Origin of the sequence: Sulfitobacter sp. 1A13496 (assembly GCF_043557225.1) — a bacterium.
Lineage (GTDB): Bacteria > Pseudomonadota > Alphaproteobacteria > Rhodobacterales > Rhodobacteraceae > Sulfitobacter > Sulfitobacter faviae.
In genome coordinates, this window is the sequence record NZ_JBIFFP010000011.1 from 1 (window position 1) to 56,961 (window position 56,961).

53 protein-coding genes and 3 pseudogenes (1 of these 56 only partly in view) are annotated in these 56,961 nt (G+C 60.3%); 27 read left to right on the forward strand and 29 right to left on the reverse strand.

Annotated features, from left to right (window positions below):
- Positions 1 to 147 (forward strand): annotated as a pseudogene (locus tag ACGYLX_RS17675) (integrase); the annotation flags it as partial.
- Between the two features lie 97 nt (positions 148 to 244).
- Here the strand turns inward: ACGYLX_RS17675 and ACGYLX_RS17680 are convergent.
- The 22 genes and pseudogenes from ACGYLX_RS17680 to ACGYLX_RS17785 all read right to left on the reverse strand — a co-directional run.
- Positions 245 to 1,603: pseudogene (locus ACGYLX_RS17680) on the reverse strand (ParB/RepB/Spo0J family partition protein); the annotation flags it as partial.
- Between the two features lie 179 nt (positions 1,604 to 1,782).
- Complete coding sequence (repC, locus tag ACGYLX_RS17685) at positions 1,783 to 2,994, reverse strand: plasmid replication protein RepC (protein ID WP_037954835.1); 1,212 nt, start codon at positions 2,992 to 2,994, stop codon at positions 1,783 to 1,785.
- A 213-nt stretch (positions 2,995 to 3,207) separates the two neighbouring features.
- Positions 3,208 to 4,137, reverse strand: coding sequence for a plasmid partitioning protein RepB (repB, locus tag ACGYLX_RS17690; protein WP_037954833.1), 930 nt, complete (start codon positions 4,135 to 4,137; stop codon positions 3,208 to 3,210).
- A complete protein-coding gene (gene repA / locus ACGYLX_RS17695; protein WP_009827042.1) occupies positions 4,121 to 5,314 on the reverse strand; it encodes a plasmid partitioning protein RepA in 1,194 nt (397 codons plus the stop codon). Before repA ends, repB begins: the two co-directional genes overlap by 17 nt.
- Positions 5,315 to 5,506: 192 nt before the next feature.
- Entirely contained in the window at positions 5,507 to 6,418 is a 912-nt protein-coding gene (locus ACGYLX_RS17700; RefSeq protein ID WP_009827041.1) for a DUF2493 domain-containing protein, read from the reverse strand.
- Positions 6,419 to 6,730: 312 nt separating this feature from the next.
- Positions 6,731 to 7,777 (reverse strand): toprim domain-containing protein, encoded by a 1,047-nt coding sequence (locus ACGYLX_RS17705; protein ID WP_394451000.1) that lies wholly within the window; start codon positions 7,775 to 7,777, stop codon positions 6,731 to 6,733.
- Positions 7,774 to 12,171, reverse strand: coding sequence for a strawberry notch-like NTP hydrolase domain-containing protein (locus tag ACGYLX_RS17710; protein WP_009827039.1), 4,398 nt, complete (start codon positions 12,169 to 12,171; stop codon positions 7,774 to 7,776). Before ACGYLX_RS17710 ends, ACGYLX_RS17705 begins: the two co-directional genes overlap by 4 nt.
- 126 nt (positions 12,172 to 12,297) lie before the next feature.
- Complete coding sequence (locus ACGYLX_RS17715) at positions 12,298 to 12,597, reverse strand: type II toxin-antitoxin system RelE/ParE family toxin (RefSeq protein ID WP_009827038.1); 300 nt, start codon at positions 12,595 to 12,597, stop codon at positions 12,298 to 12,300.
- The gene (locus ACGYLX_RS17720) at positions 12,590 to 12,841 is read right to left on the reverse strand and encodes a type II toxin-antitoxin system ParD family antitoxin (protein WP_009827037.1); all 252 of its coding nucleotides are present in this window, start codon (positions 12,839 to 12,841) and stop codon (positions 12,590 to 12,592) included. Before ACGYLX_RS17720 ends, ACGYLX_RS17715 begins: the two co-directional genes overlap by 8 nt.
- Before the next feature lie 50 nt (positions 12,842 to 12,891).
- A complete protein-coding gene (locus ACGYLX_RS17725; RefSeq protein ID WP_009827036.1) occupies positions 12,892 to 13,536 on the reverse strand; it encodes a hypothetical protein in 645 nt (214 codons plus the stop codon).
- A 105-nt stretch (positions 13,537 to 13,641) separates the two neighbouring features.
- Positions 13,642 to 14,118: a DUF6915 family protein gene (locus ACGYLX_RS17730; RefSeq protein WP_009827035.1), complete on the reverse strand. Its 477-nt coding sequence runs from the start codon at positions 14,116 to 14,118 to the stop codon at positions 13,642 to 13,644.
- A 1-nt stretch (position 14,119) separates the two neighbouring features.
- Positions 14,120 to 14,503, reverse strand: a complete 384-nt coding sequence (locus tag ACGYLX_RS17735) for a DUF6878 family protein (RefSeq protein ID WP_009827034.1) — start codon at positions 14,501 to 14,503, stop codon at positions 14,120 to 14,122.
- A gap of 78 nt (positions 14,504 to 14,581) precedes the next feature.
- Entirely contained in the window at positions 14,582 to 14,878 is a 297-nt protein-coding gene (locus ACGYLX_RS17740; RefSeq protein ID WP_009827033.1) for a hypothetical protein, read from the reverse strand.
- A gap of 116 nt (positions 14,879 to 14,994) precedes the next feature.
- Positions 14,995 to 15,375, reverse strand: coding sequence for a DUF3768 domain-containing protein (locus ACGYLX_RS17745; protein ID WP_009827032.1), 381 nt, complete (start codon positions 15,373 to 15,375; stop codon positions 14,995 to 14,997).
- Between the two features lie 126 nt (positions 15,376 to 15,501).
- Complete coding sequence (locus ACGYLX_RS17750) at positions 15,502 to 17,673, reverse strand: ParB/RepB/Spo0J family partition protein (protein WP_009827031.1); 2,172 nt, start codon at positions 17,671 to 17,673, stop codon at positions 15,502 to 15,504.
- A 165-nt stretch (positions 17,674 to 17,838) separates the two neighbouring features.
- A protein-coding gene (locus ACGYLX_RS17755) for an IS3 family transposase (protein WP_197918801.1) occupies positions 17,839 to 18,965 on the reverse strand; the annotation gives its coding sequence in 2 pieces (ribosomal slippage) (positions 17,839 to 18,695 and positions 18,695 to 18,965; 1,128 coding nt in all).
- 204 nt (positions 18,966 to 19,169) lie between these two features.
- Positions 19,170 to 19,628: a thioesterase family protein gene (locus ACGYLX_RS17760; RefSeq protein WP_007120589.1), complete on the reverse strand. Its 459-nt coding sequence runs from the start codon at positions 19,626 to 19,628 to the stop codon at positions 19,170 to 19,172.
- Positions 19,629 to 19,701: 73 nt separating this feature from the next.
- Positions 19,702 to 20,583, reverse strand: a complete 882-nt coding sequence (locus ACGYLX_RS17765) for an AraC family transcriptional regulator (protein ID WP_232272173.1) — start codon at positions 20,581 to 20,583, stop codon at positions 19,702 to 19,704.
- A 52-nt stretch (positions 20,584 to 20,635) separates the two neighbouring features.
- Positions 20,636 to 21,838: a CaiB/BaiF CoA-transferase family protein gene (locus ACGYLX_RS17770; protein WP_007120591.1), complete on the reverse strand. Its 1,203-nt coding sequence runs from the start codon at positions 21,836 to 21,838 to the stop codon at positions 20,636 to 20,638.
- Complete coding sequence (locus ACGYLX_RS17775; RefSeq protein WP_007120592.1) at positions 21,838 to 22,992, reverse strand: iron-containing alcohol dehydrogenase; 1,155 nt, start codon at positions 22,990 to 22,992, stop codon at positions 21,838 to 21,840. Before ACGYLX_RS17775 ends, ACGYLX_RS17770 begins: the two co-directional genes overlap by 1 nt.
- Positions 22,993 to 23,010: 18 nt before the next feature.
- A complete protein-coding gene (locus ACGYLX_RS17780; RefSeq protein WP_007120593.1) occupies positions 23,011 to 24,171 on the reverse strand; it encodes an acyl-CoA dehydrogenase family protein in 1,161 nt (386 codons plus the stop codon).
- Between the two features lie 15 nt (positions 24,172 to 24,186).
- Positions 24,187 to 24,981 carry an IclR family transcriptional regulator gene (locus tag ACGYLX_RS17785; protein ID WP_007120594.1) on the reverse strand — a complete coding sequence of 265 codons (795 nt, stop codon included), beginning with the start codon at positions 24,979 to 24,981 and terminating at the stop codon, positions 24,187 to 24,189.
- 171 nt (positions 24,982 to 25,152) lie between these two features.
- Between ACGYLX_RS17785 and ACGYLX_RS17790 the strand changes: the two genes are divergently transcribed.
- The 8 genes and pseudogenes from ACGYLX_RS17790 to ACGYLX_RS17825 all read left to right on the forward strand — a co-directional run bounded on the left by ACGYLX_RS17790 (position 25,153) and on the right by ACGYLX_RS17825 (position 32,626).
- A complete protein-coding gene (locus ACGYLX_RS17790) occupies positions 25,153 to 26,607 on the forward strand; it encodes an NAD-dependent succinate-semialdehyde dehydrogenase (RefSeq protein WP_232272174.1) in 1,455 nt (484 codons plus the stop codon).
- Positions 26,608 to 26,615: 8 nt separating this feature from the next.
- Positions 26,616 to 28,697: an FAD-dependent oxidoreductase gene (locus ACGYLX_RS17795; RefSeq protein WP_197918802.1), complete on the forward strand. Its 2,082-nt coding sequence runs from the start codon at positions 26,616 to 26,618 to the stop codon at positions 28,695 to 28,697.
- Between the two features lie 45 nt (positions 28,698 to 28,742).
- Positions 28,743 to 28,859, forward strand: a pseudogene (locus ACGYLX_RS17800) (SDR family oxidoreductase); the annotation flags it as partial.
- A 76-nt stretch (positions 28,860 to 28,935) separates the two neighbouring features.
- Positions 28,936 to 29,694, forward strand: coding sequence for an electron transfer flavoprotein subunit beta/FixA family protein (locus tag ACGYLX_RS17805; protein WP_009827023.1), 759 nt, complete (start codon positions 28,936 to 28,938; stop codon positions 29,692 to 29,694).
- Positions 29,694 to 30,620 carry an FAD-binding protein gene (locus ACGYLX_RS17810; protein ID WP_009827022.1) on the forward strand — a complete coding sequence of 309 codons (927 nt, stop codon included), beginning with the start codon at positions 29,694 to 29,696 and terminating at the stop codon, positions 30,618 to 30,620. The genes ACGYLX_RS17805 and ACGYLX_RS17810 overlap by 1 nt, the downstream gene beginning before the upstream one ends.
- Complete coding sequence (gene pcaF, locus ACGYLX_RS17815) at positions 30,617 to 31,816, forward strand: 3-oxoadipyl-CoA thiolase (protein ID WP_007120599.1); 1,200 nt, start codon at positions 30,617 to 30,619, stop codon at positions 31,814 to 31,816. Before ACGYLX_RS17810 ends, pcaF begins: the two co-directional genes overlap by 4 nt.
- Positions 31,817 to 32,139: 323 nt before the next feature.
- A complete protein-coding gene (locus ACGYLX_RS17820) occupies positions 32,140 to 32,349 on the forward strand; it encodes a helix-turn-helix domain-containing protein (RefSeq protein ID WP_007120600.1) in 210 nt (69 codons plus the stop codon).
- A gap of 76 nt (positions 32,350 to 32,425) precedes the next feature.
- The gene (locus tag ACGYLX_RS17825) at positions 32,426 to 32,626 is read left to right on the forward strand and encodes a hypothetical protein (RefSeq protein WP_007120601.1); all 201 of its coding nucleotides are present in this window, start codon (positions 32,426 to 32,428) and stop codon (positions 32,624 to 32,626) included.
- Here ACGYLX_RS17825 and ACGYLX_RS17830 read toward each other — a convergent pair.
- Positions 32,620 to 33,198, reverse strand: a complete 579-nt coding sequence (locus tag ACGYLX_RS17830) for a hypothetical protein (RefSeq protein ID WP_007120602.1) — start codon at positions 33,196 to 33,198, stop codon at positions 32,620 to 32,622. The two genes, ACGYLX_RS17825 and ACGYLX_RS17830, sit on opposite strands and share 7 nt — an antisense overlap.
- 132 nt (positions 33,199 to 33,330) lie before the next feature.
- Here ACGYLX_RS17830 and ACGYLX_RS17835 point away from each other — a divergent pair, with 132 nt between their 5' ends.
- The 17 genes from ACGYLX_RS17835 to ACGYLX_RS17915 all read left to right on the forward strand — a co-directional run bounded on the left by ACGYLX_RS17835 (position 33,331) and on the right by ACGYLX_RS17915 (position 48,848).
- On the forward strand, positions 33,331 to 33,645 hold the full coding sequence (locus ACGYLX_RS17835) for a hypothetical protein (protein WP_007120603.1): 315 nt from the start codon (positions 33,331 to 33,333) through the stop codon (positions 33,643 to 33,645).
- Between the two features lie 79 nt (positions 33,646 to 33,724).
- Positions 33,725 to 34,282, forward strand: coding sequence for a lytic transglycosylase domain-containing protein (locus ACGYLX_RS17840; protein WP_007120604.1), 558 nt, complete (start codon positions 33,725 to 33,727; stop codon positions 34,280 to 34,282).
- Between the two features lie 16 nt (positions 34,283 to 34,298).
- Complete coding sequence (locus ACGYLX_RS17845) at positions 34,299 to 34,580, forward strand: TrbC/VirB2 family protein (protein ID WP_007120605.1); 282 nt, start codon at positions 34,299 to 34,301, stop codon at positions 34,578 to 34,580.
- 15 nt (positions 34,581 to 34,595) lie between these two features.
- Complete coding sequence (locus tag ACGYLX_RS17850) at positions 34,596 to 34,874, forward strand: type IV secretion system protein VirB3 (protein WP_038070148.1); 279 nt, start codon at positions 34,596 to 34,598, stop codon at positions 34,872 to 34,874.
- The gene (locus tag ACGYLX_RS17855; protein ID WP_007120607.1) at positions 34,849 to 37,242 is read left to right on the forward strand and encodes a type IV secretion system protein B4; all 2,394 of its coding nucleotides are present in this window, start codon (positions 34,849 to 34,851) and stop codon (positions 37,240 to 37,242) included. Before ACGYLX_RS17850 ends, ACGYLX_RS17855 begins: the two co-directional genes overlap by 26 nt.
- Positions 37,239 to 37,448 carry a hypothetical protein gene (locus ACGYLX_RS17860; RefSeq protein WP_007120608.1) on the forward strand — a complete coding sequence of 70 codons (210 nt, stop codon included), beginning with the start codon at positions 37,239 to 37,241 and terminating at the stop codon, positions 37,446 to 37,448. The genes ACGYLX_RS17855 and ACGYLX_RS17860 overlap by 4 nt, the downstream gene beginning before the upstream one ends.
- Positions 37,445 to 38,557 carry a lytic transglycosylase domain-containing protein gene (locus ACGYLX_RS17865; RefSeq protein ID WP_007120609.1) on the forward strand — a complete coding sequence of 371 codons (1,113 nt, stop codon included), beginning with the start codon at positions 37,445 to 37,447 and terminating at the stop codon, positions 38,555 to 38,557. The genes ACGYLX_RS17860 and ACGYLX_RS17865 overlap by 4 nt, the downstream gene beginning before the upstream one ends.
- Positions 38,554 to 39,321, forward strand: a complete 768-nt coding sequence (locus tag ACGYLX_RS17870) for a type IV secretion system protein (RefSeq protein WP_007120610.1) — start codon at positions 38,554 to 38,556, stop codon at positions 39,319 to 39,321. Before ACGYLX_RS17865 ends, ACGYLX_RS17870 begins: the two co-directional genes overlap by 4 nt.
- 8 nt (positions 39,322 to 39,329) lie before the next feature.
- Entirely contained in the window at positions 39,330 to 39,755 is a 426-nt protein-coding gene (locus ACGYLX_RS17875; protein WP_007120611.1) for a hypothetical protein, read from the forward strand.
- Positions 39,756 to 40,769: a type IV secretion system protein gene (locus tag ACGYLX_RS17880; protein ID WP_007120612.1), complete on the forward strand. Its 1,014-nt coding sequence runs from the start codon at positions 39,756 to 39,758 to the stop codon at positions 40,767 to 40,769.
- Positions 40,770 to 40,786: 17 nt separating this feature from the next.
- Positions 40,787 to 41,467, forward strand: coding sequence for a virB8 family protein (locus tag ACGYLX_RS17885; protein WP_007120613.1), 681 nt, complete (start codon positions 40,787 to 40,789; stop codon positions 41,465 to 41,467).
- 5 nt (positions 41,468 to 41,472) lie between these two features.
- Positions 41,473 to 42,195 (forward strand): TrbG/VirB9 family P-type conjugative transfer protein, encoded by a 723-nt coding sequence (locus ACGYLX_RS17890; protein WP_007120614.1) that lies wholly within the window; start codon positions 41,473 to 41,475, stop codon positions 42,193 to 42,195.
- A gap of 2 nt (positions 42,196 to 42,197) precedes the next feature.
- The gene (locus ACGYLX_RS17895) at positions 42,198 to 43,640 is read left to right on the forward strand and encodes a TrbI/VirB10 family protein (RefSeq protein WP_007120615.1); all 1,443 of its coding nucleotides are present in this window, start codon (positions 42,198 to 42,200) and stop codon (positions 43,638 to 43,640) included.
- An 82-nt stretch (positions 43,641 to 43,722) separates the two neighbouring features.
- A complete protein-coding gene (gene virB11 / locus ACGYLX_RS17900) occupies positions 43,723 to 44,718 on the forward strand; it encodes a P-type DNA transfer ATPase VirB11 (RefSeq protein WP_007120616.1) in 996 nt (331 codons plus the stop codon).
- A 348-nt stretch (positions 44,719 to 45,066) separates the two neighbouring features.
- Positions 45,067 to 45,924: a DUF1837 domain-containing protein gene (locus ACGYLX_RS17905; RefSeq protein ID WP_235859527.1), complete on the forward strand. Its 858-nt coding sequence runs from the start codon at positions 45,067 to 45,069 to the stop codon at positions 45,922 to 45,924.
- Positions 45,921 to 48,542, forward strand: coding sequence for a DEAD/DEAH box helicase (locus ACGYLX_RS17910; protein ID WP_084353841.1), 2,622 nt, complete (start codon positions 45,921 to 45,923; stop codon positions 48,540 to 48,542). The genes ACGYLX_RS17905 and ACGYLX_RS17910 overlap by 4 nt, the downstream gene beginning before the upstream one ends.
- Positions 48,543 to 48,560: 18 nt before the next feature.
- Entirely contained in the window at positions 48,561 to 48,848 is a 288-nt protein-coding gene (locus ACGYLX_RS17915) for a DCL family protein (RefSeq protein ID WP_007120620.1), read from the forward strand.
- 231 nt (positions 48,849 to 49,079) lie between these two features.
- Here ACGYLX_RS17915 and ACGYLX_RS17920 read toward each other — a convergent pair whose 3' ends face one another.
- On the reverse strand, positions 49,080 to 49,355 hold the full coding sequence (locus tag ACGYLX_RS17920) for a WGR domain-containing protein (protein WP_007120621.1): 276 nt from the start codon (positions 49,353 to 49,355) through the stop codon (positions 49,080 to 49,082).
- Between the two features lie 174 nt (positions 49,356 to 49,529).
- Between ACGYLX_RS17920 and ACGYLX_RS17925 the strand changes: the two genes are divergently transcribed.
- Positions 49,530 to 50,951 carry a DUF2235 domain-containing protein gene (locus ACGYLX_RS17925; RefSeq protein ID WP_040701697.1) on the forward strand — a complete coding sequence of 474 codons (1,422 nt, stop codon included), beginning with the start codon at positions 49,530 to 49,532 and terminating at the stop codon, positions 50,949 to 50,951.
- Between the two features lie 18 nt (positions 50,952 to 50,969).
- Here ACGYLX_RS17925 and ACGYLX_RS17930 read toward each other — a convergent pair whose 3' ends face one another.
- From ACGYLX_RS17930 to ACGYLX_RS17950, 5 genes are all read right to left on the reverse strand, one after another.
- Positions 50,970 to 52,877 carry a type IV secretory system conjugative DNA transfer family protein gene (locus ACGYLX_RS17930; protein ID WP_269348001.1) on the reverse strand — a complete coding sequence of 636 codons (1,908 nt, stop codon included), beginning with the start codon at positions 52,875 to 52,877 and terminating at the stop codon, positions 50,970 to 50,972.
- Between the two features lie 16 nt (positions 52,878 to 52,893).
- Positions 52,894 to 54,834, reverse strand: a complete 1,941-nt coding sequence (locus ACGYLX_RS17935) for a relaxase/mobilization nuclease domain-containing protein (RefSeq protein ID WP_084353828.1) — start codon at positions 54,832 to 54,834, stop codon at positions 52,894 to 52,896.
- Entirely contained in the window at positions 54,827 to 55,540 is a 714-nt protein-coding gene (locus ACGYLX_RS17940; protein ID WP_232272178.1) for a helix-turn-helix domain-containing protein, read from the reverse strand. The genes ACGYLX_RS17935 and ACGYLX_RS17940 overlap by 8 nt, the downstream gene beginning before the upstream one ends.
- A gap of 432 nt (positions 55,541 to 55,972) precedes the next feature.
- Complete coding sequence (locus ACGYLX_RS17945) at positions 55,973 to 56,149, reverse strand: hypothetical protein (RefSeq protein WP_165198475.1); 177 nt, start codon at positions 56,147 to 56,149, stop codon at positions 55,973 to 55,975.
- 634 nt (positions 56,150 to 56,783) lie between these two features.
- A protein-coding gene (locus tag ACGYLX_RS17950; RefSeq protein ID WP_037207756.1) for a DUF736 family protein crosses the window boundary here: on the reverse strand, positions 56,784 to 56,961 show its 3' portion. The gene runs 161 nt beyond the window's last position; only the last 178 of its 339 coding nucleotides appear in the window; its start codon lies off the right edge, out of view; the stop codon is at positions 56,784 to 56,786.

The window sequence follows — 56,961 nt, forward strand, 5'->3', positions numbered from 1 at the left end:
CTGCGCGCAGGTCTCGCCAGTTCGGCCGAGGTGGACGAGCGGTATGTGCAGAAGCACCTTGGCCACGCTTCGGCACAGATGACCCGCCGCTACCAACGCCGCCGCGACCGCTTCCGCGTGAACCTGACGAAAGCCGCTGGATTGTAATCTTGCGAACTGTCATCCTGTCATTAATCCTTGGCCGGTCTGAGCTGATGAAGTCAAGAAGATCTGCATCTTCAGCCTGCTCGGTGTCGGGAACGGGCTCAGGCAAGGGCTTCAACGCACCATCGTCCTCGTCGTCGCGTGCGTTCGCGCCAAGCGCTTGACCAGCAGAAGTGATTTCCGTACCGTGGCCGATACCATCCGCGTAACTCCCCGTTGAAAGCTCAGCGCCCTGCTGTCGGTTCACAGCTGAAGACATCAGCGTATTCCCGAGGCTCATCCTCGGGCCGGACAAAGCCGCGATTAACGACAAGCTCGCCATGCGATAAAGCGTCACAAAAGCCCCTGCCCGCGCGATCTCTTCATCGTCGAAGATCAACGGCCGAGTCTCGAGCTTCTCCATCGCAATTTCCAACTCGCCAAGTCGCGCGTCGACTTCCTCGGGGAATTCATCCTGGCCCTCGTATTCCTCTTCGAGCGCCCGGTATTCGGCAAGAAGCTTGGCATGGGCCGCGCCTTCGTCATCCGTCATCGGTGCCGGGTCTCCGCTCAGCCGCCGCAAACCGTGGCTGTAGCCATAGGGCAGGTCGAGCGAGACCTCGATCCATTTCCAACCTTCGGTCGCAATGGCTTCGGCTTCAGCCTGAAGCTTCTCGCTGACCAGACGATCGAACAGGGCGGGGTCTTCCAGCCAGCCGCCGTCATCGCCCTGGAAGAGGTCGTGCAACATGGTGCCGCCAGCAGACTCATAGGCATCGATGCCGACAAAGACAGCACGACGATCGGATGCCCGCACCGAGGTTTCCGTCAGCATCCGCCGGATCTGATAGGGCTCCTTGTTCCAGGACGAGCGGATCGCCTCCCAGACCTGAACCTGGCGCTCATGATCCGGGTTAACCGTCAAGGCCATCAGCTGCTCCAGCGTCATTTCATCCTCGGCATAAAGCTCGAGCAGGGCAGGGGCCACGACGGCGAGTTTCAAGCGCTGTTTGATCACCTGCGGCCTGACGAAGAAGGCGGTTGCGATCTCTTCGTCGCCCTGACCCTTCTCCTGCAGCGCCACGAAGGCGCGGAACTGATCGAGTGGATGCAGGACAGCGCGCTTCATGTTCTCGGCGAGCGAGTCGTCTTCGGCGAGGATCGTGGACCTCGCATCCCGCACGAAGCAGGGAATGGGCGTCGTCTTGGCCAGGCGCTTCTGCTTCACCAAGAGTGACAGGGCCTGGAAGCGCCTACCGCCAGCGGGTATTTTGAACTTGCCTGTCTCGGACCCATCATCCGCCAGAACGGGCCGGACGCACAGGCTTTGCAGCAACCCGCGGCGGGCGATGTCTTCGGCCAGTTCCTCGACCGAGATGCCGGCCTTGATGCGCCGGACGTTGGACTGGCTCAGCACGAGCTTGTCGAAGGGAATGTCCCGGAACGGGGACTGGGTGACTTTCTGGGCAGGTTTCGCCATCAGATCTCCTCCACGACGGGCGCCGGAAGCCACTCTTCCGATCTCACTTCCCGTCACCCTCAAACCAACAACCCTTTCCCTCTCATATTCTGACGCTCGCGAGGCAGGACTTTAACAGCTGTTAAGTCGACAGTCCCGAGGTGGCGGAAAAGTACGCAGTCTCTCAACCTTAACAGCTGTTAAGCTGCAGATCGTCGCCCAATCAATGCCATGACCATCGGCCCACAGGAGAACTCGCCGGCCGCAGCTTTGGCAGTCAGAGCTCGCAAGTATCCACCAGGCGATCTTATGTCGGCGAAGCGTTCCAGCATCGCAGCAACGACGATCGACGCTTGCTCCGGACCCATGAACCGCTGTGCTTCTTCCCATGCAGACGCACTGATCCCCATGGCTGGCCGCACATGGCCCGCCGCATCGAAAAGCTGATGCCAATGCCGGATCTCACCTTGGTAGAAGGTCTTCAGCGAGGGACATGCCGCTATCACTAGGTGAAGCGGGATCTTTGGCAGATGTCTTGTGTCCTGTTCATCAACGTCAGCCACCGGCTCATTCGTATCCACATCTGGCACACCCGCCGCCGCCCCGCTTTTTTCTAAAGCCGGCTCAAAATCTATAGATTCTTTATTTGAATTATGATGGTGACGCTCAGATTGGGCATCATTGGTGTTCATTTCTTCTGTTTCAGGGCCATCAATGATGTTGCGTGCCTGGTCAAGGAGAGCTTCAAGATCGGCTCGATAGGCCGCGAGGTCCTCAATTGAAAGCTTGCGGCGAAGCGCGCGGGCTGTGAGGGCAGCCTTGTCGCGAAGCTGATCCCAGAAGCCTAGGCCTGGCTGCATCTCGTCTCCGAACTCGGCGAGGGCCGCGAGATCGCGTCGCATGAGGCTTACGACCTCTCTCAGGCGCCTGACGCGCTCCTCAGCCTCACGTACGGCCTCTGCGGCCCGTGCTATCTCCTCGGACTGGCAGTAGAGCGGGGAAAGATCGAAGCCAAAGGCGACGCGGTCTTCGCCGTGCTTGCGGACGTAGCGCTTCCCATTGGGGCTATCGCGCCGCTGGAGCAAGCCAGCCTCGACGAGACGCGCGAGGTGACGACGCATCGTTGAGCACGGCATGCCATTCAGGCGCTCGCAGATCGCCTTGTTCGAGGGGAAGACGACCATCTCGGCGTTCCCGCCAAGCGCATCGTCCGGAAAGAAGCTGAGGAGCCCCTGCAAAACAGTCAGATCACGTTCCGAGACCCCAAAGGCCGCTTGCGCCTTGGAGAGCTCGCGCAGGAGTTCCCACTTGTTAACGGGTCTGGCCGGAACAGATGCCTCGGGTCGCTCGATGACGCGCAAATGAGCGTGCGAAATCGGCCGCATAAACGGCGAAATTGGTGTGTACTCCATGAAAATGTTCACGAAGACAAAAATTCTAGGGCCCGCGAATCGCTTTGCGCTTGCGGGGTAGGGGCCAGAACGCTACATTCAGAAGTGCGAAAACTGAGATTTTGTAGCGGGCTGATCCCGGTGCGAAACCTTACAAAGGTCTCGTGAAGCTAGCTTCTCGGGGCCTTTTTCTTTTTGCCTGTATCGTGCCTCCTTCTTGTTGGTTGCTCTTCCTCAGTCTTCTGAACGCTTCCAGCGCTCATGAAGCTCGGTAATCAGCTTTGGGGCATTGCCCTCCAACCAGCTGATAAAATCAGGTTCATCCGTAGTCAGATCGAGTTTAAGCTGCTTGCCTTGGCGGCTGGTCTTGACCGTCGCAGCTCCGACACCGGGGATCGCCAAAGCAGGCACGCCTTTTCTAGACGGGCTTGCTTTCTTCTCTGCGCTCTTCGCGGCTGCCAGAACTGCGAGAAACGCACGCTCAGAAACCTCATCGACCGAGCCGGAACTTTCGGACTTGGCTGCATGAGCTACGGCTTGCAGTTGGTCTCGATCACCGTCGTAGGCACCCAAAGCCTTTTTGAGCTCTTCCCATCTCGGGCGACCAATCCCGGGAGCCGCACCAATTGCCTGGATGAGTTCCTCGCCGACCGTCCGAACGACACTCAAGAGTTGTGAAACCCCGGCTTCGTGGAGGTTAAGGACTTCGGCGACACCTCGATTGGTGCGCTCAGCCCCTTCCAAATGATCACCGTCCAGAAGTGCCGTCGCAACGAGCGCACGCTCAATAAAGCTCAGATCACGACGCTCTTGGTTCTCGAGAAGCTGATCTCGAAGCGCTTGATCACCCTCAACCTCTGTGACGATGGCTCGAACTTTGATACCGAGTTCGCGACATGCTTCCAAGCGTCTGCGGCCATAGATCAGGTTGTAGCGATCGCCTTCCAGTGGGCGCACCAAGACGGGCACACGCTGACCGTTCTTGGAAATAGAGTTCTTCAGGCCCTCAACTTCAATCTGAAGCCTGTCATCCAACCGTCCTTCGGTAAGGATCTGCGCCGGATCGATCTCAAATACACCGCCACGCAGTCGGCGCCCTTCAAGAGCGTCAGGAGCGTTGCGAAGGGTCTGCAGCGGCAGGCCAAGTTTAGGCTTTCTTGCCATTCCGACCCCATGTGTTCTGGATGATTTCAGCGATCTCATCGTTCACTGCGTTCATGGATTCGATCGCACGATCAAACGTCTGACGCGTGAAGTCCTTTTTGTCAGCTTCGTAGAGCGTTTGCTTGGTCAAGCCGGCATCAGATATTGCGGTCGATTCAACCATGTGATTGGTCAGGACCGACCTCCCAAACAGCCCGCGAATGAAGGCGATGACTTCGGTTTGTGGCGCGTCGCCGACTTTGTATCGCGTTGGCAAGAAGCGCAGCCAATCGAAGCGCAGATTTGCGCCTGCATCCCTGATCACTCCCAGGAGATCCGCAGTCATTCGCAGGAATTGAGACATCGACATGAGGTCAAGCATCTGCGGGTGAACCGTCACGAGGACACCCGAGGACGCAGAAAGTGCTGACATCGTCAAGAAACCAAGCTGCGGCGGGCAGTCGATCACAACAACGTCGTAGTTTGCTTCAACACTATCGAGTGCGTCATGAACTCTCGCGAAGAACGCCTTCGCTCCGCCTCGCTGGATAGCAGCAGGCGTCTCGTGCTCGAACTCCATGAGTTCAAGGTTGCCCGGGATAAGATCAAGGCCGCGGATGTAAGTCTTGCGGATCACTTCGGCGATCGGAACCGGATCGTCGTAGCGAACGGCATCATAGAGGGTTCCGCCCTCCATAAGGTCGAGTTCTGGCTGGATTCCATGAAGAGCCGAAAGAGATGCTTGGGGGTCGAGATCGATCGCAAGAACCCTGTACCCCTTTAGCGCCAAGCGCTGAGCGAGGTGAGCAGACGTCGTCGTTTTGCCGGAGCCGCCCTTGAAGTTCACCACTGATATGACTTGAAGCTCGTCACCGTCGCGACGCCCAGGCACGTAAGTTCCAGACTTTTTTGCATTTCCTTCAAGCGTCTGCCGGATTTCCCAGATATCGTCGAGCGTATAGCGGCGATGACTTCCCGCCGTCGTCTCGACGTCAACGATCTTTCCTTCTCGATGAAGCTTCCGAAGATAGGTATGGTCGACGCCAAGGAGCTCAGCAGCTTCGCCGCTGGTCAAAGTGCGCATCACCTTCTTTGCATCTGGTGGGAAGTGCGCAGCGCGCTGAGCATGCAGGTTCGACGCGAGAAGTTCCGCGTAGTGCCCGATGGCGATATCAAGATCCTGTTCTGCTTCGCTCATGTCTGCCCCGATCCGTGGGCGCGTTTTTTATGTGACCGCGCGTTATTTTTCGAGACTATTGCCCGACCAGCCAGATTCGTGCAAGCACTTTCTAGATATTGCGTCGTGCACCAAGTCCACCACAAGGGTAGCGTTCCATTACTCCGAGGCTGTGGTCGTGCGGGATCTCCTGCGCGGTGCGTGAACCGGGGCCTAAGCCCCGATCCTCTTGATGCGGATGCCGAGTTTGCGGGCCTTGTCGACGATATTCTCGGTGATGCCCGAACCGGGCGTGGCGATCAGACCCTGGGGCATGGTCTCGAGCATCTTGTCGTTGCGCTTGAAGGGGGCAGCCTTGCCATGGCTCTTCCAGTCGGGTTTGAACGCCACCTGCGTGACACCACGGGTATCTGCCCAGCGGGCAGCGATCATCTCGGCACCTTTTGGTGTGCCGCCGTGTAAAAGAATCATGTCTGGGTATTTCGCATGGGTGGCATCGAGGACGGACCAGATCAGGTCGTAGGCGTGATAGTCCCCGCCCGAGAAGGCGATCCGCGTGCCTTCGGGGCAGTGAACCTCGGTCTCCTTGCGCCGCTTGGCCGAGAGATAGGCCCGGCTGTCCACCACGGCGGAGGTGAGACCGCGATGCGAGACCTTGGATCCGGTGCGGGGCAGCCAGGGTGAACCGGTGGCGGCCGAGAAGTGGTCCACGGCCAGATCGCGCATCTGCTCGAAAGCGTCGCGATGGTCCCAGAGCTTCAGCCCGATCATCTGGAGGCGCTCGAGTTCGACCGAGGCGACCTCGGAGCCGTCCTGGATGGCCAGACTTTCCCGGACCTCGAATTCGTTGTCATCGAGGAGCTTCTGGATATGGGTGAGCCGGCGATGGAAGATCGAGGTCAGGGACCAGAGCATCTCTTCGAGATTGTCTTCCAACTGGCTTCCGGTGAGGAGGCCGATGGTGGTGTCAAAGAGCGTCGCCATGGCGAGTTCGACCTCGTCGGGCTGGGGCAGGGGGCGATGATCGGTCTCGCCGGGCCCGGGCGTTGCGACGTGAAGTGCGAGGTGGTCGAGGATGGCGGAGGTCACGCCGGTTTCCTCTTGGATGTCTGTCTGATGGGGCATTGTCTGGTTCCTCTGTTTGATCTGACCCGATTTGGATGGGGCGATAACAGGACCGGCGGCGACCGGGCCGCATCCGTCAGGATCGGAGCGCAGCGGAGAATGTGACCCGGACCGGAAAATTGTTCCCGCGAGGAATGGCCCGCCACGGTCATGTGGTGGGGCAGGGGAATTTTCCGGGTAGCGGGCGCATTGCTGCCCGGGCGAGGAGCACTCTGCTCCGACCCGCCGGTCCATCGCTCCCCTTGTCCAAACGGGATCAGATAGAACCGGCGAAACCTTTGCCCGGTCAGGCATCCCCGGGGAGGTTGGCGGTCACCCGTCCTCGATCTCCAGACCTTGTGCTTTCATGGCCTTTAGCAGAGAACGGCGCAGCGCATCTTTGCCAAATGCCCGCAGATCGTCGTTGAAATCGCCCATGTTTGGTACGAGATCACCACAGGTAATTCCAAGCGATTCCAGTTGGTTAAGCAATCTTATTAATGCGTCGCGTCCAGCTTCGTCATTGTCCCGCGCGATCCAGATACGCTTGATCCTCGGCGGCGGGATGAAGAGGCCGAGATGGGTGGCAGTGAGACAGGAGGCGAGATCGAACTCGGGGAGAGCCGTGCCGACCGAGAGGGTGTTCTCGAGACCTTCACCGACGATGAGATCGCTGCGCGCCTTGCCGGACCAGAAGCGGATGGCATGGCCGTGCAGCTGTCCGAGGATCCGCTTCGGGCTCTCGATCTCGGCCAAACCGCCGGTGGACGGGTCGAGAAAAACCCTTGCGCATCCGGTGATCTGGCCGCGATTGTCGGTGATCTTTGCCAGTAGGGCAGGGGCCCGTTCCAGCAGATCGGGGTCGTCCTCGCCCTGCCGCAGGAAGACACGCGCGTGATAGCGCAGGGCCGGGCCGAGCCGTGTGATCCCGCGCCCCTGCAGATAGGTGGCGGCCAAGGTGCCAAACACCGGCTTGCCAGCAGCGAAAAGTTTGCGCGCCCGCGCGATGCGTTTGCTGGAGGCTGCATCCGGGCGCTCAGCCCTTTGGGTGTCTCGAGGTACGGCAGGGCAGGGGGCTTCGCCGAGGAAGGATCGAGCCTCCCTCAGGGTCTCCTTGAGCGTGACAGACCCAAGCCGTTCATGCAGCAGGTCGATCAGGTCGCCATATTCACCCGTCGCGAAATCTTGCCAGGACCCGGCTTTACGACCAACCTGCGCCTGCAGACGGATGGCGAGGCTCTGGCCCTTTGCACCGGACGTGTCGCCGACCTGCCAATAATTACCCAGCTTGCGCCCCTCGGGGAAATACTGGCGGCAGAAACTCTCGGCATGGTCTGCCAGATCGGCCGAGAGGTCCGCGATACTGTGGCGCGCGCTCATGCGGCGGCCTCCGATGTGCCGGCGCCAACTGGATGCTCGGCAAGGACCCGTGTCAGCACCTCGATGCCGTCGACCGGAATGAACACCCGCGTCTTCCACTGGATCACTTCCGTGAAACAGCCCATTGCCTTCAGTCCGGGCAGGGCCGCGCCTGAAGCACCTATCAGCTCAAGCCTCGGCTGCCCCATGACCAGCGACCGGCGCAGCTGATAGCCGCCGAGGAGGTTCAGCGTCGTCCTGGCTTCCATCACGGCGGCGAGCACTTCCCGCGGCGTCATCTCGATCTGGCAATCGAGACCAAGGCGTGCAAAGACATTGAGAAGCTGCTCCTGGCTGACCAGTCGACCGATGGCGCGCTCCCCATCCTCGGTCTGAAGGCGGTAGATGCGCATGTTGTCAGCGGGAAGCCGATCCCAGATCGGCAGGAGAAGCCCGCAGATGAGCGTAATCTTTGAGGTGGTGAACTCCGGCACTGCCTCGACCTCGGCCTGCCAGAGCTGTTCGAATATCGCATCATCGATCTCTTCCCAGTGCGACTTCGAGAACTCGGTCAGCGCGAGGATTTCTGTGGCCATCGGACGCAGAAGCTTCACCCGCAGGATCGGCACGCCGTCCTCGTCCATGAAGGCCGGCGCATTCACCATCAGCGCCGCGCGTTTGGAGGAGGTGTTCCAGCACAGCGTCGCGCCGTCCGTATTTGCGCAGATCGATTTGATCCGGGGCAGGGTGAGCGGATCGTTGCGATCGGTACGCTCCACGGTCAGCGCAGTTGCCGTTGCGCCCGTAGCCCCGTGCTCGAAGATGACCTTGCGGTCGACGATTTCGAATTTCTCGGCCTTGAGCGTTTCGAGGCCGACATCGAGCGTGCCTGCCTGGCGCGCATCTTCGATGATGGCCGAGAGGAACCCGCCGAAGGCCTCGAAGATCGCGTCCTGCATGTCGATGCGGAGCGCGAGGCAACGATTCAGGAACTGCTGGATCGGCGGCAGGGTCTCTTTCATCGTGCCATCCGCTTCATCGAGCGTCAGCCCAGTCATCTCCTGGAATTTCGCATAGGAGCAGGCCTCGATCTTACCCGCACGCAGCTTGTAGAAGAACTGGCGCAGCGCAGCGCGTGCGTAGGGGCTCTCAAGGTTGTCCTCGGCACGGAACATGTTCTGACCGCCGGTCTCGCGCTGTCCCTTGGTGATGGCACCCAGCGTGTCGAGGCGGCGGGCGATGGTGGAGAGAAAGCGCTTCTCGCCCTTCACGTCTGTGGCGACGGGGCGAAAGAGTGGCGGCTGCGCCTGGTTCGTGCGGTTGGTCCTCCCGAGACCCTGAATCGCATTGTCGGCCTTCCACCCGGGCTCCAGGAGGTAATGCACCCGAAGGCGCTGGTTCTTGGCCCCGAGATCGGCGTGGTAGCTGCGCCCGGTGCCACCCGCATCGGAGAAGATCAGGATGCGTTTTGCATCGTCCATGAAGGCCTGGGTTTCGCCGAGGTTGGAGGAGGCGGGGCGGTTCTCGACCTTGAGCCGCCCCTCACGCGTCTTGACGATGCGCCGCTTGCGCCCCGTGACCTCAGCCACTGCATCGCCTCCGAAATGCCAGAGGATCTGGTCGAGCGCGCCCTGCACCGGGGCGAGGGCCCCAAGATGCTCGACAAGATCATCCCGCCGCCGCTCCGCCTCGCGGCAGATGATCGGGTTGCCATCGCAATCGAGGGCGGGGCGCGAGCGCAGATCGCCATTCTCGTCGGTGTAAGGCTCAAAAAGCTGCGTCGGGAAGCTGTGCATCAGGTAGTCCATGATGTTCTCCCTCGGCGTGAAATCGACCTGCAGATCGTCCCAGTCCGAGGAAGGGATCTCTTCAAGGCGGCGTTCCATCACCGCTTCGCTGGTCGAGACCACCTGAATCACGGCCGAGTGCCCTGCTGCAAGGTCCGCCTCGATGGCGCGGATCAGCGAGGGACATTTCATGGCGGTGATGAGATGGTTGAAGAAGCGCTGCTTGTTGCTCTCGAAGGCCGAACGCGCGGCGGATTTCGCTTGGGCGTTCAGCGTGCCGGTCTCAGAAGAAATACCCGAGGCCTGAAGCGCTGCCTCAAGGTTGTTGTGGATGATCTGGTAGGCATCGGCGTAGCTGTCGTATATGGCGACTTGAGCGGGGCTCAGCTCATGGACCAGCATCTCGTATTCGACCCCGGCATAGGAGAGGGACCGCGCCAGATAGAGCCCAAGCGCCTTCAGGTCGCGCGAGATCATCTCCATGGCCGCAATGCCCCCGGCCTCCATCGCGGCGACGAACTCGGCCCGCGTCACGAAGGGGAAATCGCCGGTGCCCCAGAGACCGAGGCGCGAAGCATAGGCAAGATTGCCGACGACTGTGGCACCGGTCGCCGAGACATAGAGAACCCGTGCATCGGGCGCGGCGTTCTGCAGCGCGAGGCCAGCGAGGCCCTGCTGGGACGCCTTCTTGTCGCCGCGGTCGGACTTTTCTCCGGCAGCATTCGCCATGGCATGGCTTTCATCAAAAGCAATGACCCCGTCGAACCCATCGCTGAGCCAGGACGTGACCTGATCGAGGCGGGAGGCTTTGCCCTCACGTTCAGCCGAGCGCAGCGTGGCGTAGGTGACGAAGAGGATGCCCTCGGGCAGGCGGATGTCGCTGCCCTGGCGGAACTTCGAGAGCGGCACGATATCGCTTTCGCGTCCCCCGAGCGCTATCCAGTCGCGACGCGCATCTTCGATGAGCTTGTCGCTCTTCGAGACCCAGACCGCCCGTCGGCGCCCTTTGAGCCAATTATCGAGGATGATACCGGCAACCTGTCGCCCTTTACCGCATCCCGTGCCATCACCCAGAAACCAGCCCTTGCGCAGGCGAAACGCGCCTTCGTCGCCCTCGGCCGCCGCCATCAACTGGCCTTCGATCTCGCCGCGCTTGAACCAGCCCTTGAGATGCGTCTCATGCGCGTTGCCCGCATAGATGACACTTTCCAGCTGCGGCGCAGAAAGAAGGCCGTCCTGAACGAGGTTCTTCGGCAGGATGGGACGATAGGTCGGCACGGGCGGCGGCACCGAGGCCATGGCGGTGGATTGCACCAGCGCGGTCGGATGTTCCGCCGCGCCATCGATCCTGATCGCCTGAAGGTCATAGGCCTCGTAGACCGTGTCCTGCAGCGTGCCGTCGGGTTGGCTCCAAGCCTTCGGCAGGTAGTCGATCGGGGCCGTCGTGATATCGTCAAACGGGTGCCTTGCGCGTTCTTCGGCGAGGGCACGGGTTTCCTTGCGCGCGGCATTGCGCAGGGCCTGCAGGTTGGTGCGGGTCGAAGCGGTCGGAGCCGACAGGGCCGTACTGGTGGGGCAGGGCGAGGGGCTGTGGCGCTGCGGGCAGTGGGTGAGCACTGCGTTGAGAAGGTCGGCGGTGGTCGCGCAGATCGGATGGTAGACGGCCTCGCTTTCGACCGATGCGATCTCATCAGCGCCAGTCGCACGCTTGTCGATCACCGTCAGCCGTGTGTCGATCGTGGTGCCATGCCGCGCAAAGACCTTGCCGTCGATAGCGGCGGAAAATACCACATCGGCGCTTTGTGCGATCCGCTGAAACGTCGACTGAAAGGATTTCGTCGAGGGGCGGAAGCTCTCGCCGGTGATGACGACAAGCCGCCCACCCGGCGCGAGACGCGCTAGGGCGGACAGGACATGTTGGCTGGTGGCCTGCCGGAACCGGCCGTCGACATGGTTGGCCGCAGAAAACGGTGGGTTCATCACGATGACCGAGGGCGTGATCGACCGATCCAGCCGGTCATCGATCGAGGCGGCATCGTGATCCGAGACGACTGCACCGGGGAACAGATGTCCCAGCAGGGCGCGGCGGGTCTCGGCAAGCTCATTCAGCGCCAGGCGAGCGCCTGCAATCTTTGCGAAAATCGCCAGCAGGCCGGTACCGGCCGAAGGCTCGAGCACCAGGTCGTCGTCCCGAAAGCCCGCCGCCTGCGCAACGATGGCCGCGAGGGGCAGAGGGGTCGAGAATTGTTGCAGGCGGACACTGTCTTCAGAGCGCCGCGTGTGGGAGGGGGCCAGACCGGCGAGACGCTCGATCATGGTGAGAAATGCCCGCGGCGCGGATACCTGGCGCTGCATCAGCGCACCGTAGCGCGAAAGCATCAGGATCTGGGCGACCTCTGCGGCTTCGTAAGCATCCTTCCAGATCCAGGAGCCGCTGGTGTCGCTGGCACCGAAGGCTTGCTCCATCGCAGTGCGAAGGGCGGCGGCGTCGATGGACCTGCCCGCCTCGAACAGGGGGACGAGGGCTTTCGCAACCTGCATCAGGTGTTGGGCGAAGCCCGGAGCCTCTGGCAGGGCAGGGGCGTCGGGCTCGGTTGCAAGTTGGACGGAATGGGGGTGAGCGTTCATCGGCAATCTCCGGGGTTTAGGGTTGGCCCCAAGCCCCGCGCGCACTCTCTCACCCGGGAGGGGTCACCCCTCCTGCCCTGCCTCTCGCTCTTTCATGGCAAAGCCCCGGTGCGAATTCGCCCGTTATCAGGACGACCGCAGATGCCTCGGCACGTCCATGGACTGATGCAAGACTCGGATCACGAAGATCCTGTCCGGGTCCACCTCGTAGAACACGAGGTGCCGGCCCGTGATCAGTTTACGCGCACCCTGCAAGAGATCGGAACAGTCAGACCCCATTTGCGGGTTGGCGATGAGACCCTTCAGGGCGCGATCGATATCATCGAGATAGCGGTCCGCCTGCGCCTCGCCCCACTGTCGGTCTGTCTCGACCCAGATATCGACGAGGTCGGATTTTGCCGCCTGAGAGTGATGAATGTCACGCATCAGAAGCGCCAGAGCGGCTCCGCGCGTCGCGCTTGATCTCATCCATGTCAAGCGGACCGGCGTCACCGGATTGTTTGCCCTCCATCAGCGCAACGCGAAGCCGCGCCCGCTGACCTTCCTGCTCCTCCATCAGGCGCAGAGAGGCGCGGATCAACTCGCTGGTTGACCCGTAACGCCCCTCTTTAAGCATCAGGGCGATGAATTCGTCCCAATGGGGGCCAAGTGTGACGCTTGTGCTTGCCATGCTCACCTCCGTAATACGCATGAATAAGATATATGAGTATTGCGGGCGTTTCAACTCGGGGGTGGGCTTGCGCCCTGTTCCGCAGCGGCGGGTCTTTGTACCTCTCGCAAAATCAGAGGATCTACAACCGCCCGCGCCTCGGACAGGCAGTCCAGATCATAGTGCTCGAAGAACCCCCAACAGGCGTCGATCTCTTCACCGTCACGCTCGACGACATAGCCATAAACCCGTCCGCCGAGGTAGGCATCGAAGGTGACGATCTCAGCGCGCAGAATGTCCTTGGCCTTTTCGCGCATCGCCTTGGTGACGCGCTTCGCGCCGAACTCCTTTCGAACCGTTTCGAGCGTTACGTATACAAAGCCAACTTGGCCGGAATCCCACGGACAATGGAACTCGATGGTGTTCATCGCGAGGCCGGAATGGTCGTAGAGGTACACGGGCAAGATGATTGCCTTGCGCTCGGCGCGCTCGCGGAGGCGATCCAGTGAAAGATCGCTCTGATCCGAGACGCCCGCAAGATCGCGCAGGAACGCCTCGGGGCAGTCGAACCGGTGGCTGTCCCCCAGCCGGTATCGGCGGTGCCAACAGATCAGCGCTCCGAGGTTGGACCACTCCCTTGGGTTCTCAGAATCGGGGTCGTGATAGATCTTGATGACGTGGCCTTGGTAGGCCTCCTCGTAGACAGGGTCTTGCATGTCGATATCCTTTCTTGAAACGCAATCGACCCGCCAAGCCGGTTGTGGCGCAGGCGGGTCGAAGTGGATGGGATCCGGTGGTTGGTGAGTTTTCTGGCCGGCGGATCAGGCAGCGGCGCGGTTTTGGCGATGCTGGATGTGCTCGACAGAGACCTTCAGCAGCCAGTCCTCAAAACCGAGAATGGTCTGGTGATTGGAGACCGCCTCGATCCAGACCGCACGCGGATCGCCAACAATCTGCGTAGGATCGTTGTCGATCCGGCCATTGGCCATCCACGGTTCCGGCTGAATGCGGACAAGCCAGTCCGCCAGCGACGGGATCCGTCCCTGGCAGTCCTCGCGCACATGCTGCTCACCGATCCAGCGGATCGGGACGACCCGGCCCGCGCTGTTGGTCAGGCTGCGGCCGAAGTGACGTTCGGCATCATAGATCCCGACTGTATGATGTTTTTGGGCTCTGTGAACAAAGAGACCTAGGTGCTCTTTGGATGAGTCAAACCAGTCATGCACGAACTGATAGTCATCTGGAACACCGCCGAATTTTCGGGCGGAGCTTTCGGCGTGGTGGAGGGGATGTGCCATGTCAGAGCCCCTCGTGTTCGGTGGTGTTGGTTTCGATATAGCGGTTCGAGTGGCTAACATCGATCTTGTCCGTCTCGAGCGCCCAGGTCAGCTCGCCATAACCGCCCTCGTTGTTCTCGAATCCGGGGCTCAGCGCATAGGCGAAATCCCAACCAAAATCTTCAACCCGGCGTCGCAACTCTTCTGTCAGCGTGATCGTGTCGGGTGTCACGACGACATCCTCGACATTGCCGGAATCGCCGTAGCCTTCATATTGCACCTCGATGCTGGTCACGCCGAAGGCACGCAGCTCGGAGAGAAGGGCAGCGCGAGTCTCGCCCCGCTCTTCGGATGCGCGTCTCTGGGATTCGAGCATCTGTGCGTAGAAATCAGTCGCTTGTGTCATGTCTTTTTGTCCTTTGGAATTGGGAGAGGGGAGGGCGACCGTTACGCGAGGCCGCCCCGGAGTTTCCTTTGGGGGGCTTCAGGCCGCAGCGTCGCCGCGGTTTTCAGCCGTCCGGTCAACCAGGTTGAAATACAGATTCTCGGTCGCGCGCTTGAACCCCGGCGGTTTGCGCGGGGCGAGGCAACGCACCGAAGCACTGCAACTCTCACCATGCTCCATTGCGAACTGCGTCACCTTGTCGATCAAATCGTCCATGCCCGCGGCCTGGACGCGCTTTTCGGGGTAGGTCGCCATCATATGGAACTGGGTAACAACGAAGGCGCCGTCACGATGCGCGGGATAGAGGGTGATCTGGTAATCGAGTGTCTTGGCCATCTCTGGTCTCCTGCAGCAGGCCGGACGCGATCATCGCGCCCCTTGAAACCCGCCAGCCCGAAAGGACCGCCCTTTATGCAAGGACGGCCCGGGGCGGCGATTGGGGGTGGAGGGCGTCAGTATTCCGACGGGAGAAGCAAGGTCAGCACGCGACGCGTCTGTTTCGGGTCGGAAGGCTCAGGCGAGCCGTACTGATAATCGACGTCGTACAAGTCGATCTTGAACCAAACCTTCGTGCCATTGAATTCGATGACCCCCATCTCGTGCAATCCCTGCGGGTCACTGTCGGCATTGAAGGCGTCGAACGCGGCAACGCGGCGTGTGAGTTCCAGTTGTGCGTCGGGTCCAAGCGCGGCGACGCCACATGTCATCACAAACTGTCCCTGCGGGGCATCGGCAACGGAAGGATTGCCGAGGATGGAATTGCGAAACGCGTCATTCTGCGCGGCGATGCGTGCGGCTTCCTGAACAGGATCGAGGTCGAGTCTGGTGGTCATAGGATGTCTCCGGGACGGGCCAGCCGATCCGATATCGGCTGTCGGCAACCCGTCAGCCGGAAAGAGCCGCCCTCGATGTGAGGGCGGCCCAAAGCTCATGTCGTGATCAGGTCGGTGTTCGCTTCGTCAGGCCGCATCTCCGCTAAGGAAGGCGGGCAAGGACGATGGTTCATTGCTCTCCGCCTCGGCCAGAGCGTCTGCGGCAGGCACGTCGCCTTCCTCCGCCTCGGGCGCATCGCCAATCATTTTGGCGTCGGCCTCCGCCGCACCGGCAAACACCATCCCGTCTGGCAGCCAGCGCGTTGTCTTTGCTGCCGTCGCCGCGTCGAAACCTTCCGTCTCGCCGGCCGTTTCCGCGAAAGCGCGCTCCATCGCGGCTGCGAGATCGCCCTTGCGTTCGCGATTGCGATCCTCGGCGTAATCATCGCCGATGAGCTTGCGCGCCGTGGCCACCGCATGCCCCTTGTTGACGCGACCCCAGTAGTTCTGGGCACTCGGGCGCCAGCAGGCCGCCACATCGACGTCGAGCCGCGCACCAATCTCCTCAATGATGTGGGAGGGGCGATTGTCAGAGGAGAGCTGCGGCTTGACCGCGAGACCCGTCGCCCAGGCGAAAAGCGCCTGCTTGTCCGCAATGGGCAGGGCCGACATCGCCCGGAAGTCATCGGGTTTCTCCAGCTTCATCCAGTCGGTGGCGAGGTCCTGCTCCAACGCCTCAAGCATCTTCTGAGCGACGGTGTCCGCATGCAGCACCTCGCGGTTTTGCGCCTGGAAGGGCCGGATGGAGATATCGAGCGCCTCGTTGTTGTAGGACCGCCCCAAAGCCTGCTCGCAGAGCGCGTAGAGCATCGCATCGAAAGCCACCTCGAAATCCGCCGCCAGATGCGCCCGCAGGATGTGCTGACGCGTGGCGCGCAGATCGTCGGCCAGGCTCGCCGAAATCCCGTCCGCCTTGCGCAACGTCGCGGCCGGGTCGGAGCTCGGCACCGGCGTGGAGGAGGTCGGCGGCGTCACCTGTGGGCGGGCAGGGGAGGGAGCGCCATCCGGATCTGCGGTGGTATCGTCCGGTTCGGGCGCAACAGGAATGTCCTCGGGCCGCACCAGGCCTTTCTCGACGCGCAACACCCCGTCATGGCCGATGGTCAGGACTACACCGGCGATAGCGCGATCTGCCTCGGCATAGGGTTGCCGTTCGCGCTGCATGGCTTCAATTTCGCGCAAACGCGGCTCGATGGCGTAGTATTCTTCGGTCTCCGCGTCGGTCCAGTCCTCCCCGTCGTTCTGCGCCGCCAATTCTTCCTCACGCGCGATGAGACGTTCCTCCTCGGCCAGCATGTCCGCATCCGGTTCGATGTCCTGCGGATAGACCCGCCCGAAACTGCGAAACGCGCCATAATCCACCGAAAGATGCACTTCGACCCATTTCCATATCCCTTCGAAGGGTTTGGCCGCAGCCTGCAGTTTCTCAATGGCGAGACGCTCCAAGAGGTCGGGGTTTTCCATATGAGCGGTTGCCCGGTCGTCGAAGAGATCCCGCAGCAGAACCCCGCCCGCCGCCTCATACGCCTCGATGCCGACAAATCGACCAATTGCCGAGTTCGCCGAATGTGCGGCCCCGGTCAGCTGACGTTTGATGCTCTGCGGATGGATGTGATAGCCGCCCTTCACGGCGTTCCAGACCGCGAGCTGGCGGTCATGGTCGTCGGTCAGCGTGAAAGCCATCACGCATTCGAGGGTCAGATCACCGGCACGAAACTGCTCGATGATTTCGGGTGCGACACGGGCGAGTTTGAGGCGACGGCGCACCAGGTCGACGGAGACGCCGAATTTGAGCGCAATCTCGTCTTCGCTGCGACCCTCGCCGATCATCTTGTCGAAGGCCTCGAACTGGTCTGCCGGATGCATCGCCGCGCGCTGGAGGTTTTCTGTGGCCGAGGTAAGGATGGCGTTGCGCTCGTCCTCGACAAGGCAGGGCACTGGATGATCAGCGGGGATCACACCGTCCTCGGCGAGTTGTTTCAGCGCCTTGAGGCGACGACCGCCTGCGTCGACGGCAAAACGTGTCTCGGAAAGTGCGTGAACCACCAGGTTCTGCTTGATTCCCGTCTCGCGGATGCTCGCAAGAATCTCGGCATCGTCGCTGGCGCTTGCGGCCACCTTGCGGACGTTGAGTGGGCTCGGCTCCAGCTTGTCGAGCGGGATCATCCGGATGTCGGCACCGCCGTCAGGCGCGGCCGATCCAACGGCTTCGGTCTTTTTTGAGGTGGTGGGATTCGGGCGGGTCGTGGTCTTGGCCATGGTCAGGGTCCTTGTCTCGCCGGACCCGGATGAGCCTCTCTCTATCCTTTCAAGCCCGGCACCCGGGCTTCCCTTTCTCTGGCTTTCACTGTGCGTTGACGTGTGAAGTGGTCCCATCTTTTCGGACAGGTTTGCAGCGTTTCTAAGGTGTATCGGGTTTAGGTTTCATGCTGCGTGTCGCTCTTCCAAGCCTGCCCAATATGCGTCGTCCGGCGTCTGCCGATCAAGCGCGGAATGGGGTCGGCTGGTGTTATAGAATGCCATCCAGCCCTTGATGACACGACGGGCCCGGAAGCCTTCATTGATTTCTTCGAGATAGATGGCCTCCTGCTTCAGGGATCGCCAGAGGCGTTCGATGAAGATGTTGTCGAGGTAACGCCCGCGCCCGTCCATCGAGATGCGCACGCCCGCCTCGGTCAGCGTCGTGATCCAGGCCGATCCGGTGAACTGCGATCCCTGATCTGTGTTCATGATCTCAGGCGGGCCGTACCTGGCGATGGCCTCGCTCAGTGCTTCGACGCAGAAGTCGGCGTGCATCGTGTTCGACAACCGCCAGCTCAGCACCTTGCGCGTCGCCCAGTCCATGATTGCCACCAGATAGAGGAAGCCATTTCTGACTGGCACAAAGGTGATATCGGCGCACCAGACCTGGTTCGGTCGGTCAATCACCATCTTCCTCAGCAGATACGGGAAGACCGGGTGCTGAGGATGCGGCTGGCTGGTTCGTGGGCGCTTGTAGACCGCTTCAAGACCCATCTTCGCCATCAATCGCCTGACGCGATGGCGGCCAACAACAATGCCTTCCCGGCGCAGATAGGCCGCGATCTGGCGCGACCCGAAGAATGGGTATTTGGTGAACACCCGGTCGATCTCTTTCATCATCGACAGCGTGTCGGCGTCGATCCCGGCGGGCGTGTAGTAGAACGCCGACCGGCTCAGGCTCACCAGCTTGCACTGCTGGCTGATGCTCAGCTTGGGGTGATCCCGGTTGATCATCGCGCGTTTCTTTCCAGGGCTCATCGCTTCAGCCCTTCCGACAAAAAATCGTTCTCGACCGCCAGCCTCCCGATCTTGGCGTGAAGTTCCTTTACTTCCGCCTCGGTCGGGCCGCTCTGCTTGCCACCCGAGAACACATCGGCCATGCCCTCGATGGCCTGCCGCTTCCATGTGCTGACCTGATTTGGGTGCAACTGATGCTTCGCCGCGATCTCCTGCACGGTCTTGTCGCCACGCAGCGCTTCCAACGCCACCTTGGCCTTAAACTGATCTGTAAAGTTCCGGCGCTTTGCCATGTTCGTATCCCTTCAAAGGTTCGGGAAACACCTTAGCTGACTGTCCGGTTTCCTGGGACCACTTCAGACCTCATCCGCTGACCTTCGTCTCTGGCCGCGGCTTTTCAAAATGCCATTCTTGAAGGCCAGATAGAAATTTGCACTCGGTCACACGCAAACGGGGCGAAAAACCTCTTTGATTACAGGCGGCAACCTCAAAGGTTGCTAGCTCACTGTTTGATTTTCCGAACCCACTTCCGCGAGCAAAATCTGCCGAATTGAGCTTTCAATTTTGACTTTTCCAAATGTTGAAGCATCTCGGAAAACTGACTTCGTTTCGCATTCGAAGCAAATCAAGTCATGCTGACGGCCGACAACTTTTAGACCAACTGAACTTTCCCCGACATGGACCACATAGACCTCGCATGCTAGGTTCGCGCCTGCTTTCACCGGCGCATGGAATTGTAGGTCCATAGAGACAAAAGGCATGGCCGTGTTTCTTTCCGTGAGTAGAAAAAGCCAGCCCCGGCCTGAAAGCAAATCGTCCCAGAAAGTCTCGATCGCTTCCAGCGCGAAATTCGTGATCCGGCCAGTAAAGGCGATTCCCAGCTGGTCACAGTCGCCAAAGAAAATCCTGCGTTCGAAGGCAAATCGTGGTTTAAATTCTGTTTCTGGTACATTCATTGCAGCGTTACGGGCTCAACATTTCTTTGTCTCTGGTGCGTGACAGCGATAGGAAGGAATAGTTTTCCGGTAATTATGCCATGCGCCGGAATTCGGCGGGGGTCGCGCCTGTCATTTTTCGAAAAGTTCGACTAAAATGACTCTGATCTGCAAAACCGCAGTCAAGCGCGACCACTTTCAGGGGGGCATTACCCTTTCTCAGCATCTCCTGGGCCTTCGATATTCGCTTGCGCAAAACATATGCATACGGTGCCAACCCAAACTCCGCCTTGAACTGACGCGAAAAGTGAAACTGGCTGAAACCGATAGATGCGGCCATGTCTTCCAGACTGAGGTTTTCACCTAAGCAGCTTTCAACGAGATCGATGATTCTCTGCCTTTGAGCAGGGCTGAAGTTCGAGTTTGCGTCGCTGGTCAAAGAGACCTTGGCGTACTGACGCAGAAGGTGAACGGCGATCTGGATGCGCAGGGCGTCGATGATCAATCTCTGGCCGATTCCACCGTTCTTTAGCTCATTCTCTAGCAATTGGATGCAGTTCAGGATACAGGGGTCCTTCGCAGACAGACAATCATTGATCTCAATGGACTTCGGGTCACGATCAAAGACCGAAAGGGCCGTGTTTTCGAGTTCACTGTGACTGAGATAGACGTGTCTAACCGTGATAGGCTCGGACCAACTCCAAGTGGATTCCTCTGCACGCGTGAGCAAGGAAATCCTACCTTTCTCTACGCGCGCGCTTTGCCATGGGCCGCCACTCGTGCGGCGCATAGTGGTTGGCGCGCCATCATATGCAACAATCATATAGTCGCGCATGGGGGGAATTGCCGCGTCTTGTCGCTCATAACGATAGCCCTTCAGGGTAATGCCGTTCCAGTTGCACCCGGAACTGTCCAACGTAGTCGTGCCGGGAATCCATTCGGGTATCCGGTCCGGTGATATGAGCAGTCTTTCCATCTTGGCCTCCCTGAACTTTTTCACGATCGTCCGCTTGAGCTGAAATTTCGGCTTAGGTCGTCTCGCGCATCCGCGGTTCTTCTCGAACGATATTCGCTTGAGTCAATCTATCGATTTCAGCTTCTGTCAGTCCAGCCTCGCTAAGCAACTCCCTACTATGCTGCCCGAAGCGAGGCGGTGCCGCGCGAACCGCTCCGGGGGTACGCGACAAGCGTGCTGGCACGCCGGTGCCGCGGTAGGTGCCAACTGATACCACCATGCCGCGATGTCGGGTGTGTGGATGCTCCAACGCTTCATTCACATTCCGAACGACTCCGGCGGGAATCCCAGCTTTCAAAAGCACCGGCTCAAGTTTGAAGGCGTCATGTTGCACCAGGCACTCTGACAAGACCTCTGTCATCTCTGACCGATGCGCAAGACGCGCGGCATTGTCGGCAAATCGTGGATCGCAGGGCACCTCAGGTAGGCCAAGCACGTCACAGAGTTTTGCGAACTGACCATTGTTACCGATAGCCAGATAGAGTTTGCCATTACTTGTTTCGAACATGTCGTATGGTACGATATTTGGATGCCCATTGCCGGTCGCCATTGGTATCTGTCCGGACATGAGGGAATTAGCCGCTTGGGGATGCATCATGCTGATCGCGCAATCATATAGCGGCACTTCGATGGCTTGGCCCAATCCGGACCGGCCCCGTTCCAAAAGTGCGGCGAGAATAGCGTTACAGGCGATCAGACCGGTGCCGATGTCCACGATGGGCGTACCCATGCGTGTCGGGCCTTCGGAGGGATTGCCGTTGATGCTCATGAGGCCCGTCATAGCTTGTACCACGGCGTCATAGCCGGGAAAACCGCCAAGTGGGCCATCGGAACCAAATCCAGTCACATGGCAGAGTACCAGTCTAGGAAAACGTGCCCTGAGAACATCAGCATAACCAAGCCCCCATTTTTCAAGAGTACCAGACTTAAAATTGTGAACTAAAACATCCGCATCCTGAAGAAACCGCAAAATCAGGTCGCGCCCTTCCGGTTGCTGCAGATCGATAGCGATGGACCGCTTGTTGCGGTTGGCGCCAGAGAAATAAGCGCTGAGTTCATCATTGAAAGGCGGGCCCCAACTGCGGGTCTCGTCGCCCAGAGGCGGCTCCACCTTGATGACCTCAGCGCCATGATCCGCAAGCATTTGGGTGCAGTAAGGCCCGCCCAGCACGCGGCTGAGGTCGACCACCTTGATCCCGTCCAATGAGCCAGCCATCAAAGCGCCTCCTGATAGAGGCGCGACACATCTTCGGCTGTCATGTCGCGCGGGTTGGTCTCCAGCAATCGCGTGATACCGGTCACGACCTCATTAGCCATTCCGGGAATGGCTGCCTCGGTCACTCCGACACCAGAAAGTCGAGACTCAAGTCCGCTTTCGACTAGCATCCGTTCCATCTCGTCGATCAGGCCATGGGCCGCAGCCGCATCAGAGTTGAAAGGCCGCGAGGGCAGTAGTAACCGCGATAGACGAGCATATTCAGCTTCTGCAACGGGCATGTTGAACCTCATCACTGGTCCTGCGACCAGAGCGTTTGCGTGCCCGTGAGGAACCTTGAAACCTGTTCCAAGTGGGTATGACAAGGCATGAATCGCCCCCACGCTGGCATTAATGAAGGCCATCCCAGCCAGTGTCGCCCCCAACAGCATGGCCTCTCGCGCTGACAGGTCCGAAGGCGTTTCCATGACGATTGGTAAGTTCTGACCGAGAAGCACCAGCGCTTTGTCCGCCATTCCATCGGAAATGGGATTCTTTCTGGTGCGACTGGTTACTGCCTCAATGGCGTGAACCATTGCGTCTAACGCCGTGGCCGCTGTGATGTGACGAGGCATTCCCAATGTTAGCTTTGCATCTAGCAAGGCAACGTCAGGCAGAAGCTGCGGTGCATATACCGCTTTTTTTTCGTGGCTTTCCGAAGTCAGCACGGACACCCATGTTACCTCTGATCCGGTCCCTGCCGTGGTTGGCACCTGGATCAGTGGCAAGCGTTTATCGGTGACCTGATTAATCCCGATCATGTCCGTAATCGGTTGATCGTTGGCTACCGCCGCTGCGATGACCTTGGCAGTGTCCAGTGAACTGCCGCCGCCAAGTCCGATGATTCCGTCAGCACCAAAGGCCCGCGCGACCTCTACCGCGGCCTCGACGACAGCGATCGGGGGGTCCGCTTCGACTTTATGAAAAATCTCAACCTCGATGCCAGCAGCCCTAAGTGAGGCGGCTGCCTCGTCCGCAAAACCACAGGCCAATATGCCCGGGTCCGTCACGACCAGCGCACGGGTGCAAGACAAATCTTGCATCAGGCTGCCGATCCGGCCAAGCCCACCGCTCTCGCAGACGATCCTCGGGGTGGAAAGGAAATTGAAGTCCATAGTTTGTCTTCGCTCCTGTTAAGCTGCTGCAGTGCGGATCATATTCCGCGCGATCAGTATTTGCTGAATCTGGGTTGTCCCCTCGTAGATGCGGAAGAGACGCACATCGCGATAGAAGCGCTCGACCGCATATTCGGCCATGTATCCTGCACCGCCGTGGATTTGCACTGCGCGATCGGCCACTCGACCTACCATCTCACTGGCAAACATCTTGCAGCAGGCAGCATCAGTCGACACGTTCTGACCAGCGTCCTTGCGGCGTGCTGTTTCTTCGATCATGCAACGCGCTGCGAAGGCCTCGGCGCGACTGTCAGCCAGCATGGCTTGGATCAGTTGCTTTTCAGCGATGGGTTCACCGAATTGTTTGCGTTCCATCGCATAGGATAGGCTGTCACGGATCAGCCGTTCGGCGGCGCCCACACAGACGGCAGAAATATGCAGTCGGCCCCGGTCAAGGACTTTCATTGCTGTCTTAAAGCCCTTGTTCAGACGGTCCGGCCCGCCGATAATGTTCGCGGCAGGCACGCGGACATTGTCAAGGATGACGTCGCATGTGTGCGAGCCCTTCTGCCCCATCTTCCTGTCAGGCTGGCCAAGCGTTATGCCTGGCGTCCCTGCCTCGACGAGAAAGGCGCTTACGCCGGCAGAACCTTCCGCCTCTGGATTGGTCCGGGCAAAAACCGTGAATAGATCGGCACGCGGTGCATTGGTAATGTAGCGTTTCGTGCCGTTCAGAAGGAAATCGTTACCGTCACGCCGCGCCGTAGTGCGCAGACTGCCAGCATCCGACCCAGCATCTGGCTCGGTTAGGGCGAAGGATGCGATCATATCTCCGGACGCGAGAGCTGGTAGATACTGCGCCTTCTGCTCGTCGGTTCCATCGATGATGATTCCCTGAGAGCCGATCCCGTTGTTGGTGCCAACTAGCGACCGGAACGCAGGCGAAGCCTGGCCAAGAACGAAAGCGGCTTGCACTTCCTCTATCATCGACAAGCCGAGCCCGCCGAAATCTTCCGGGATCGACATGCCGAAAAGGCCCATCATGCGGATTTCATCGACCAGCATCGGCGGAATCACATCCTCGTCGGCGACGCGATCCTCGTAAGGGATTAGTCGCTCTTTCACGAAGCGGTCGAGCGCGTCGAGAAACTGGGAAAGGGTATCTTTATCAAGGGCCATGATGCTCTCTATTGTTCAGGGTGCGACCGCCGCAACGCGGCGGACAAGATCGACAAGGCGGTGCGCGACGTCGCTTTCGATCCAGTCGCGCGTAAGGGTTTGCGAAGGGCCACCGCAGTTGAAGGCAATAATGGGTGAGCCGTCCTTCGGCACGAAGGGCACCGCTACAGCGTTCACATCACGTTTCCACTCCGTGAAGGACGTGCAGTAACCGTGCTGTTGGTAGTCTGCGATAGCTGCTTCGATTCCGGGCTGCACATTCGGCCAGTTGTCGCCTTCATGTTCCTCCACAAGGGCCAGAATTCTGGCCCGCTCATCCGGGTCGTGCGCCGCTATGCAGGCGCGACCAACCGCGGTCGTGGCCAGTTTAATATGGGCACCAACCTCGATCGCCAGCGTGACGGCATTAGTGCCCTTGCACCGCTCCAGATAGACCATCGATAGCCGGTCACGACTGGCCATGGCCACCGGCATGCCTGTGTAATCAGCCAGCTCCTGCATAAAGGGCTTCGCCAGTTGCCGCAGCGGAATCCCTGCAAGGCAGGAGAAACCCAACGAAAGCACTGGAGGGGCCAGTCGATAACGTGCTGTATCCGGGTCGTAGCTGAGGTATTCCAGCTTGTTCAGTGTATAGGCCAGCCGGGAGACCGTCGATCTGCTCAGGCCAGTGCGCTCGGCCAACTCACCGTTCCCCAGAGCCTCCCCTTCCCGCCGAAAGGCCCGCAACAGCTCCAAGCCGCGCGCCAACGCCGTGACAAAATCGCGATCCTGTTTCTCGGCATCCTTGGTGCGGTCTTTCCTTGGTCTCACGATATCCCTCCTCGGAAAGAATTATGCGTCTTGAAACACACCTAAACGATCGATAACGTCCGAGTCAATACTGCGGTAAACTTTCCCGCTATGCGGAAAATTAAGGTCGTCCACCTAGTCCCATTCGTGCCGGATCCTGCGGATGACACAACTAAGCGAGGGCATAATGCCATGAAAGAAATGAATTATCCGACCATCCAGCACCTCATCGGACGAGACTGGATCGCTTCTCCCACGCCAGAGGATCGTGCAGTCATAAACCCTGCAAACGGGCAAACTATCGGACAGATTCCGCAGGCTAGCGCCGCAGATCTAGACCATGCGGTTCACTCGGCCGAATCAGCTTTTCGCCGATGGAAAAACAGCTCTCCCATGGAACGAAGTGCGATTTTGCGGCGGTTTGCCGACCTGCTGCGCCAAAATGACAGACTGATCGCTGGCTGGATCACTCTCGATGAAGGCAAGCCGCTGGCTGAGGCTTTGGCTGAGGTCCGCGCCTCGGCTGACCACGTTGACTGGCACGCCGAGGAATGTCGGCGCATTTATGGGCGCATCATTCCATCACGCAGCCCGCGGGTACAGCAGCTTGTCGTGCGCGAACCGATAGGCGTCTGCCTTGCCATCACGCCTTGGAATTTTCCGCTGAGCCAAGCGGTACGCAAGGTCGCGGCGGCGCTTGCGTCAGGTTGCACGATGATCTTAAAAGCCCCGGCAGAGGCTCCGGCGGGTTGCATGGCAATTGCTCGCTATCTGCTGGATGCAGGATTGCCCGAAGGCTGTCTGAACCTTGTCTGGGGTAATGCGGCCTTCATTTCGGAAACTCTAATTGCGCGCCCCGAGGTGCGCAAAATCACCTTCACCGGTTCGGTCGAGGTGGGCAAGCATCTGGCAGAATTGGCTGGCCGCCATATGAAGCGGGCGACGATGGAGCTCGGCGGTCACGCGCCCGTATTGGTGTTCGACGACACCGATGCCACGGCCGCGGCGCGCGCCTTGGCGGTCAACAAGCTGCGCAATGCAGGCCAGGTGTGCATCGCCCCAACCCGGTTTTACGTACAACAAGGCATCTACGATCGATTTCTGTCCGAACTAGTTTCAGCATTTGAGAGCGTAAAGGTGGGCGCTGGTTTAGCCGAAGGCACGCAGATGGGACCATTGTGTCATCGCGGACGCGTGAATGCGATGGAAAAGCTCGTCGAGGATGCCCGCGAAAACGGCGCACGGGTGTTGACGGGAGGCAAAAGGCTTGGAAATCATGGTAACTTCTATGCCCCGACAATCGTCGATACGCCCAACGACGACATTGACTTGATGCGCGAAGAACCCTTCGGCCCGATTGCTGTCGTCTCGTCTTTTCGTGACATAGAGGACGGACTGTCGCGGGCCAACGGGCTACCCTTCGGGCTGGCGTCCTATGTCTTTACCAATTCGTTAGAGCGTGCAGATAAAGCAGCTGCGGGTTTGCAGGCAGGTATGGTAAGCATCAACCAGTTCGGCCTCGCTCTGCCCGAGACTCCGTTTGGAGGCGTGAGAGACAGCGGCTATGGGACTGAAGGCGGGACGGAAACCTTCGAAGGCTATCTCATTACCAAATTTATCTCGCGCAATCGCGCGCCAGTGCTGTGAGGATGCCCATGCCTGTTGAATTAAGCTTCTCAAATGACGCAGCAATTCTGACCATAGACAATTCGCCGCTTAACCTAATCAACGCGGAGGTTCGGGCTGGAATACAACACTGTATCTTCAAAGTCCTCGAAACTGGGGCTACCAGGCTGATTATCACCGGCACAGGAACGACCTTCGTCGCGGGCGCGGATGCGAAGGAATTCGGTAAGTTGCCTGTTGATCCACAACTAAATGATGTGCTGATGCAACTTGCACACCTCCCGATTCCTACTATCGCAGCAATCAACGGGGCTGCGCTTGGTGGGGGACTAGAGATTGCTCTGGCTTGCTGCTATCGCATCGCCTCAACTTCTGCCAAACTGGGCTTGCCAGAGGTAAACTTGGGGATCGTGCCTGGCGCAGGGGGAACCCAAAGACTGCCGCGACTTATCGGTATTGAAGCTGCGCTTGACATGATTGTCACCGGGAAGGCTGTTTCCGCCGAGCAGGCACTGAAAATGGGACTGATCCAGCTGCTAGCCGATGACCCGCTTGGCGCGGCCATAGCTCTCGATGACGATGTACTTGAGGCGGCACAGGCACCCGACAATCTTCCTTCACCAAAGCCAAACCACGTCGCAGCGGAAGTCGCCCGAGCGCATGTAGCGCGGCGTATGCCTGGCCAGAATGCCCCGCAGGTTGCGGTGAACCTAGTCGCGACCAGTGCGACGACGCCGCTGCACGACGCACTAGCCAGCGAGCGCTCTGCGTTTTTGGACCTTCGTACCTCGGATCAGGCGCGGGCCCTTAGGCACGTTTTCTTCACCGAGCGTACCGCAACCAACAAGGGGCGCGCCTACCCCCGACCTTCCCGAGATGCTGAAACCGCCATCGTGGTCGGTGGTGGCAATATGGGCGCAGCTATTGCGTACACGCTGGCGACCGCAGGGATCTCGGTGACTGTCGTCGAACGTAGTGCCTCGTCCGCCGAGTGGGCCAGTAAAAACCTGCAAAAGCTGATTGATCAGGGTATCAGTCGCGGTATTCTGTCCGTCGATGCGGCAAAGACGGTTGAAGACCGGCTGGTTACGGTCTCAGGCTATGACGCTCTGCCACCAACCGATCTAGCAATCGAGGCGGCCTTCGAGGATTTTGCGGTTAAGACCGCGATCCTGACCGAACTCGAAGGCGCACTGCCACCCGAGACCATCATTGCCACAAACACATCCTATCTCGATGTAAATCGGCTCTCTGATGGGTTGAAACACCCGGCACGCTTTGTAGGGATGCATTTCTTCAGTCCTGCGCATATTATGAAACTTCTGGAAGTCGTCAGGAGCGACCGAACGTCAGACGGAACATTAGGTGCAGCACTTGTGCTGGCGCACAGGCTTGGTAAAATCCCGGTACTGTCTGGTGTTTGCGATGGCTTCATCGGAAACCGAATTTTGTCGAGCTACCGTCGCGCCGCTAATCGCCTTCTGGTGGAGGGGGCTAATGTCGACGAGATCGACGCGGCTATGCGCGGATTCGGTATGGCGATGGGTCCATATGCTGCACAGGACATGTCGGGGCTGGACATCGCCTACGCGAATATCCGTCGCAAGGCAGTTGCCGAAGGGAACTGCTGTGGTCACGTGCCCTTGGTCGAGCGGCTGGTCGAAAAGCACAAACGCCTAGGACGCAAATCGGGCGCCGGATGGTACGACTATGGGCCAGACGGCAAACCCTCACATTCGGAGCTGGTCGCTAGCGAAATACTCCGTGTCTCAGAAGAAATGAACTTCACTCGCCGCGAGTTCTCAGCTGACGAAATCGTAGAAAGGCTCTTGCTCACAATGGTGGCGGAAGCCTGCGATATCCTTGACGAAGGCGTAGCAGAAAAACCGCAAGACATCGACCTAGTAATGATTCACGGCTACGGATTTCCCCGCTGGCGGGGAGGCCTGATGCACCACGCCAAAAATATCGGCAAGGATCGGTTGACCGCGCTCTTCAGCGCGCATGTCAAAGAGGATCCTTGCGGCTGGAGGGTGCCTCGTTATTTAGAAAGAGTTTTCGCGACCGGGGAGGAACATGTCAGCATGTTTCCCACGATCACCGGCAGATAAGTTGTCTTTCTGTGGTAGAGGGAGTCTGTTTTGCAAATGGGGTGCAAGCGACCAAGCAAACCTGAAGAGGTTTCGAATGCGGTCCTGTTCCTCGCATCGGATGAGTCATCGTTCGTTCACGGAGCAGAGATTGTAGTAGATGGCGGTTATACTGCGAATTGACAGGGACCCATCCCGAGTAACGGCTCGGAATCCGGGCCGTTACCACCATTGCAAATTTTGAAAACGATAAAAGCCAATGAAAATAATTGCTCCTATAAAACGCCTAATTGACCACAACGTGAAGGTTCGCGTTAAGGCGGACGGGAGCGGAGTTGATCTCGCGAATGTGAAGATGTCGATGAACCCGTTCGACGAGATTGCGGTCGAAGAGGCGATCCGGCTGAAGGAAGCGGGCAAGGCGGACGAGGTTGTCGTCGTCTCGATCGGCGTGAAGCAGGCGCAGGAAACGCTGCGCACGGCGCTGGCGATGGGCGCGGACCGGGCGATCCTGGTTGTGGCCGCCGATGACGTGCACCAGGACATCGAGCCGCTGGCGGTGGCCAAGATCCTGAAGGCCGTGATCGACGCCGAGGCGCCGGGCCTGGTGATCGCGGGCAAGCAGGCGATCGACAATGACATGAACGCCACCGGCCAGATGCTGGCGGCGCTGCTGGGCTGGGGCCAGGCGACCTATGCCTCCGAGGTCGGGATCGAAGGCGATCATGCCGTCGTGACCCGCGAAGTGGATGGCGGGTTGCAGACGATCAAGGTCAAGCTGCCGGCGATCGTCACCGCCGATTTGCGCCTGAACGAGCCGCGCTATGCCTCGCTGCCCAACATCATGAAGGCCAAGAAGAAGCCGCTGGATGAGAAGACCGCCGCCGATTACGGCGTCGATGTCACCCCGCGCCTGGAGATTGTGAAAACCGCCGAGCCCGCCGCACGGTCGGCAGGCGAGATGGTCGGCTCGGTCGACGAGCTGGTGTCGAAACTGAAAGAAAAGGGGATCGTGTAATGGCTGTTCTTCTCCTTGCAGAAATCGCCGGTGGCGCGCTGGCGCTGGACGCCACCGCCAAGGCGGTGACCGCTGCCAAATCGCTGGGCGATGTGACCGTTCTGGTTGCGGGCCCTGCTGCTGCGGGTCAGGCCGCGTCGCAGATCGACGGCGTGGCGAAGGTTGTGGTCGCGGATGACGCGGCCTACGCCAACGGCCTGGCCGAGCCGGTCGCCGATCTGGTGGTCAGCCTGGCAGGCAATTATGAACATATCGTTGCTCCCTCCACGGCAAGCGCGAAAAACATCCTGCCGCGCGTTGCGGCGCTGCTGGATGTGATGGTTCTGTCGGACGTGACGGCCATCCTGGACGGGTCCACGTTCGAGCGCCCGATCTACGCGGGCAACGCGATGCAGACGGTAAAGTCCAACGATTCCAAGAAGTTACTGACCGTCCGCACCACCGCCTTCGACGCGGCTGGCCAGGGTGGCTCGGCCGCCGTCGAGGCCATCGCAGCAGCCGGCAACGCGGGCCTGAGCGCCTGGGTCGAGGACAAGGTCGCGGCGTCGGATCGTCCGGAACTGACCTCGGCCAAGGTCGTGGTCTCGGGCGGGCGCGGCGTCGGTTCCGAGGAAAATTTCGCGATTATTGAAGCACTTGCGGACAAACTGGGTGCTGCCGTCGGCGCCTCGCGCGCGGCTGTGGACTCTGGGTTCGCACCGAACGACTGGCAGGTCGGCCAGACCGGCAAGGTCGTGGCGCCCGAGCTGTATATCGCGGTCGGGATTTCCGGGGCAATTCAACACCTTGCGGGGATGAAGGACAGTAAGGTCATCGTCGCCATCAACAAGGACGAAGAGGCCCCCATCTTCCAAATCGCCGATTACGGCCTCGTCGCAGACCTCTTCGACGCAGTCCCGGACCTGACAAAGGCACTCAAAGAATGACAAACGTCTATATCTGCGATTACATCCGCACACCAATCGGTCGCTATGGCGGCGCGCTTTCTTCTGTGCGAGCCGACGATCTTGGCGCAATCCCACTCAGGGCCTTGGCCAGCCGAAACCCGGGGCTAGATCTAGCGACCATTGACGAAGTGATTTTTGGCTGCGCCAACCAAGCGGGAGAGGACAACCGTAATGTTGCTCGCATGTCGCTTCTACTAGCTGGATTTCCGGATTGTGTACCGGGGACAACAATGAATCGGTTGTGCGGGTCGGGCATGGATGCGATAATCACGGCCGCCCGCGCTATCAAATCAGGAGAGGCCGATCTCATTGTCGCAGGTGGTGTGGAAAGCATGTCGCGTGCTCCGTTTGTGATGCCAAAAGCTACAACAGTATTCTCGCGCGAGAATAGTGTGGAAGACACCACCATCGGCTGGCGCTTCGTCAATAGACTGATGAAGAGCCAATACGGCGTCGACAGTATGCCTGAAACGGCCGAAAACGTGGCTGAAGTCTTCGGCATCAACCGCGCCGACCAAGATGCTTTCGCCCTACATTCCCAGCAAAAGGCGAGCGTTGCTATGGCGAACGGTCGTTTGGCCCGTGAAATTGTCCCGGTAGAGATTCCTCAGCGAAAGGGGGAGCCAAAGATCGTCGTACAGGATGAACACCCTCGCGCGAGTACGACTTTGGAAGCGCTCGCCCAACTGAAAACTTTCGTAAAAGCGGATGGCACGGTAACCGCAGGGAATTCTTCAGGCGTGAACGATGGTGCCGCAGCATTGATCCTTGCCACCAGCGACGTCGCAAAAAAATTTGGCCTCACGCCGGTCGCAAGGGTCTTGGGCGGCGCAACCGCCGGCGTTGCACCGCGCATCATGGGTTTCGGGCCGGCACCGGCGTCGAAAAAGCTGATGGCGCGACTTGGACTGAAACAAGAAGACTTCTCGGTGATCGAACTTAACGAAGCCTTTGCTTCGCAGGGTCTGGCCACACTACGGCACCTGGGGATCGCGGATGATGATGCCCGCGTGAACCCAAACGGCGGCGCTATTGCTCTCGGCCATCCGCTTGGCATGTCGGGTGCCCGCATCACCGGCTCAGCGATGCTGGACCTCAAACCTGGAGAAAAGTCGTTGTCGACCATGTGTATTGGCGTGGGACAGGGAATTGCAATCGCACTCGAAGCTGTCTGAGGTGCCGTGACAGCCTAAAAATTACCATAATCATGATTACGCGATTATTGGTCGACCCCAAATTTTCCGTGTAGAATTCGCCCTCTACCACCTCCCTGTGGGCGATACCCTGGCGGTACCGGAACCTCTCTCCGGTGCCGCCCTTTCCTGAAAGAACGATTGAACGGCCCATAATGTTTGCGAGACGGATCATCACGTGACCTGCGTTTCGGCAGGCATTCCATTCCGGCGATCTCGCGCCATCCCAAGATTTCTTCTCTGCACTTCCGAATGTAACATATATCGCGTGGCGATATTTCGCGCATCGTGTCCGTTTCAACGGCATGAACTTGCGGGACCGTGTAGCACTAAACATCCAGGAATTGAGACGCGCCCGCAGCCTCAGCCAGGAGGAGCTTGCTCATCGGGCCGATGTGAGTCGCGGCCATATGGGCAAGCTCGAGAACGCCAAGTTCGCGGCCTCCCTCGACCTTCTCGAACGTATCGCCAAAGCACTGAACGTAGATCCAGCAGAGCTCTTCACAAAACGCTAGCCAGTTTTTGCCAGCCCCTGATGCGTCCTGGAGCGGAACGTCTCAAGAGGTAGTCAAATGGAGTGCAGAGAGTTCGATGGGTAAGAAGAAGACAGGCTGGCCCTTCCAGAACGGGTTTCTGAACGACGGTGCGCAGGAGATTCACCTGTTCACCGATTACCGTTGGAATGATGGCTCGGTGAGCCGCCGCTGGCATGTCGATCCAGAACGCTTTGATGCTTGTCTGGTCGAGCTTCGCCCAGTTTCCCTGAAGGCATCAGACCGTTCGGATCAGTAGGAGAACCACTCCGAGTGGCCCATGTTGCCCTCGTAGTCGCCGTATTCAACCATGATACTGCGCAAATAGAAGTACGAGGAACCTCCGCCGGTCGGATAGGCGATCTCCTGACCGCCTTCCGATACGAATGCCTCGGGCCAGGGCGTGTGGGATCGGTAGACCCGCTGGATGTACCGGCAGGTGCGGTTCTCTCGGTCGCAGGAACGGAGAGACCAGTCCCAATACTGTTCACCTCCCCTTTCTCTATAGGCTTGACCGGTGAACCAGATCACATGGGTGCGGTTCAGCCATTCGTATTCGGGCAGAGTGGTGTCGAGCTCGCCCTCCCCGCCGGGCCCGCCCAGCTCGACCGGCACATGTGCGAAGGTGCAGACCCCGAAGGGCGGCAGGCTCGGCCAGGGCGTGATGCGGCGGATCATAGTGCGATAGGCCCGTGCACAGACTGCGCTCGGGGGGAAGCCGCCAGCCATGCAGAGCATGATGGCGCAGTCGATGTCATAGGCCTGCGCCTTCCCCGGGGCTCCGAACACCGCCATCACCCCCATCGCCGCTGCCATCGCCTGTCGCTTCATGTCGCTCTCCCGCAAAAGTTGCGCAGACTATCGCGCAATATGTATTTTTCTGCAATATGTCGTATTGACTCCATATGACTTTATGGCCTTAGTGTCGTGCAGTAGAAGGGCTCTCGTGGGGAGAGTCCGAACATGCCGATAGCGCGCAACCAGATCCTGATCACCATCGATGGTGTCAAAGACCTGTCCGAACAGGGCATCGCGTTCCGCTGCCGGTATGAACTCGTGGGGTTCACGGACGATGGCAAGCCGCGCTACCAGTGCATCTACCTGCGCGAGGGTGAGCCGGAAGCCATTCTGGTCTCGACCCGGATCACCCCGCACGGGCCTGAGCCGCGGTATTTCAACATATGGCCAGGGCTCTTCAAACATCATCTCGAGTTCGGTGACGGGCGCGATCTGCGCTTTGGTCCTGACTACAGCATCACCCTCGAGGAGCGCGGCTGACGTTATCGCCTTCGGCCGCGACGGCACAGCCCGGACTTCGGGCTGGACCTTTCACGGTGAGCGCCCTGCCTGGGCTGGTTTGGAACATAGCGCTGAAGCCGAGGTCGTTCTGGCCTCGTTGGACGCCACGCCGCCTTCCAGTCGCGACGACACCCTCTCCCTGATCCGCACGACTGCCGTCCGCCACCAGGGGAACCGTGCCCTGCGGCAGGTCAGCCTTGATGCGGACGACTGGCAAATTCTGTTCCGCGCCCTGGTCGAGGCTGAAAGCAGCTACAACCCGACCGCCGTCAGCCCGAAGGATGCCTATGGTCTTGGCCAGCTGATGCCGGATACTGCCCGTGCGCTCGGCGTCGATCCGCGCGATCCCTCCCAGAACCTCGACGGCGCGGCGCGGTATCTGCTCGCACAACTCGGAACGTTCAAGGACATCGACTTGGCGCTCGCGGCCTACAATGCCGGACCGCACCGGGTGGTCGAGTATTCCGGCATCCCGCCTTTCATCGAGACCCGCGACTACATCGCGCGCATCCACCGGATCCGGTCCCGACTTGCGGGTACACCTGTTTCCGCGCCGGACATCCGCGTCGCAGACCGGGTTCCAGCCCGCGCGCCGGTCCTCATCGATCTTCAGTAAAACAAGGGAACTTCGCATGCTTCGACATCGCCTCAGCCGCCTCTTGCCTGCCACCACAACCTTGGCGGCTCTCGCAAGCCCTGCCTTCGCGCAGGACTTGTCGCCGATCCAGACCATGCTGGAAACCGTCGAGGCCGCGCTGACCGGTCCGATTGGGATCGCGGTTGCCACACTCGCCGTCATCGGCACTGGTTTCATGTGCATGATGGGGCGGCTGAACTGGGGCTGGTTCGCCTCGGTCATCATCGGGATCGTGCTGATCTTCTCGGCCGGCACCATCGTCGACGGCTTCTCCTGAGGTTGGAGAATAGAGTTGGCAGAACGATCCCCCCTTTTTCTGGGCCTCGCCCGACCGCCCAAGTATCTGGGCCTCCCTGTCGGATACCTCGTGGTGCTGGCGACCGGGGTCGTTCTGCCGTTCATCTGGACCAAGTCCATGGTCTTCTTCCTGATCGGCCTCGTCGCCTATCCGATCCTCTGGTTCGTCGCCGACCGCGAGCCGCATTTCTTCGAGGTCCTGCGCGTTTCCTACGGCTCGGTGCGCCCGACGAAGAACCGCGCCCTGCATGGAGGCGACAGCTTTGGCGCTTGATGCGGGCACACTTTCCACTCACGGAACCGCTCTGCTTCAGGCTGGCGGCGGGGAGTTCGCGCGGGAGAGCTATCTCGCTGATCACCTGCCGTATTTCGCGCTTGCCGATGACGATGTGATGGTGCTGCGCGAGGGCGATCTGATGGCGACCCTGCGCCTTGATGGTCTGAACCCGATGACCAGCGAAGACGCACGGCTCGATGCGCTCAAGCGCGCGGTTGCCGCCATCGTCGCCCAGACCGGCAATGCCTTCGGCTTTTACATCCACCGCATCTCCGTGCCACAGGATCTGGGGATGCGCCCCATCGAGGGCGACAGCTTCGCCGCCGCGATAGATGCCCGCTGGCAGGCCCATGTGAAAGACCTGCGCCCGGCCAAGCGCCAACTCTATCTCAGCGTGATCCGGCGCCCCGATATCTCCGCGCGCATTCCATTCCTTCGGACGCTGGCCCGCAAAGCCTGGGTCAAGGACCGCGCGACGCGCCTGCAGGAGCTGAACGAGGTCATGGGCTTTTTCGAGGTGGCTCTGTCTTCGGCCAACCCTGTGCGCCTGACCCGCACGGGTGGTGAATGGCTGGGCTATCTAAACACGCTGAACGCGGGCAGCTTCTCCCCCATAGCCTTCGGACAAAGCGCTCTGCCTCTTTCACATATTTTGAGCAATTGCCGCGCGACCTTCGACGGCGACGTCGTCACCCTGACCGACGCCGTGACTGGGCGGGTCAAATACGGCGCGCTCTTTTCGATGAAGACCTACCCGGCATTGACCGATGTGACGCTGCTCGACGCGCTCGACCTGCCGCTCGACATCGTGCTCACGAACTCCTTCAGCCCGATCCCGAACAACATCATGGCCGAACGCATCCAGCGCATCATCCGCCAGATGCAGGCCTCCGACGATGCGGCCGTCTCCCTGCGCGAACAATTGGGCCAGGCTGCCGACGACCAGGAGGCAGGACGCATCGCCTTCGGGGACCATCACCTCTCCATCGCGGTCTACGCGCCGGACCGCGACACGCTCGAACGGGCCGCCGCCCAGATCAAACGCGTGGGTCAGGAGATCATGTCCGTCATCGTGCGCGAGAACATGGCGCTGAAAGCCACCTACTTCGCACAATCCCCCGGCAATTTCGGCTACCGCGCTCGCAAGACGCCGATTTCCTCCATCAATTTCGCCGACTTCGCAGCTCTGCATGGTAGCGTCGAAGGACGCGGTCCTGATCAGTCGCCCTGGGGTCAGACCATTTCGGTCCTGCCCACGGTCGGCACCTCTGGTTATCGCTTCAATTTCCACGAGGCGGGAGCCCCAGGCAAGGAACCGACCGTTGGCCATACGCTGGTTCTGGGGCGCACCGGGACCGGCAAGACGCTCACCACTGCCTTTCTCGCAGCGCAGGCGCAGCGGGTCGGCGCACGGCTTTTCTTCTTCGACAAGGATCGCGGCCTGGAGATGGCCGTGCGCGCCCTCGGCGGGCGCTATAACGAAATCCGGGCTGGCGTGCCGACAGGTCTGAACCCGCTCGCCACCGAAACCGACGAGCGCGGCCGCGCCTGGCTCTCGGACTGGCTTGCGACACTTCTCACACGGAATGGCACGCTCTCGGGCGAGCAATCCCGCCATATCCAAAGCGCGGTCGGCCAGAACGCCGATGCGGGGGCGGCGCTGCAGCGTTTCGCCAGTTTCGAGACCCTGTTCCAGTCACTCGATGATGATGGCGAGCTGCAATCCCGCGTTGCCGAATGGGCCCCCGGCGGGCGCTATGGCTGGGTGTTCGACGAGCCCGAGCGCGGCGCGGGCCTCAAGCTCACGGGCGACATCGTCGGGTTTGATATGACCGAGATCCTCGACATGACGACCGAGCGCATGGCGGTACTCTCCTACATCTTCCGCCAGATCGAACGCGTGGTCGAAGACCGCCGTCCCACCATCATCGTGCTCGACGAAGCGTGGAAGCTCTTGGACGATCCGTATTTCGGGGCGCGGCTGGAAAACTGGCTGGTGACGCTTCGCAAGATGAACTGCGTCGTCATCATGATGACGCAGTATCCGAGCCAGTTGCGCGACAGCCGCGTCGGCAAAACCATCGTCGAGACGGTGCCGACGCAGATCCTCTTCCCGAACGATCGCGCCACCGTCTCCGATTACGATTTTCTCCGCGTCAACGCCAAGGAGGCTGCCCTTCTCGTGCAGCCGACCATCGGCCAGCGCATCGCGCTTATCCGCTCGGCGGGCGACAGCGTCTTCGTCGATGCCGATCTCTCCGCACTTGGCGACCTCCTTCCCATCCTTGGCGGCGGCGCCACTGGCGAGGCCCGCGTGCCTGCCGATTGGCGCGCCAATCCCGATTTCTGGAGACATGTGATATGAGTTCGAAACCCCTCCTCGCGCTTTGCGCCGCCGCGAGCCTTCTTTCCGCTTGCGAGAAATACACCGAGAAAACCTCGCCCTGTTTCGGACGCAATGGCGAGCCGCAAGTGACGCGGTCCGCCCTGTCCTTCTCGACCATGGGCGCACCGGTGCAGGAGACGGCCAAGCCTGACTGCACCTTCGAGCCCCTGCCCCGTTCGGAATGAGCCGCGCCGCGATCATATCCGCCGGGCTCTGCCTCGGCCTCAGCGCCCTGCCTGCGCATGCCCAGGGCGTGCCGACACAGGACAATTCCGCGATCGGTCGCGCCATCGCCCGGGTGAGGGCATTGGCCGAGGATCTAAGCGTCCAGCAGGACAAGGATCGGACCGAGTCCACGCTGGCGGATGTGCAGGCCGACCAGCTGCGCGTCCTCGAGGAAATGACCGCTGCCATTACCGGGCCTGGCTTCGACATCCGTGCGCTCGAGGGCAATGCGGATTTCGGGGTGGCGGCGGTCTATCCCAATACCGATCCAAGCCCGATGAACAGCCGCCTCTTCGGCGAGGGCCGCGAGACGGTCGAGATGATGATCGTCGAGGTCGCCGGCGAGTTCGCAGGCGCGCCCGGTGTGGCCCGCGCCGGTCTCTCGGCCACCCAGTGGCGCTGCCTCTTCCAGGCTCTGATTAAACAGGAGAGTCGCTTCAACGTCGCCGCTGAAAGCCCGGTCGGGGCTTATGGCCTGACCCAGCTCATGCCTGGCACCGCCTCCGATCTCGGCGTCGACCGCTATGACGTGAAAGACAACCTCCGCGGCGGCGCGCGCTATATCACCACCCAGCTCAACCGCTTCGGCAACATACCCCATGCGCTCGCGGCCTATAACGCGGGGCCGGGTCGGGTCATCGAATACGGGGGCGTGCCGCCCTTTGCCGAGACCCAAGGCTATGTGCGCAACATCTCGAAATTCTACAACGAATACCTCGCTGTGGTGGGCGGTGCCGACGCGCTTGGCACGCTCTCGCCCTCGGATTTTGCGCTCGCCGAATATGCCAGCATCTCCGAGGCGGGCGTCTATTACGCCGCCGACAGTTCGGCAACGACCGAGCAAGTGATCAACCGCCTCCGCGCGATCATCCTGCAGATCGATGCGCAACCCAATGCCAAGGCGGCCTGGGAACTCAACACCTACGCCAAGGCCGAGATTGGCCGCATCCTCAACCTTCGCGTCCGGCTGATGGCCGCCAACCAGCAGCGCGAGGCGGTCTATGCGCAGCACCTCGTCGCAGACCGGTTGGCGGAGCGCGACTTCATGCAGATGGGAGTTCCCGAATGAGACAGCTTCTCCTGACCGTGGCCGCGGTCGCCACACTCGGGTTTACCTCGCCCGCAACGGCCCAGGGCGTCCCAACCTTTGATGGCTCGCAGCTTGGTCAACTCGTGGCGCAGCTCGAACACATGGCCGAGGACCTGAATGTCCAGATGCAGCAGCTCGCCACAATGCGGCTGGAACTGGAAACCCAGCTCTCGCAGCTCACGAACCTCGAGGCGCAACTGACCTCGCTCATTGAAGGCAGCGGGCTCGGAGAACTCTTCGCCACGGTCGAAGAATTCCGAGCGCTGCGCGGCAAGCTGGTGGCGCCCCTCAATACCGCACAATCGCTGGCAAGCGGCGATTTTCTCAGCGGCTTCAATCCGGGTGCAGAACTCTCGGCCTCGGTCGAACGGGTGCTTTCGGGCAGCGGGTTTACTTCGGAACGCCTGAGCACGCTTTCTGGCTCGGATGAGCCCGCCGATAACCGCATCGCCGCTTCCGCCGGGGCCAGCGCCATGCTCTCCGTCGCGGCACAGGAAAGCCACGAAGAAGCGGGCCAAAGCCTTGAGCGGCTCGAGACCATGGTCGGGCTCATCGACGATCAGGACGGGCTGAAGGCTGCCGTCGATCTCAACACCCGCGTCACCGCCGAGCTTGGCATCATCCTGACCCAGATTTGGCGGCTGGAAGCGGCGCAAGGCGTGAGTGCCGGCCAGCTTGGCGTTGTCGATGCCGCGACCCTCGCGGATGAGCGCAAGTTCCGCTCGATGGCGGTGGATCCATGAGGCAAACCATGACCCGCAGCTTGGCTCCAGGCCGGGCGCTCGGTCTCGCCGCCCTTGTCTTGAGCATCCTGCACAATGCTGCGTCGGCCCAGACCCCGAGCACGAACCCTTCCGGCGACACGCCCTTCAACTCGATGGCCATCGCGCGGGATCAAACGGATGAATGTCGTGTTCCGAAACCCCCTACCGATCTGGCCGAAACCGCCTATCTGCGCAATGGCTACCGCGCGATCTTGCGCATCCTGATTGCCGAAGAGGCGCTCGCTTCGGAAACCTGCACCTGCCTGCTGGATCAGTTCGCCTGGGATCAGGCGCTTGCCGCCCTGCCCCGGTTCCAGACCTCGGACAACCCGCGCCTGCCCTTCAACGTGCTCGAGCTCTACGCCAAGGCGGACGCGCTCGAGGCGCAAGTTGTGGAGGCCTGTGCGGAGTAAATGGGGGTCATTCGCGACATCCTTGGCCAAGTCGACGCCGCGGTGAACACCGTGGCGCAGGACGGCTTTATCTCCTCGGCGGCCTCGGTCGGTAATGTCATCTCGGCGGGCGCGACGCTCCTTGTCGTGCTCCTCGGGATCAACGCGGTCATGCAGCTCCGCCCCCTGCCCTTCGGAACCGGGTTTGCCTTCGGGATGAAAGTGGCCCTGGTCGGGATCTTCGCGCAGAGTTGGGATAATTTCAGCGTCATCTATGACATCGTCACGCGCGTGCCCGACTCCGTGGGCGCCTCGATCCTGGCGCTTACCGGCTCGGGCGACGAGGCAGGGGTCTATGAGAGCCTCGACAATATGGTCGCCCGCATCACCGCCTATGGCGATACGATCGGCGACCGCGCGGGCTGGGTCTTCGGCGCGGTTCTGGGTGCCATCTTCTTCGTCCTCTCCGCCGTCTTCGCCGCCGTCACCGCAGGGATCATCGCCTTCGCCCGCATCGTCTTCGCGCTGATGATCGTCATCGCCCCCTTCATGATCGTGACCTCGCTGTTCAAACCGACCCAGTCCCTCTTCGAGGCCTGGACCCGCGCCACCATTGGCTACGCGCTCATGCCGGTCGCCGCAGCAGGCGCCGCGGGCATCATCGTCGCCATCGCCGAAGCGATCGGGGACGCCTCCGCCGATCCGGGCGATGTCGAAACCGTCAGCCTGATCCTGCCCTTCCTCGTCATTCTGATCCTCAGCGCCGGGATCATGGCCTCGGTGCCCTACATCGCCTCCAATCTCACCGGTGTCGTCGGCATCGCGTCCAATGCCGTCGGTCTCACGGGCCTTGCGCGCCAGGGGTTCGTGAACACACGGGAGTATGGCGCGGGCGCAACCTCGCGCCTCGTCACCGGCAAGTCCCCGCATGAGCTGAACCAGATGGCCAATGCGGGTGTGGTGAAGACCGGCGAGCTGATCCGGCAAAGCCCCGGCGCGCTTCTCTCCGCCGCCAAGGCCTTCCGCAAACCCTGATGTGAAAGACGACGACTTTGAAGAAGCTTGTGACCAGTTCCTCCGCGCCTGACCGCGACGCTTTCGAGGCGGATTTCATCTACGGGCCAAGACGGCGTGAGCGTTTCGCCTGGTTCGTTGCGGCGGCAGGCGTGCTGGTTGGTGTTGCCGGCATGGTCGCGGGCGCGAGCCTCTTTCCACTCAAATCGACCGAGACCTTCGTCGTCGTGGTCGACAAGGAAACCGGAGAGATGGACCGGGTCGCCGCCGTACAGGCGCTGACGCTTTCCGAGAGCGACGCCATCATCCAGGCCAATCTCGTGGCCTATGTCGATGATCGGGAAACCTATGACCTGACCGATGGCGAGCAGCGTATCAACTCGGTGCTCAACCGTTCCGATGGCGATGCCGCCCGCACGCTGCGCGATCTCTGGTCCTCGACCAACGAAGACTACCCGATCACCGTCTATGGCCGCGACGCCAAGATCGAGGTGGTGATCAAGTCCGTGAACCAGATCGAGCGCGGCGTGGCCCAGGTCCGCTTCACCCGCACGCTGCGCCGTCCCCGCGACACCCGCACCGTCACCCGGTCCTATGTCGCTACCGTTGGTTATGACTTCCAACCTGAAACCCGCCAGCGCCTTCAGGACGTCTGGGCCAACCCCTTGGGCTTCGTGGTGACCTCCTACCGCGTCGACGCCGAGACTCTGGAGAACTGACCAAGATGAAATCTCTGCCCGCGCTTTTCCTGGCGCTTGCCCTTCCTGTTGCCGCAAACGCCGAGGCCACGCCGCAAGGCGGCCCGCTCGACATCCGCATCCGCACCGCCGTCTATAGTGAAAACCAGGTCTATCGGATCGAAACCGATCTGAGGCATTCGACCACGATCCATTTCGGGGCGGGCGAGCGCTTCGAGGCCGTGATCGTCGGCGACACCGAAAGCTTCCAGGTCGATCCGATCCCAGAGCTTGGCAATGTGCTGACCATCAAACCGCATGTGGCCAATGCCTCCACCAACATGACGGTGATCACCAACCGACGCACCTATTCCTTCCACCTGCGCGAAGGCTCGATCCCGAACCGCACCGGCATGTTCTTCGAAGTCCGCTTCCGCTACCCCGATGAGGAACGTCGAGCGACGGCGGCTACCCAGCCCAAAGGCTTTGAGGCGCCCCGCAACTACAACTACCGCGTCTCGGGCGAAGGTGATTTCCGCCCCAGCCATATCTATGACGACGGGCGCTATACCTACTTCGTCATCCCGGAAAACGGTCGCCAGCCCGCCCTCTTCAAGGCCGATGACCAGGGCCGTGAGCGCACGGTCAACTGGACCCAGCAAGGCAACACGGTCCGGGTGCTTGGGGTGAACACCTACTGGTCGCTGCGTATCGGCGATGAGGCGATCTGCGCCTGGCGCGACGAGAGCGCCATCTACGTGAGCAACTGACCATGGCCGAACAAACCCCTCCCGACCTTCAGGACCGTCTCGACCAGTTCAGCCAGCGCGGCAAGTCCAAGCCCCGCGGAAACAGCCTCGGGGTCGGCGCGCTCGCGGCCGCCCTCGCCCTTGGCGGGGCCGGGGTCGCGTATTTTCTGGCCACCGGTCTGCAGGAAGGTGACAGTGCGCTTGAGACCTCCGATGTCGAGACCTTTCAGGACCGCCGCCCCGGCTCCGGCGGGCGGCTGAAGTTTCCGCCCGACGAGACCGAGCAACGGGTCAATGACGCACTGATCGCCGTCGAGGAAGCGCTCGACGTGCCCGCCGCCCCTGCCCCGGAACCGAGCGCCGAGGTGCTGGCCGAAATCGCCAAGCTCCGCGAAGCCCTCGCCGCCAGCCAGGCTGCCCGCAACTCGGAAATCCAATCCGCTGTCGCGGACCTGCGCGAGGCCTTCGACGAGCAAAAGGCCGCGCTCGAAGCAACGCTCGCCGCAAAGGAAACCGAGCTGGCAAACCTCCAACGCCAGACCGAGACTCGCATCGAGGGGCTGCAGGCCATGCTCGATGCCGAACGGGCGCAGCGCGAGGGGCTTGAGGCCGAGCTCGATCGCGAAGGGGTGATCGCCGATCAGCGCCTTCTCGAACAACGCCGGCGTCAGGAAGAGGAGCAGCGTCTGCGCGAGGCCGAACGCATCGCCGAGGAGCTTCTGACTGCCCAGATCAAATCCCCCGCCGTGGTCTATGCGGACGGTCCACGTGGTGGTGCGAGTGGCGCGGCGGTGGCCGATCCTGCCGCCGCTGGCGCAAGTGGACCGGCCCTCTCGGGCAACGAGCAGTTCTTGCAGAGTGCGCGACCGCTCGAGGTGCAGGAGGCCGCCCGCCTCATCCATCCCGAACGCACGCTGACCCAAGGATCCGTCATCCAGGCGGCGCTGCAAACCGCTATTAACAGCGATCTGCCCGGCTCCGTTGTCGCGGTGGTCTCCGAGCCGGTGCTGGCGTTTTCCGGAGACCGGATCCTGATCCCCCGGGGCTCCCGCCTTTTTGGCCAATACCGCTCCGGGATCGAAATGCACCAGAAGCGCATCCTGATCCTTTGGACCCGCGTCCTGACCCCGGACGGCACCTCGATGGAAATCGCCGCTGTGGGCGGCGACCAGCTTGGCCGCTCGGGCCTCACTGGTCTCGTCGACACCAAGTTTGCCGAGCGCTTCGGCGGGGCGGCGCTGATTTCCGTGATCGGGGCGGCGCCTGCCGTGGCGGCGGAGAGTGCCAACAACGAGACGACAAGCATTGTCCTGGGCGATGTCAGCAGCGACCTGCAGGACGCTGTCGGGTCGGTCATCGCCGATCAGGTCTCGATCGCGCCGACGATCTATGTCGATCAGGGCGCCTCGGTCACCGTGCTCGTGGACCGGGATGTGGTGATCTACGGGGGTTCCGGTTCACAATGAAAAAGAAGCATCAGGTTTCGCGTTCGAGCCGCAGGCGAGAGGCAGCGAAACCAGGTTCAATATTACCGGAATCACCGAATTGATGGATCAGGCCTCGCCAGCCTCATACCTCGAGCGTTATCTCGACCCGTTCCGCGATCTCCTGCGGCGTGACGACGTGGTCGAGATCGCGATCAACCCCGACGGCAAGGTCTGGCTCGAGGTCGCGGGGGATGCCAGCATGCGCCACGAAGGTCAGACCGTGGATCGGACCACAGCCCTCAACATGGCCCAGACCATCGTCGGCGATGCCAAGGCCCGCGTCTCTGAAAAGAACCCCCTCGTCTCCGGCAAGGTGGAATATGCGGGCCGCCCGCTTCGGGTCCAGGTCGCCGTGCCGCCCGCCATCGATCGCGGTGCCTCGATCACCATTCGCCTCTTCGCCTCTGGCAGCATTAGGGACTACGCCCCGGCTTATCTCTTCGGCAAGGCCGTCTCGCTCGACGCCCTCCGCGCGGAGAAGATGAAAAACATCGCCAGTCTAGCGGAGGAGAACCTTGAGGCCGCGCTGCAGACTCTGGTCGAGGCGCGGCTCAACGTCCTGATCAGCGGCGGCACCTCGACCGGGAAGACCACGTTCGCCCGCCACCTCCTGACCCATGTGAGCGAGCACGAGCGGCTGATCACCATCGAAGACGCTTTTGAGCTCTTCCCCGGCCAGCCCAACACCGTCGCCCTCCTTGCCGACCGCGGTGCCGGTTCGCAACGCAGCGCCAACGCTCTCCTTCAAGCCTCCCTCCGTATGCGACCTGACCGGATCATCGTCGGCGAGCTGCGCGGTGCCGAGGCCCTGACCTACCTCGAGGCCATCAACACCGGCCATGGCGGGTCGGTTTCCACCATCCACGCGGAAACCGCAGAACTCGCAATCGATCGACTGGCGATCATGGTGCTGCAGGCCGGCACACCACTGACCTTTGCCGAGGTTCGGGAATACATCCGGAAATCCATCGATGTGATCGTCCAGCTCGGGCGGGCCGAGGGGAAGCGGGGGATTACGGAGTTCTATCTGCCGGGGTCGAGAAAACTACCGACATAGACGGCGCGATGCAGCCGTTTGCAACGCTGAACTGAACTTCCGCAAGGCGAAGTGTAGCGTTCACGCCAAAAGGAGACAGCTGACGTATTATCAACGGGCAGCGGTGACACTCCGGACCTTGGGGCGTTGAAGGAGTATCGCACAATTTCTTTGACCGCAGCGCGAAGAAAAACCTAACTATTTGAATTACGTATGATACTCTCTATGCGAGCAGCAGCGGGGTCGGCACAACCACCCTAAAACGAAAGGAGGCGACCACTGACTCAAGTACTTCCAGAAGATTTGGTTAATATAGTTTCGGGCGATCCAGAAGAGTTGGGTGTTCATCTCCAGCTTGTTAAACGGGACGTGCTCTTGAAAGATTGCGTGGCCCGTCTCCACTGTCATTGCCTGACTGTGGATGGGAACGGACGCGTCAAGCCGGAGCGTCTTGCGGAATTTATGCGCAACTCAATTATCGATTATGCCGTCCCGAAATCGCGGTTGGATGATGCGCGGGCGCGGGACGCCAGATTCAAGTCCGGAAGCGCGGTTGCAGCCCTGCACCACGAGGCAATCGGCACTTTTACGGACCTTGCCAATACTGGCGAAGGCGGCGAGATGCTGCTCTTCCTACTCGCAGAGCGCTTTCTCAAGGTTCCTCAGGTGCTCTGTAAGATGGACCTTAAGACCGACTCTCACATGCACTATCATGGTGCGGACGGCGTCTATGCTTCCGTAAACGAAAACGGCCTTCTCAAACTTTTCTGGGGCGAGTCAAAGGTGTATGGCGACCCTACAGCGGCCATAAGAGATTGCCTTTCATCACTTGCCCCTTTCCTCGTGGAGACGGACCACGAAGGCGCTGATCGCGAGCGGGATCTCGTGCTCCTCAGCGACAAAGCCGATCTCAGTGATCCGGAACTTACGGCCGCATTCCGGAAATATTTCGACCGAACCTCACCGCTATCGAACAGGGTCGAATATTGCGGGATCGCGCTTATCGCCTTCGATGCGGATTTCTATCCGAAAGATGATGCAAAAGGCATCGGGGAGGACATCCTGAAGGCGGCGAATGACGAAATGGAAAAATGGGTGAAGAATGTAAAGAACAGACTATCGGTGGAGAAACTCGACAAATTCGACATTCAGTTTTTCTGTGTGCCAGTGCCTTCGGCGGATGGGTTTCGCGCATCGTTCCTTAAGGCGCTGGGTATTAAGAAATGAAAGATACCGAACTCTTTGATTGGCTGTCGGGTGAGGCGCTTCGTGATGATATTATCAGGTTGACTCAGATCACAGTGGCGACTGAGATAACAAATCTGGACGCAATCCATGAATCCGCTGACCCAAAGAAGAGCTTTGACTGGCAGCAGCTTCTTTTGGCCGGAAGCCTTTTGGCCAGATCAACCGAACGAACGCATCAGGAGGCGGCGCTGCGGATCGCAACCGCTGCCGTCACACTCGAAACTTCGCCGGAAGTGCGGGATGCGGGGGCTGTCCTCCTCGAAAAGCTGTCCAATCGCAGGTCCGTCGAGCTGGCAATACTGCGAAACCGGATCGCTCCCGATCTTGAGGGCAGACTGGGCGTGTCGATGCGCCTTGAAGCCAACAGAAGACGTTTCGAGGACTCGATACTCCTTGAATCGAGCGGAAAATGGATAGGCGTCAACGATTTTCAGAAAGAACTATGGGCGGGCGCCTCTTCCGGCGCCGGCTGGCTTTCAGCGTCCGCGCCAACCGCGTCCGGAAAAACTTACCTCGTTTTGCAGTGGCTGCTCGATCACGTTCGCACGAGCAAGACAAAGATCGCCGTTTACCTTGCCCCAACCCGGGCTTTGGTGAGTGAGATTGAACTCAGTCTGAAGGAGCTATGTCAGTCGGACACCGGCATCGAGATCACGTCGCTACCGCTGACGGAAGTTTATTTCTCATCTACGACGGGAGACAAGAAAGCCGTCTTCGTATTCACGCAGGAGCGTTTGCACCTGCTTGTCAATCTTCTCGGGGAGGACTTCAGTGTAGACCTTCTCATTGTTGATGAAGCGCACAAGATCGGAGACAATCAGCGTGGTGTAATACTGCAGGATGCAATCGAGCGGGTGTCTCGGCAGAACCCGATGATGAAGGTCGTGTTTGTAAGTCCTTCGACACAAAATCCCGGAGAACTGCTTGAGGATGCGCCGAACGATATGCCGAAAACGTCGGTCAATACCGATATGCCAACCGTTCTGCAGAACGTGATCCTAGCCGAGCAAGTGCCTCGGAAGCCCAAGGAGTGGTCGCTGGACCTTGTCTGGGGCGATTCACCCATACCACTGGGCACGCTTAAACTGTCAAACAAGCCTGCGGGCCTGAAAAAAAGGCTGGCGTTTATCGCAGCGGCGGCAGGCGGTCGCGGCGGCACACTGGTTTACTGCAACGGCGCGGCTGAAGCGGAGGACGTCGCGCTCCTTATCAGCCAGTTGGAAGGCTCGGAGAAGACAGATGATCAGGAATTGCTGGACCTGGCTGATCTGGCCCGCAAAGGGGTCCACCGTAATTATCAGCTCGCGCCGCTGGTCGAACGTGGTGTCGCTTTTCACTATGGAAACATGCCCTCTCTCATCCGCACCGAGGTTGAGAGGCTGTTCCGCGACGGCAAGATAAGATTTCTTGCCTGCACCTCGACGCTGATTGAAGGAGTAAATCTCTCTTGCAGGACCATCGTTGTGCGCGGTCCCCGGAAGGGCCGTGGGAACCCGATGGAGCCGCACGACTTCTGGAACCTCGCGGGACGGGCCGGTCGCTGGGGAAACGAATTCCAAGGCAATATTATCTGTATCGATCCAAAGGATGAAAAAGCATGGCCCGTCGGCGTGCCGAAGCGCTCACGCTACCCGATCAAGAGAGAAACTGACGTCGTTATATCTTCCACCGATGAACTGGCTGCGTATCTTGAGAACAGAAACATCGACTCTTTGGCCGATCTTGCGCAAGGCGAAGAATTCGAACAGGTCGGGGCTTACCTCCTCAATACATATATTCGTCTTGGTACGCTTTCCGATGCCGCATTTGCGAAACGGCATTCTCCAGATGCGCTCCGGAAACTCGATAGAAGCCTCGAAGGTATTTCGGCGCTGATCAATATTACGCAGGATGTTCTAGTAAGACATCCAGGCGTCAGCGCGGTGGGCCTGCAGCGTTTGCTGGAAGCTTTTCGAAAGTACGAAGGCAATATCGAAAATCTGCTGCTCGCGCCTTCGGAAAGCGTCGATGCGTACGACAGGTACGTCACCGTCATGCGACGGATTAACGCAAATTTGTATCCTGTCTTCCTGCCAGACAGTCTCATTCCCCTGCACGCGCTCGTGGTTGTCGAGTGGCTGAAAGGATTGTCTTTGGCTGCAATTATCAGGAAGCGTATAGAGTATCAGCAACGAAACAACAGATCGTTCAAGCTTCCAGTGCTCATTCGCGAAACGATGAGCATGGTGGAAGAGACAGCAAGATTCAAGGCACCGAAGTATATTTCCGCCTATATGGATGTCCTCCGCCTGTTCTTGACTGAAGCCGAGCGCGAGGACCTGATTGATGAAGACTTTGACATCGGGATAGCGCTTGAGTTTGGCGTCTCCAGCATCACGCTTCTCTCATTAATGGAACTAGGGCTTTCCCGCATGTCTGCGGTGGCCTTGTATGAGAAGATTGCGCGCGACGATCTGGACAAGGAAGGTTGCCTGGCCTGGATTAATCAGCATGGCCCGAATTTCGCCGGGATGGACCTGCCTAACCTTATCGTCAGGGAAACGCTGCAGGTATCGGGCCTTGATGATCCGGAAGCGGGCCACGAATTCAGCGAATAGAGTAGAGAGGAAGCGATTATGCCCGCAAAGCCAGTAGAGATCGGATCGCTCTCATTCGCGAGGAAAGGAGACGCAAACGACTTTTTTAGGGATATGCTGTACAAATATGAACTGGGTGACAAGGTAACCAATGAAGACGCCGAAATACTAACGCATCTCATGCATATGCATCCCGAAGCCGCCGAAAAGATCGGCCCGGGAATTGAAAGCTTCAGTGTAAGAACGGCGGATTACGGAACGCGCTGCTTCTGGGTCAACCGCGTCGATGGAACGACAGAAAAATTCTCCTTTCGAGCGTGTTACTGATCATCAACACAGAGCTGCCATCGGCTATCGCTCATTAATTGGCTCGTATTCGAGTTTATGCTCTTCCTGGTGTGCGGTGACCTGCCACTGGGCTCTGATCCAGCCATGACTGGTGCCCGGTTGGTCTTAAGCTGCCTACGGATTCTGGACCGCCGAAAGGTGGAGGATCCGGTTGCCGAAAACAAACGCGAAATACATGCTATGCGAAATCTTCTTCTCTAAAATTCAATCTTAGTTCTGCGCCACGGCTGCCCTATACCCTCGCTGCTTTTTGCTAGCATGGAGCTTCATGAGCGCCGTGACAGCCTTGCCCTCGTCATCATGAAATTCGATCATCATCTGCCCTCGAAACCCGATACGGCCCCATTCCCGCACGAGGCATGCGCCGCCAAACAGGTCTGGTTGAACACTCATTCTATAGAAGCGCCGCATGTTGATAGACAGGTCGACCCGCTTGAGATCGACTGTCGTCGGGAACACTTCCATTTGCTGCATCGTATCCAACATATTGGGCAATCCCTTCTCATGTGTCACAATATCAGGTAGACATATGTGTTTCCACTATGTTCTAATTTTTCCCGACTCGGGCGAAACATTTCCGCTGCACTCTCTCCTAGCTTGGCAGAACTGCTGCAGGTTTAGGATTTTGACTGTACTTCGTGTTCTTGAATAGGGCGACAAATGGTAAAGAACATCTGCATATTCTCGGACGGAACCGGCCAGATGGGTGGCGCCAGGCCAGACCAACGGCTGTCGAATGTTTACAAGATGTATCGAGCCATGCGTCCCGGCCCAGATTCACCAATTAGCCCTAAGGACCAAGTGGCTTTTTACGACCCGGGCTTGGGAACAGGAGAACGCGGTGGGTTTTTCGGTCGGATCAAGCCCATCCTGGAAAGCGCCGTCGGAACTGGCATCGACCACAACATAATCGATTGCTACGAGCAGATCATCGCCCATTACGAGCCCGGCGACCGTGTGTTGCTGTTTGGGTTCTCGCGCGGGGCCTACACAGTAAGAGCACTTGCAAACGTTATGAACCTCTGCGGTGTCCCGACGCAGATGCCAGATGGTTCGCCGGTCCCGCGTTACGGCCCCGGATTGCGCAAGATCGCCAAGGACGCTGTAAAATTCGTGTATAATCACGGTGCTGGAAAACCGCGCGGACAAGATCCTTACTTCAAGAACCGTGAAGAACTCGGCAAGCGATTTCGCAAGAAGTATTCGAGCTTTCCGCTCGTAGGCGAAGAAAATCAGGGAAACGTTCAGCCAACATTCATCGGGGTCTTCGACACGGTGGCATCACTGCGAACGGCAGTTGTCCGCACCTTGGTCTGGGGCGTCACGTTCGGGGTCGGGGCGGCTTTGGCCGCAGGCGTTGCACTCGGATGGTCTTGGCTTTTGGTTGTTCCGCTTGGCGTACTTCTAGTCGCGCTTCTTTGGCAGCTAGGTTCCCTGTTGCTCGACAACTTCAAGTATTTCTCGGACGATCCCGAGCGCAAACTGAAGCTCTGGCGCCCAACCGATTGGCCGCAGATTCTCAAGACGGGTCATTTCGCGGCTTGGAACAAGCGCAACTACGACAAGTGGCTGGATCCCGATGTCCAACACGCCCGTCACGCCATGGCGATCGACGAAGACCGTGCTGACTTTCCAAGGGTTGGATGGGCATCGAAGGCGGCCGCGATTGAGACCAAAGATCGAGAGCCGAAGTGGTTGAAGCAGGTCTGGTTCCCGGGCTGTCATAGCGACATCGGTGGAAGCTATCCTGAGGCAGAGTCCCGCCTGAGCGATATCGCCCTCGATTGGATGGTCGACGAATTGAAAGACTGCGTGCCGTCGATCCAGATCAACGAGAACGTCTTGAACCGCGCCCCTGACCCTCTGGGTTTGCAGCACCGCGAAGACGCGATGGTAGCATTTGGCCCCCTCCGCATCCGCTGGAAGAAGGGAATTCGCGCAGTTGGCGACGACTTCCCGCTCCATCCTTCAGTCGAAGAGCGCATGCGAGCCAAGGCCGTCGCCCAGTGTGGCGAGGTCAAACCCTACCGACCTGCCCAATTGAAAGAGCGACGCGACTTGAAATTCTACTACGACGAATAGGGGACTAGTCGACGGCGCTCACCCTCCCAACAATTCCTCGATGAAGTCCTCCTGCCGGTCGAGCGCCGCCTTCCAATCCTTCGGCACGGCGGCTTCCCTTTCGAGCGTCTCGGGCTCGGGCTGCCCGCGTCCGGCCTCAATCGGCATCACGCTCATCGCGCGCGCTTCGCGCCGCTGCGATCGATCCCGGACAGGCGCACGTTCGGCTAGTTTCGCCTGGTCGTCTGCGCCGACCTCAAAGTCACCGCCCCAGGGCCCCACGCCCTGCACACTCGGCGGATAGGGGAACGGCTTGCCGTCCTGGCGGGCCAGCATGTCCTTGAAGAACGGATCGTCGTAATACTTGATCCGGCTAGCCTTGATAGGGTGCTGGGGCGAAGCGAGGATTATGACCTCGTCGGGATCCATGAGGCGCGCTTCCGTCTCGGAAAGTAGCGGCCGCTCTTCCAGACGCGCCGAGGTCGAGGTCGCGCCAAGGAAGCCCTTGTTGCGACCGTACATCCGGGTCACCGCCTCGCGGGTGGTGCTGCCGACCGCGGCGGAGACCTCTTTCACCGTGCGCTGGTCCCGCGGGGTGATGTAGAGCTTCAGCCCTGCCCCGTTCTCGAGACTTTCACGGCCCTCGGGCCCGTAAATCCGATCAAGCGAAGCCAGCGACTGCGCGATCATCGCGACGCGGCCGCCATAGCTTGCCAGCGAATGGATCGCCCGCTCGAGATAGGGCATCGCCCCCATCTGCTGGAATTCGTCGATCATCATCATGACCGGCCAGGGCTCGTCCGGGCCGGGCTCGTTCAGCCGGATCGAGGCGATGAGATCGGCGAACATCAGGCGCAAGAGCGGCGCCAGCGTCGCGATGTGATCCTCGGACACCGCGATGTAAAGCGACTGAGGGGTCTTCCGGAAGGTCGAGAAATCGAAGTCACTCGCTTCGGTGGCCGAGCGCACCGCCGGGTTGTCCCATTGTTTGAGACCCGCCGTCATCAGTGCCTGGATGTTCGAGGTCAGAAGCCGCGACGAGGCCGACGCGGCGTTGGTCCACAGCTCGCGCAGGATGTCTTCCTCAGCTTCGTCGGCGTAGGTCTTATACTGGGCGTTCTTGTATTCGCCCCCGGCGACGATCTTGTTCACCTCTCCAAGGTTCGGCGTGCCGCGCTGGATCGCCAGCAGGCAGGCCGCGACAAAGATCGACTTGCCGGCCTCGGAGAAGGTGTCGAGCGTCTTGTTGTCCTTGTCGAGGAAGAGGTCTGCCAGGATCGAGACCTCGGTGAAGCGCTGCGCGAATGTCGGGGCCTTGGCAATCCGCGCAAGCGGGTTGTAGCGATGCGTGGCATTGGCCCAATCAAACGGGCTGAAGCGATAGACCTCGTCACCGTTCAGCGCCCGGAGCCGCGCGGTCTTTTCGAAGTTCTCGCCCTTCACGTCGAGCACGACGACCGAGCCCGCAAAGCTCAGAAGGTTCGGGATCACGAAACCCACCCCCTTACCCGCGCGGGTCGGGGCCACCATCATCACATGAGGGATGGTGGTCGAGGAGATGAACTCGGCCTTGGACGTCGGGGAGCCGAGCTTGCCGCAGACAAAGCCCTTGCCGGGTGCCTGAAGCATGTCGTTCTTCTTCAGCTCCGCCTTGGTCTGCCAGTGGGCCGAGCCATAGTCGTCCCGCTCCTTCTTCCAGGTCCAGGCAAGCGCCAGGGCGCCGAGGCCAATCGCCCCGAAGCCTACGGCGCCAAACCCCACCTTGAACGCTTCGGGATGCGCCGCTCGGGTGCCCGCGCTGGCTTTCCAGAGCGCCAGCATGTCAAAACTACCAAACCCGGTTTTCAGGGCCAGGGTCAGGTAGAAGGCGGCGACGATGGTGCCGATGACGGCGCCGCAGATCACCCCGAAGAGGAGCGCGGCCCAAAGGGGGAGTGTCTTGGTCATGGTTGTCATCTCCCCCTTAGAATTCCATCTCGTCATCGAGACCACGATCTAGTGTTTTGTTTCGGGCAAGTTCACGCCCCATTTCCTGCGCCTCTTGCTGGCCGCGCATCCGCGCCACCTCCGTCGCCTTGTCCTGCTGCAACCCGGCGGCGCGGTCGGTGAAGACTTGGTCGCCGGTCTCCTCAAACGTCATCTCGAGGAATTCCTGCGTGACGGTGATCTGGTCGAGCTTGCTCGGAAGGGCCGCGTCCAGCACCTCGTAGTTGCCGCGGCGAAGTGCAGCCAAACCCTCCTCACCCAACTCCTTGAAGAGCTCGGATTGCAGGGTCCGCTCAACCACCTCTTCCTGTTCCTCGGTGAGCTTGCCGTCCCGAAGCATGTCGGCCAGGTCCTGCAGGTAGGGATTGGGCGTCCGGTCGTCTTCGTCGATGAGGGGCAGTGTCGCCTCCTCTTCGTCCGCGAGGGTTCGGCCGATCTCGACGCCCAGTTCCTTCGCCCGCTCCATCAGTGCGTCCATCACGCCGTCGACCTTTTCGAGCGCGGCATCGAGCTGGTCGTCACTCGCGGTCTCCACGCTGAGACCGTCCTTGGCCAGCACCGCGTTCATGTCGCGCTCGACCCAGTCTTGCGCCATGCCGTAGTTGCGCGTGCCGCCGGCAGTGATCCGGGCTACCAGCTCCTCGCTGTCCATGCCCACCTCCTCGGCGCGCTCGAGCACGTAGCGCAGCCCCTCGTCATTGCCGGATTGCAGCGCCGCAATCAGCACTTCGCTGCCCGCCCCCGGCGGATAGGGTTCTTCGAGCTGCTTTCCAAACCGTGCGCGCAGCTCCGGGTCAGGCACCATCTGCGAGAGGTCCGCGATGATCGGCGCGGCCTTGGCCTCGAAGGCGGCGCGCTCGGCCGGGTCCAATTCCTCGGCCTTGAGCCTCAGCGCCTCGATCGTGCGCTCGGAATAGTCGATCGCATCACCGACGGTCTTGATGTCCTTCATGTCTATCTCTCCTTCGGTGAAGTTCCAGGGCGTGCCGGAGCCGAGACCGTCTGCCATGCCGCGCACGGCGCGCGCCATGTGACGCTGGTCCATCCGGTCCAGCAGGTCGGCGAGGTACTTGTAGTCCTTGGCGAAGCCCACCACCTGCGCCTGCGCCATGGCGGATTCCTGGGCCGTCATGACGATCTCGCGCGGAAGGCGGGCCTCTTCCTTGGCGCGGTAGATCTCCTCAATCCCGGCGGGCTTCTCGAAAATGCCGCGCTCGAGCCGGGTGGTGGCGTCGAGCGTCACGCCGTAGCCTTCAGCGATCTCGGCCTGCTTCTCGCGCATCAGCTGCGGCGACATCACGCCCTCGGCCCAGCAAGAGAACCAGGTGCCGTTTTCGACGCCGCGATTGTTCAGGATGATATGGGCATGCTTGTGCGCCCGGTCGTCATGGACCGCGAGGACATAGTCCCACTGATCGCCATATTCCCCGCTCTCGAAGAAATGCTCCGTCCAGTCCATGGCGATGTCGCACACCTGATCGACCGTCACGTCGGTCGGGAACGAGAGCAGCATGTGCGAGGTGAACCCGAGCTTGGTCGAGCCGCGCCAGGTCCCGGCCCAATCCTCGATGATGTCTTCTTTCTGCTCCTCAGAAAGCACCGCCGCATCGGTCAGCGCGTTGGTCATCGTCGAATAGGTGTATACCGCCTTGTCGTTGATGTAGGAAATCTGCGCCCCGAGGCTACACCTCGTCTTGCAGCCTCCTGCCCGGATCCGTTTGAACACCGCAGCCCGGCTCTGCCCTGAAGCCACTTTCAGCGCGTTGCGCGCCGACATGGATCCGACGCGCGAGAAACTTCGCCCCTGCCGACGCCCCGCCAGCCGCGCGTCGATCCGCGCCGCGGCCTGACCCCGGATACGCTCATCCTCCCAGAGCCGGCCCATGACCGAGGCATAGAGGGCGAGCGGATCAGCCATTCCTGACGAGCCTCAAACCTGTCACGGTCTCGCGCGGGGTGCCCTCCAGAACCGCGCCATCCGCCCCCTGCCCTTCTTCCCTTTGCGGCCACTCCTGATGACGCAGCGCTTGCGCCGCATCCTTCATCCGGCCCATCTCACGGCTCATCGACTGCGCAAGATCGAGCAGTTCGATCAGCACTGCGCGATCCGCCGCCGAGACCTCCAGCCGACCGCGATGGACCGCCTTGGCGAGCACCATGCCAGCGTCGCTCACATCCTTCGCCTGTCGCCATGCGGCGCAAAATTCGGCGACCAGATCACGGGGCACATCGAGGAAACCGCACCGTCCGCGCAGCACCGCATTGAGCGCCTGTGACCGGTTGGAAAAACCCCGTTCGCGCCACTCGGCATCGAACGCTGCAAGCTCAGACTGACTAGCCCGGAAAGCCACTGTCTCGCTCGGATCGCGCGCTGCGATCCCCTCGCCCGCCTCCTCTTTCGCGAGCCGGTTCACGTGGCGCGGAGAGATACCGAACGCCGCCGCCAGCTCCTTCGCGCTCTCGCCCGCCGTGAAGCGCCGCGCCACTTCGATGCGCTCTTCAAGCTTCAGGTTTTTCGCTGGCCTCGGCACTAGGGCGTTCTCCCGCTGCCAGAAAAAGATTGCATGCGCAGACGCGCGCGAGGCAGCGATTGCTCGCAATCGCTTTCGCGTGCGGCGGAGCATTCAGCTTTGCGGGAAACGCCCATGACAGACCCCTCGGACAAAATGTGCAAACATTGGCCATATCCTGCCAACGTCTTCCTTCTCTCCTTTGCTTATACTTCAATACATCACATTGCGCAATATAACGTTTTGCATGCTGTGTCTTTTTGCTGGCAATAGGGTGCAGTCAAGACTGCTCCGCAGCGCGACATGGAACGCCGCCGTCCTCATCGATGCGCGGCAATCTGGTCGAATTAATCTGCCTAAACTTGCGCTGGAGCAGCACGCGATGTCAGGCAAACCGAGCGCCCGAGCCGGTAACGGATCGGGCGCGAAGAACACGAAAACGGCCCGCGCGAGATAGCGCGGGCCCCACCATTCGAGGGCGTCACGAAGCTTCTGAGAGACGGTGTCAAACCCCTGCGGATCAGTAGACCCGCAGGGGTGTCTGGGTCAGTGACCCAGTCCCTGAGAGCGCAGGTCGTCGTAGCGGCTGCGGGCGATCAGCGCCTCGGTCTCGAGGCTGTCGAGTGTCTCGGGATGGGCGTCTTCATCAAACGCGGCGAGGTAGGCATCAAAGGCCATGTCGGCTTGCAGTTCGGCGAGGTCGATGGATTGTTCGAGTGTCATGGTGTGATCCTTTCCGTTGATCGTCGTTGGACGGATCGTGGAAAAGACCGGGGGCATGAGAGCGGGCTGCACCCGGCACGGGGCGGAATGAAATGGAGCACGCCGGGGGCAGGTTTGTTGTGAGCGGTGCACCGCAGCGCTCAAGGCGCAGCCGTCCAGAAACCTGCCCCCAGCGTTGCCGGCCGCTCGACCCCGGGCTAGCGATCTGAGAGGCCAACAGGTCGACGGAAAGGCGCGCGACGGTGGCCCTGACGTGAGACGTCGCCCCCCGGACGCATGACGTTGATCTGCGGTTTACACCCTCGCGGCAAAGGGTGAGTTCGGCACCCTGGCAGCCTCGCCAACACGACCCAAGCGCGGGTTGCTCGACTGAGAGAAGGGGTGCGCTTACCTCGCACAGTGGGCTCCCATTTTTCCCCTGCTGACTTTCGGCTCACCCTCGGGTTCGCGCGATCCACTCTGTCCCTCAACAGAACGATCAAAGCTGCTTCTGCGATCGATCCAGTCAGACTATCCGCCTCGGTGTCAGCGTCCGAAATATGCCGCATCCTTCTGACACGGGTTTCGGACCCGAACCGCTGCCATTCCTCATAACGAGAAATAGCCAGACCGCCGGAGCGGTCTGGCCCTTGGCTTAGGCGGCGTCTTTCGGGCCCCAGGGGATGACGGCCTGCAGGGACAGATCGTCCTGGTTCGCGGCCTTGCCGAGGTTGGCGTTGAAGCCGTGGTCGCGGATGGTCAGCGTGTAGTAGTCGGCACCGGTCTCCTTGTTCTGCTTCTTCCAGATGCCGCCGCACTCGACCAGCTTGCCG

Coding starts and splice junctions, on each gene's coding strand:
- ACGYLX_RS17805 (WP_009827023.1), top strand. CDS start 28,936: ATGAAAATAATTGCTCCTATAAAACGCCTAATTGACCACAACGTGAAG.
- ACGYLX_RS17860 (WP_007120608.1), top strand. CDS start 37,239: ATGAGTTCGAAACCCCTCCTCGCGCTTTGCGCCGCCGCGAGCCTTCTT.
- ACGYLX_RS17730 (WP_009827035.1), bottom strand. CDS start 14,118: ATGGCACATCCCCTCCACCACGCCGAAAGCTCCGCCCGAAAATTCGGC.
- ACGYLX_RS17700 (WP_009827041.1), bottom strand. CDS start 6,418: ATGCCCCATCAGACAGACATCCAAGAGGAAACCGGCGTGACCTCCGCC.
- ACGYLX_RS17930 (WP_269348001.1), bottom strand. CDS start 52,877: ATGACCAAGACACTCCCCCTTTGGGCCGCGCTCCTCTTCGGGGTGATC.
- ACGYLX_RS17720 (WP_009827037.1), bottom strand. CDS start 12,841: ATGGCAAGCACAAGCGTCACACTTGGCCCCCATTGGGACGAATTCATC.
- ACGYLX_RS17775 (WP_007120592.1), bottom strand. CDS start 22,992: ATGGACTTCAATTTCCTTTCCACCCCGAGGATCGTCTGCGAGAGCGGT.
- ACGYLX_RS17935 (WP_084353828.1), bottom strand. CDS start 54,834: ATGGCTGATCCGCTCGCCCTCTATGCCTCGGTCATGGGCCGGCTCTGG.
- ACGYLX_RS17765 (WP_232272173.1), bottom strand. CDS start 20,583: ATGGAAAGACTGCTCATATCACCGGACCGGATACCCGAATGGATTCCC.
- ACGYLX_RS17835 (WP_007120603.1), top strand. CDS start 33,331: ATGCCGATAGCGCGCAACCAGATCCTGATCACCATCGATGGTGTCAAA.
- ACGYLX_RS17740 (WP_009827033.1), bottom strand. CDS start 14,878: ATGGCCAAGACACTCGATTACCAGATCACCCTCTATCCCGCGCATCGT.
- ACGYLX_RS17920 (WP_007120621.1), bottom strand. CDS start 49,355: ATGTTGGATACGATGCAGCAAATGGAAGTGTTCCCGACGACAGTCGAT.
- repB (WP_037954833.1), bottom strand. CDS start 4,137: ATGGCAAGAAAGCCTAAACTTGGCCTGCCGCTGCAGACCCTTCGCAAC.
- ACGYLX_RS17780 (WP_007120593.1), bottom strand. CDS start 24,171: ATGGCCCTTGATAAAGATACCCTTTCCCAGTTTCTCGACGCGCTCGAC.
- ACGYLX_RS17705 (WP_394451000.1), bottom strand. CDS start 7,777: ATGAGCGCGCGCCACAGTATCGCGGACCTCTCGGCCGATCTGGCAGAC.
- pcaF (WP_007120599.1), top strand. CDS start 30,617: ATGACAAACGTCTATATCTGCGATTACATCCGCACACCAATCGGTCGC.
- ACGYLX_RS17725 (WP_009827036.1), bottom strand. CDS start 13,536: ATGCAAGACCCTGTCTACGAGGAGGCCTACCAAGGCCACGTCATCAAG.
- ACGYLX_RS17825 (WP_007120601.1), top strand. CDS start 32,426: ATGGGTAAGAAGAAGACAGGCTGGCCCTTCCAGAACGGGTTTCTGAAC.
- repC (WP_037954835.1), bottom strand. CDS start 2,994: ATGGAGTACACACCAATTTCGCCGTTTATGCGGCCGATTTCGCACGCT.
- ACGYLX_RS17875 (WP_007120611.1), top strand. CDS start 39,330: ATGACCCGCAGCTTGGCTCCAGGCCGGGCGCTCGGTCTCGCCGCCCTT.
- ACGYLX_RS17710 (WP_009827039.1), bottom strand. CDS start 12,171: ATGAACGCTCACCCCCATTCCGTCCAACTTGCAACCGAGCCCGACGCC.
- ACGYLX_RS17895 (WP_007120615.1), top strand. CDS start 42,198: ATGGCCGAACAAACCCCTCCCGACCTTCAGGACCGTCTCGACCAGTTC.
- ACGYLX_RS17715 (WP_009827038.1), bottom strand. CDS start 12,597: ATGCGTGACATTCATCACTCTCAGGCGGCAAAATCCGACCTCGTCGAT.
- ACGYLX_RS17795 (WP_197918802.1), top strand. CDS start 26,616: ATGCCTGTTGAATTAAGCTTCTCAAATGACGCAGCAATTCTGACCATA.
- ACGYLX_RS17830 (WP_007120602.1), bottom strand. CDS start 33,198: ATGAAGCGACAGGCGATGGCAGCGGCGATGGGGGTGATGGCGGTGTTC.
- ACGYLX_RS17945 (WP_165198475.1), bottom strand. CDS start 56,149: ATGACACTCGAACAATCCATCGACCTCGCCGAACTGCAAGCCGACATG.
- ACGYLX_RS17770 (WP_007120591.1), bottom strand. CDS start 21,838: ATGGCTGGCTCATTGGACGGGATCAAGGTGGTCGACCTCAGCCGCGTG.
- ACGYLX_RS17940 (WP_232272178.1), bottom strand. CDS start 55,540: ATGCTCCGCCGCACGCGAAAGCGATTGCGAGCAATCGCTGCCTCGCGC.
- ACGYLX_RS17925 (WP_040701697.1), top strand. CDS start 49,530: ATGGTAAAGAACATCTGCATATTCTCGGACGGAACCGGCCAGATGGGT.
- ACGYLX_RS17890 (WP_007120614.1), top strand. CDS start 41,473: ATGAAATCTCTGCCCGCGCTTTTCCTGGCGCTTGCCCTTCCTGTTGCC.
- repA (WP_009827042.1), bottom strand. CDS start 5,314: ATGAGCGAAGCAGAACAGGATCTTGATATCGCCATCGGGCACTACGCG.
- ACGYLX_RS17790 (WP_232272174.1), top strand. CDS start 25,153: ATGAAAGAAATGAATTATCCGACCATCCAGCACCTCATCGGACGAGAC.
- ACGYLX_RS17745 (WP_009827032.1), bottom strand. CDS start 15,375: ATGACCACCAGACTCGACCTCGATCCTGTTCAGGAAGCCGCACGCATC.
- ACGYLX_RS17870 (WP_007120610.1), top strand. CDS start 38,554: ATGAGACAGCTTCTCCTGACCGTGGCCGCGGTCGCCACACTCGGGTTT.
- ACGYLX_RS17750 (WP_009827031.1), bottom strand. CDS start 17,673: ATGGCCAAGACCACGACCCGCCCGAATCCCACCACCTCAAAAAAGACC.
- virB11 (WP_007120616.1), top strand. CDS start 43,723: ATGGATCAGGCCTCGCCAGCCTCATACCTCGAGCGTTATCTCGACCCG.
- ACGYLX_RS17760 (WP_007120589.1), bottom strand. CDS start 19,628: ATGAATGTACCAGAAACAGAATTTAAACCACGATTTGCCTTCGAACGC.
- ACGYLX_RS17865 (WP_007120609.1), top strand. CDS start 37,445: ATGAGCCGCGCCGCGATCATATCCGCCGGGCTCTGCCTCGGCCTCAGC.
- ACGYLX_RS17735 (WP_009827034.1), bottom strand. CDS start 14,503: ATGACACAAGCGACTGATTTCTACGCACAGATGCTCGAATCCCAGAGA.
- ACGYLX_RS17855 (WP_007120607.1), top strand. CDS start 34,849: ATGGAGGCGACAGCTTTGGCGCTTGATGCGGGCACACTTTCCACTCAC.
- ACGYLX_RS17880 (WP_007120612.1), top strand. CDS start 39,756: ATGGGGGTCATTCGCGACATCCTTGGCCAAGTCGACGCCGCGGTGAAC.
- ACGYLX_RS17810 (WP_009827022.1), top strand. CDS start 29,694: ATGGCTGTTCTTCTCCTTGCAGAAATCGCCGGTGGCGCGCTGGCGCTG.
- ACGYLX_RS17915 (WP_007120620.1), top strand. CDS start 48,561: ATGCCCGCAAAGCCAGTAGAGATCGGATCGCTCTCATTCGCGAGGAAA.
- ACGYLX_RS17845 (WP_007120605.1), top strand. CDS start 34,299: ATGCTTCGACATCGCCTCAGCCGCCTCTTGCCTGCCACCACAACCTTG.
- ACGYLX_RS17820 (WP_007120600.1), top strand. CDS start 32,140: ATGAACTTGCGGGACCGTGTAGCACTAAACATCCAGGAATTGAGACGC.
- ACGYLX_RS17910 (WP_084353841.1), top strand. CDS start 45,921: ATGAAAGATACCGAACTCTTTGATTGGCTGTCGGGTGAGGCGCTTCGT.